The organism is Bosea sp. NBC_00550 (genome assembly GCF_026020075.1).
Lineage (GTDB): Bacteria > Pseudomonadota > Alphaproteobacteria > Rhizobiales > Beijerinckiaceae > Allobosea.
On record NZ_CP102772.1, the window covers coordinates 2,704,631 to 2,760,988 of the forward strand.

Here is a 56,358-nt window from a genome sequence, read left to right on the forward strand (position 1 = left end):
TGTCGTCGTCGCTGGCCATGAGACAGCGGCCAAATATGGCCTCGACAGCCGCATCTTGGACGCAGCCGGCATCTGCGAACTGGTGCCGCAATTCGCCGGCAAATGGCGCAGCGGTCTCTACACCGCCGCCGACGCCCATGGCGAACCCGCCCTTTCGACGCGGACCATTGCGGCGGCGGCGAAGGCGGCCGGCGCCACCATCCACGAGAACACGCCGGTGCTCGCAGTCGAGACGAGTGCAGGCTCGGTCAGCGGCCTCGTGACGAAGGCCGGCATCTGGAACGCGCCGATCGTGCTGCTCGCCAACGGCGTTGGCGCGCCGGCGCTGGCGTCGCAGCTCAAGCTCGAGCTGCCGATCCAGATCGTCAAATCCTCTGTCGGCCAGACGCTGCCAGCAGTCCCCTTCACGCAGGTCGCGATGTGGACGCCGCGGGTCGCCTTCCGTCCGCGCGGCGACGGCAGCTTCGTCATCGGCAACGGCTATCGCGGCGTCGGCGTCGACTATGAGCTGACCATCGATTCGCTGCGCAGCGCCCGCCATTTCCTGCCGGCCTACCGCCTCAACTGGCGGCTGATGCGGCTGACCATCGGCCCGGATTTCATTCACCAGCTCAGGGCGAAGCTGAGCCGCGAGGCTTCGGTGCAGGCTCTGCCCGAGCCTTCCGCCAACGACCGCAAGGTCGCGCATAACCTCACGCGCCTCAACGAGCTCTTCCCGCATCTGGGCGGCGTCGGGCTTGAACGGAGCTGGGCCGGCCGGCTCGACCTCACGCCCGATGCGATCCCGATCATCGACCGTCCTGCCACTGCGCCGGGCCTGTTCATTGCGGCCGGCTTCAGCGGCCATGGCTTTGCGCTCGGGCCCTCGATCGGCAAGCAGCTGAGCGAATGGATCGCCGATGGCCGCCCTTCGCTCGACCTCTCGCCCTTCCGGCTGTCGCGCTTCGCCGAGGGCATCGTCCACAGCGCCAAGAAGGCCCTCTAGGCCGAGGCGCTCGAAGCCGTCCGTCAACAACACAGGGGAGAACGGAATCATGGAGAAGCTCAACCGGATCGACCGCCGCAGCCTGCTGCTCGCGGCCGGAGCCCTCGCGGCAGCCGGCCCGGCCGGCATGGCGCGGGCGCAGGCCGCCGGCAGCATCAAGGTCGCGACCTGGGGTGGCTCCTGGCGCGATTCGCTAGATAAGCTGGTCGGCGAGAGCGTCCGCAAGGCGGGCGGCACCGTCGACTACGTCGTCGACACCCCGCAAGGAAACCTCGCCAAGCTCGTCGCCGCCCGCGGCGGCAATGCACCATTCGACACGATGGAGAGCGGGCTCGAGCTGGTGCAGCTGATGGCGGCAGACCGTTTCGTCGCCGACCTCAACTACGACAAGCTGCCGAACGCCAAGGCACTGCCGGACTTCGCCAAGGCCAAGAACTACGTGATGACCCTCGGCAGCATGGACGGCATCATCTACAATCACGAGAAGTTCAAGGAGCTCGGGCTCGAGCCGCCGAAGACCTATAGCGACCTCGGCAATCCGAAGCTCGCCGGCAAGGTCGCATTCCCCGACATCACCCATACCCAGCACTGGAATGCCGTGGCCGGCCTCGCCTATGAGGCTGGGGCAACCGAGGCCGACCTCCTCAAGGCGATCCCGCTCGTCAACAAGATCAAGCCGGCCTATTTCTATTCGGCTTCGACCGAACTCTCGACCAAGATGGCGGCTGGCGAGGTCTGGGCGGCGCCGTGGCATGCCGGCTTCGTGGTGCGTCTGCGCCGTAACAACGTGCCGCTTTCGATTAGCTACCCGAGCTTCGGCACCAAGAAGGGCTCGCTCTGGCCGGTGCTGCACCACATCGTGCGCGGCACCAAGAACGAGGCGCTGGCTGAGACCTTCGTCAACGCCTATCTCGACCCGGCGACCCAGCTCGCCCACGCCAAGGCGACCGGCGTTCTCCCGATCAACCGGGCCGCGATCAAGGGCATGGCGGATGATCCGGAGAACAAGGGCGTGCTGATGCTCGGCGACGCGGAGCTCGACAATCTCTTCGTCGTCGACTTCGCCAAGGTGAAGCTCGCGGAATGGCGTAACGCCTGGGCGCGGGACATCCTGCGCGGCTGATCGACAAGATGACCAACGTCACGCTCGACAAGGTGGTGAAGCGCTACGGCCAAATCGATGTCGTGCGCGGCGTTGACCTCACGATCGAGGAGGGTGAGCTCGTCGTCCTCCTCGGTCCCTCCGGCTGCGGCAAGACGACGACCCTCCGGATGATCGCCGGCTTCATCGAGCCGAGTACTGGCGAGATTCGTATGGGCGTGGAGGTGGTGAACCGCAAGCCGCCACGCCTGCGCAATCTCGGCATGGTCTTCCAGGACTATGCGCTGTTCCCGAACATGACGGTCGCCGGCAACATCGCCTTCGGCTTGGAGGAAAGGCGCGCGCCGGCAGCGCAGCGCGCCGCACGGGTCGAGGCCATGCTGGCGATGATCCGCATGGAGCATCTGGCCGGGCGTTATCCCTCCGAACTCTCGGGCGGCCAGCAGCAGCGCGTCGCGCTCGCCCGCGCGCTGGCCTACGAGCCGGCTGTGCTGCTGATGGACGAGCCGCTCGGTGCTCTCGACCAGAAGTTGCGCGAGGAGATGCAGCGCGAATTCGCCCGCATCCAGCGCAGCGTCGGCATCACCACCATCTTCGTCACCCATGACCAGCAAGAAGCGATGATGCTGGCCGACCGGATCGTGGTGATGAATGGCGGCGTCATCGAGCAGGCGGGCACGGCCGAGGCCCTCTACCATCGCCCGGCCAGCCTCTTCATCGCCGACTTCATCGGCCGCTCTAATAAGTTCCAGGGCGTGGTCGAGCGGCTGGAAGGTGGCGAGGCCCAGATCAGGCTCGGCGGTGGCTGCCTGATCCGTACCGCAGCTCCCGCGGGAGTTGCCGCCAAGGCCAAGGTGACCTGCGTCGTGCGGCCCGAGAACCTGCACGCCGGCCGGGCCGATCTCGACAACGCAGTCGAGGCCCGCGTCCTGCGCCGCAGCTTCCTCGGCGACAGCGTCGACATCATGCTGGAACTCGACGGTCAGGAGGAAATCATCCTCAAGGCCGGCCGGGCCGATCTCGCCAACCTGCCCGAGAACGGCAGGCTGATGCTCGGCTTCGCGCGGCGTGACGTCGCCTGCTTCCCTGCCAGCGAACGCACCAGCTGAGATGGGCAACCATCGCTCCTACGATCTGGCGCTGCTCGCGGCCTTGCTGGTCTCGCTCGTCCTGTTCGTGCTGCCGCTGTTCTTCTTCCTGCGGCAGAGCTTCTACGAGAATCTCGGCATGGGTCTCGTCGGCGACAGGCCGTCGCTCCGCAACTACACCGACATCCTGACCGACCCGTTCTATCTCGGCGTCTTCTGGCGCACGACGCGGCTCTCGGCCGCCGCTGCACTGATCGGCCTCTGCATCGCCTATCCTACCGCCTATGTGCTGGCCCGCAGCCGCTCGGGCTTCGTCCGTGCGCTGATCGTCCTGCTCCTGATCACTGCCTTCGTCAGCATCATCGTCAAGGTGCTGGGACTCACGGTGCTGATGGGCTCGCAGGGGCCGATAGCAGCGTTGCTCCGCGCGCTCACGGGCTCGGCGGCCTCGATGCTGCACAACGAGTTCGCAGTCGCCGTCGGCCTCGTCCAGTACAGCCTGCCGCTGCTCGTGATGCTGCTCTTCGGTGTGATCCAGACCATCCCGCGCGCGCTGGAGGAGGCGGCGGCCGTCGGCGGCGCGAGCGACTGGCGGCTGATCCGCCGCGTCCTGCTCCCGCTCTCGCTCAACGGCGTCATCACGGCCGGGCTGATCGCCTTCAACATGAATATGGGCGCTTTCACCTCGGCGGTTCTGCTCGGCGGCGGCAATGTGCTGACTGTTCCGGTGCTGATCCAGCGCAAGATCGTGCTGGACGTCGACTATCCGGTCGCGGCTGCGCTCGCCGTGCTGCTCTCCCTTGGTGTCTTCGCCATCAACGTCGCGGTGGCGACGCTGCGGCGCTCGCCCACCGGCGCCTCGCGCCTGCGAAGGGCCGCGGCATGAGCGGACGGGCCAGCCGCCTCCTCTTCGGCCTTATCGCCTGCGCGACCTATCTGTTCATGGTAGCGCCGCTCCTCGTCATCGCGGCCGCTTCGCTCGACGGCAGCGCCTCGGCCTATATCCGCTTCCCGCCCGAGAGCCTGTCGCTGCGCTGGTATCTGGCGATCCCACAGAAATATTGGCTCTCGCTGGCGCTGAGCTTCGCGATGGCGCTCTCGGCGGCTGCGCTCTCGACCCTGCTCGGCACACTGGCGGCGCTCGGCATCGCCCGCGGCTCGGCCCGCGGCAATGCCTGGCTGACGACCTATTTCAACCTGCCGCTGCAGATCCCCTTCGTTGTCACGGGCGTGGTCTTCCTGCAGTTCTACAATATCTTGGCGGAGGCGATGGGATTAGATCTCGTCGGCCGCTTCTGGGGCCTCGTGATCGCCCATCTCTTCTTCTGCGTCCCCTACGCGGTCGGCGCGATCGGCTCCGTCATCACGGCCGATCTCGACCGTAACGAGAATGCTGCGCGCATCGCGGGCGCCACCGAGTGGCGGGTGCTCCGGCGCATCACCGTCCCGGCACTGAAGCCCGGATTGTTCTCCGGCTTCTTCTTCGCCTTCATCGTCTCCTTCGGCGACGTGCCGGTCAGTGTATTCCTGGTCAGCGGCGGCACGGCGCCCCTGCCGGTCGAGATCTTCCAGACCCTGCAGTTCGACTACGATCCGACGGTGCTGGCGATCTCCACGATCGTGCTTCTGCTGTCGGCCGGCTTTGTCGTCGCGATGCGCAAACTGACTGGGCTCGACATCGTCATGCCCGGCTCAAGCTCGCGGCGTTAGCCGAATAGCGCTGACTAGCGCTCTGGCTAGCAGTCTGTCGGGGAGTCCAGTTCCGGAACCCAATTGATGCCAACCATCATTTCGGACGGGCAATTGGCGCCCCAACCGGACATTAGCTCCCGGCCCAAAAGCGGACGTCGGCGCAAAGATCAAGTTTGGGATGAAGCGCTCGATCATTGTGCCGTCACCAGCTACGCTTCGGCTGCAAAAGCATAGATCAGATCGACATCGCCCTCGACCACCAAGAACTCATCGCTGGTCGCCAAGCGCGCGCCATGGCCCGGAGAGCCGCCCTGCAGTGAGGGGATGCCGAGGACCTTGGCGAAATGCGCCCAAGGGCCGCCGAAACCCTGCACCGGATCGTGCGGGGGCAGTCATAGGCATCGAGCGTCGCCAGCGTGGCGCGGATCAGGCTGGATTCGACAGAGGTCTCATACCAGTCATAGGCCGCCATCACCCTGATCGCAATGTCCAGGACACCGGCCAAATCGAGATGGCGGCGGATGATCGCGATGATGTCCTGCGCGCCAACCTCGCTGATCACGCGCAGATCGCAAGTCGCGGTCGCCGTGTCGGGCAGCAGGAAGGACTTGGTGCCAGGCCCGGTATAGCCGCTGCGCAATCCGCTGATGTTGAAGGAGGCGCCATACATGTAGCGTTGCAGCAGATCGGCTGGCGCCATCTCCTCTTTGAAAGCCTCGAACGGGAATTGCGGCGCCAGCCCGGGGATGAAGCCGTTGGGATCCTTGCCGGCAACGCCCGAGCGCATCGCGTCGAACAGCGGGCGTTCCCAGTCGGCGATCGGCTTCTCCTGCGCCATCAGGGCGGCGAGTTCGGGGATGGCTAATCCGGCCGCTGTCGTCGGTCACGTCTTCGGCGGTGAAGTCGGAGCCGTCATGGAACTTGACGCCCTTGCGCAGCTTGAACTCCCAGGTCGTGGCATCGATGGCCTTCCACGACTCGGCCAGATTGGGCTCGACCTGCAGTTTCTCGTTCGAGCGCACCAGCGTGTCGAAGATGTGCTTGAGCGCCTCGACATGGACGCCCAGCGCGCTCCCAACCGTGCAAGACCGATCGCACCAAGCAAGCGGCCGTTCCCCACGATCATCCCCGGATTGCTGGCAAAGGGCGGAAAGCCGGTCAGGGCGGTGGGCGTCATGGGTGGCCAATACCAGGCGACCGGACATTTGCAGATTCTGACCGGGCTGCTCGATCGCGGCCTCGATAACCAGCAGGCGTCGGACGCGCCGCGCTGCTTCGTCTTCGATGGCAATCTGTCGCTGGAGCCGACGATTTCAGCTACCGTCGCCGATGATCTGGCGGCACGCGGTCATCGTACCGTCTGGGCAGACGAGCCGCTCGGCGGTTGCCAGATCGTTTATGTCGACCACGACCGGGGCGTCATGTACGGCGCCTCCGATCATCGCAAGGACGGAATTGCGCTCGCCGCCTGAGACCGCACGCTGCCGGAGCTGGATCCCATGCTGGAGATCAATATTCCCGAGGTCGTCGCGGAGGTTCGCGCCGTGTTCGATCGCTATGAGCGCGCCCTGAAGGAAAATGACATCCCCGTGATGGAGGAACTGTTCTGGAACAGCGCCCTGACCACGCGCTACGGCGTCGGCGAGAACCTGCGCGGCTGGCGGGCGATCTCGCATTTCCGTCGTAGCGGCAAGCTCGGACGGTTCCGGCGCGTGCTGGTCGACACCATCATCACGACCTATGGCCGCGATGTCGCGACCGCCAACACCGAATACCAACGCGAGGGCGAGGCGCTTCCGGGGCGCGAGACCAAGACACTGATCCGCACTCCTGATGGCTGGCGCATCGCCTCGGCACATGCCAGCCTTCTTGGCCTCACCGTCTAAGCGGGCTCAGCCGCTGCGAGCGACCCAGCCAAGTAGGTTCAGCCACATCGTCCGGAACATCGGTGCCTGCAGGAAGTCGTTCGGCAGCCAATGCGGTCCGATATCCGTCGTCCAAGCCGCGCTGCGCCCCTTGCCGGCCGTGCCGCAGACGAGCAGCGGATGGCCGCCCTCCTCCTCCGGCATGCTCAGCAAGACGTCGGCCCCCGGCCTGGCCATGACCTCGTTGATGCCGAGGATGTAGGGGAGCGATCCGCCAAGGCCAGCCATGACTGGGTGACTCTGCGCCGACGCTGTCGCGACGGGTTCGATGCCCTCGGGCATCTCGATGCGGTCGTCATAGGGGTGCATCGTCACGGGCAGCACCGCCTCCACCGGCGTCTTGCAGTAGCGCGCCGCGCCGTTGATGCCCTGGAAGCTGTAGTAGCCGCCGACCATGATAAGGCCGCCCCCGCCGAGCACATAGTCGCGGATCGCCTTCAGCCGGTTGGGGAAGCGCTTCGACTGGATCCAGACTGCAGGCGGCAGCAACAGTGTGTTGGCGCCGATGTCGCTGAGGATTATCGCGTCGTATTGCGCCAGTTCCTCGGCGCTTGTTGGGAAGCTCTCGGCCGCCTCATGGCAGAGCATATAGGTGAAATCGAAGTTCGGGCCGGCCAGCACCTTCAGGAAATCGTCGGCGCCGCGATGATGCGTCACCGAGGGGAACTGGTCCCAGCCCTTGATATGGGTCGCGGTCGAGGTCCAGCTCTCGCCGGCCAGCAGGATTTTCTTGGTCATGTCACTCATGCCTCGTCGTGCCGGATAAGCCGCCGGCACAGGGCCGGCAGCGACCAAGCCGGTGCCGCGCTCAGGAAAGCTTGGCGAACTGGAGCTGGAAATTGCCGTCCGGGTACTGCACCCAGTCGAGCGCCTTGACGGAGGCCTGCAGCGTCGCCGGGAACGCGAGGAACAGCATCGGCGCATCCTGCGCGATGAGGTTCTGCGCCTCGCGGTAGATCTTGGCGCGCTCCGCTTCGACCGTCAGTGCGCGGGCCTGTTCGAGAAGCTGCGTAACCTTGTCGCTGTGGTAGCCCGCGAAATTGTTCGGGCCGGTCTTTGTGAAGTAGTTAAACATGTTGCCGTCCGGATCGGTCCGGCCCGACCATGGCGACATGCACAGGTCGAAATCCTTCTGCCTGAGCACCGTGATGAGGCTGGTGGAATCGATCTGCTTGATCTCAACCTTGAAGCCGGCCTGATTGGCCTGCGCCTGCAGGATCTCCGCGGTGCGGACCTGCGCCGGGGAGTTCGTCACGGTGATCGAGACCGGCACGGGTCCGCTGATGTTAGCCTCGGCCAGCAGCTTCTTCGCCGCATCGCTGCCGGGCTTATAGGGTGCGAAGGCAGGATCATAGGCCCAGCCGATCGAGGGAGGGATCGCGCCATAAGCGACGTTGCCGGTGCCGAAATAGACCGCGCGCAGTACAGTCTGCGGATCGATCGCGGTCACGAAGGCGCGCCGCACGGCCGGATTGTCGAAGGGTGCGCGCGTGCAGTTGAGCGAGAACGCGTTGAAGCCCAGGCCCGGCGACTGTTTCAGCGTGACACTGGCCTCGCGCGACAATTGAGCAACCGCCTGCGCCGGCACGCCATCGACGAGCTGGATCGTGCCCGAGCGCAAATTGGCAAGCCGCACCGTCTCGTCGGGGATCGGGCGGAAAACCAGCCGCTCGATCGAGGCCGGGCCGCGCCAGTAGCCGGCGAAGCGCTCCAGCACCAGCTCGGAATTCTTAGTCCAGGACACGAATTTGTAGGGGCCGGCACCGACCGCCTTTGCGGAGAAATCAGCGCCGAGCGCCTTCACCGCCGTCGGCGAGACCATCATGCCCGCGCGGACCGCGACAACCTGCAGGAACGGCGCATAGGGCACCTTGAGCTTGATCGTGAAGCTCTGCGGCCCGGCTATTTCGATCGTGTCGATCGGCCCGAGTTCGGTCCGGCGCGGCGAGGCGGTCGCCGGGTCGAGCATGCGCTCGAAATTCGCCTTCACCGCCGCGGCGTCGAGCGCCGTGCCGTCATGGAAGGTCAAGCCCGGCTTCAGAGTGAAGCGGTAGGCCACGGGGTCGACCTGCTCGGCGCTGGCGAGGCCGGGCTCGATCTTCATGTCCGGCGTCATGTGCAGCAGCGGCTCGTGCAGGTTGAACGCCACGGCTAGTTCGAAGAACGAGGCCATCAGCGCCGGGTCGAGCGTCACCGGGTCGGAGACCACGCCGATCGTCAGCGTGCGCGGGCTCTGGGCAAAACCAAGCCCCGACGAGAGCGCGGCGGGCGTGGCCGCAAGCGAAGCGATCAGGGCGCGGCGGGAAAGTGTGGTCGTCATGATGGTGGTCCTCTGGTTAGTGCCCTGTTGGCAAGTTCTACGGCCGGCTTTTTTGGCTAGGTCGGCCCTGCGTCGCGCGGGTCGAGTTTGTCCCTCAGCCCGTCGCCCAGCAGGTTGAAGCCGAGCACGATCAGGAAGATCGCCAGACCCGGGAAACAGGCCAGCCACGGCGCCAGATCGAGGAAGCCGATGGCATTGCGTAACATGTTTCCCCAGGTCGGCGTCGGCGGCTGAACGCCGAGCCCCAGGAACGAGAGATAGGCTTCGGTGATGATCGCTGAGGCGAAGAGCAGCGAGCCCTGCACGATGACCGGCGTCATGATGTTGGGCAGGATGGTGCGGAACAGAATTCGCGCCGTGCCCGCGCCGAGCGCCCGGCTGGCCTCGACGAAATCGAGCCGGGCGACGATCAGCGTCTGCGCCCGCGCGATCCGGGCGAAGACGGGCAGATTGACCACCGCGATCGCAAGCACGGCATTGGTCAGGCTCGGGCCGAGCACGGCGGTGATGGCCAGGGCGAGCAGAATGCTCGGAAACGCGAAGATCACGTCCATCACGCGCATCATCAGCGCATCGATCCATCCGCCGAAGAAGCCGGCGACGAGCCCTGTTGCCGTCCCCAGGATGAACGCCGCGGCGACGCTGAGCACGCCGACGAGGATCGACGCGCGCGCGCCATAGATGACGCGCGAGAAGGTATCGCGTCCGAGATCGTCGGTGCCGAAGAGATGCTCGGCCGAGGGCGGCGAGAGCGTCGCGATGAAGTCGGGAATGTTGGGGTCATGCGTCGCGATCAGCGGCGCAGCGAGCGCCATCACCAAGGCGAGCCCGACGAGCACGACCCCCGTGGCAGAACGCGGATCGGCGACAAGCTTTCTCGCCAGCCCGCGCGGCGTGGACGTAAGCACCAGGGTGGGCGCCTGGCTCAACTGACCCTCACGCGCGGATCGACCAGCGTGTAGATCAGGTCGGTGATGAAGTTGATCAGCACGAACAGCACGGCGGTCAGCAGCACGGCGCCCTGCACCACGGGATAGTCGCGGGCGAAGATAGCATCGACGGTCAGCTTGCCGATGCCGGGCCAGGAGAAAACCGTCTCGGTGATCACGACGCCGCCGAGCAGTTGGCCGATCTGGATGCCGATCAGAGTGATGATCGGGATCTGCGCGTTCGGCAGGGCATGGCCCAGCACAACGGCGGATTCGGCCAGTCCCTTGGCCTTTGCGGTGCGGACATAGTCGCTGCGCAGCACCTCGAGCATCGTCGCCCGCGTCATGCGCATCGTGGCGGCGGCGAGCGCCGCACCCAGCGTCAGCGCCGGCAGCACAAGATGTCGCAGGAAGTCGCCTGGCGCTGCCAGCGGCGAGGCGTAGCCCGATGACGGCAGGATCGGCAGCCAGATCGACAGGCAAAGGATCAGCAGGATACCCAGCCAAAAACTCGGCATCGAGAGCCCGCAAAGCGCCAATAGGGAGGCCAGATAATCGCTGGCGCTGTTGCGCCTCGTGGCGGCAATGATGCCTGCCGGCAGCGCGATCGCCAGCGAGATCAGCACCGCGGCAAAGGCAAGAAGCGCGGTCGGGCCAAGCGCTCCGATCATCAGGGGGAACACCTCGCGCCCGCCCTGGATCGAGCGCCCGAAATCGCCGGTGACGACGTTGCCGAGCCAAGAGAGGTACTGAACCACGAGCGGCTGGTCGAGCGCGAGCTTCTGCCTGAGCGCGGCGATAGCCGCCGCGTCCGCCTCGAGTCCGAGCAGCGCCAGCGCCGGGTCGCCGGGCACGAGCCTGATTAGGAAAAACGACACCAGCGACGTCCCGAACAGGACTGGCAACAGGCTGAGCAGACGCGTCAGGACAACGAACATGGCTTCTCAGTGTTGGTATTGAACCGGTTCAATCGGCGTGATACTTCCCGCCGACCATGCATCTGTCAATGATTGCGTCCATGCAGGTTTCGCGCCGCCCCATGCATCGGGGCGGGTTGCCCATGGCTGACGGTGGCTGGGCCACATGAGCAACGAGAGCGCTTCGGGACGCCAGCGCAATGCCACGATCGACCACGTCGCGCAGAGTGCCGGTGTGTCGAAGGGAACGGTCTCGAACGTGATCAACGGTCGGGTCCCGGTTGCTCCGGAGACGCGGCGCAAGGTCGAGCGTGCGATCGCCGATCTCGGCTTCCATCCGGCGGAATCGGCGCGCGCCCTGACCTCTCGCAAACGCATGACCGATCCCGATGCCAGGCTCGATGCCGGCGTTCCGCGCCTGACCACGGTCGGCTATGTCAGCGTCGATTATTTCGCCTGCCTCGACCGGCTGCCGCAGCGGGAGGAACGGCGCCTGTCGCGTGCGATCATTAAGTCGATCGGCGGACCGGCGGCCAATGTCGCCGCCATCGCCGCTAATCTCGCCGCGCCCTTCCCCATAGCGGCCTCGCTGATCACCGCGATCGGCGTCGACCAGGAGAGCGACTGGGCGGCGGCCGAGCTGGCCGACCGCCGCGTCGATTTGATCGTCCCGCCCGATCGCCGGGCCGGCCGTCTGGTCCGCGCCATCGTGATGGTCGAGGCCGACGGCAGACGCACCATCATCAACGAGCCGTCGCGCCTGGCCGAGGTCGATGTCCAGCGCTTCATCGAGGCGACCGACCCCGCCGGCATGCGCTGGTGCCTGCATCTCGAAGGCTATCAGGTGCCGCGCCAGATCGGCATGATGGCCGCTGCCCGCGCGCGCGGCTTCCGAACCAGCATGCAGGCGACGGGGCTTGCCACGGATTGGCTTGCGCAACATGCCGTGACGATCTTCGCAGCCTTCGACGTCGTCGTCCTGCATCGCGAATCCCTCGCATTCATTCCCGGCTGCCCGATAGAGCCGGAGGCGGGGCTAAGCCATCTCGCCGACCGCGCGACAAAAGCCGATCTCTGGCCGGAGATCGTCGTCATCACGCTCGGTTCCGACGGTGCGGCGATCCTGACGCGCGACGGGCGGATCGATCGCGTGACGGCCATCACCGTTCCCGTCGTCGATACGACCGGCGCCGGCGACGCCTTCGTCGGCGTATTCCTGGCCGCCTGGCTGAATGGCGTTTCGCCACGCGAGGCCGGCAGCCTCGCCTGCGTCGCCGGCAGTCTCGCCGTGACGCGCTTCGGCGCCCAGGAGATACGACCCACGGCCGGCGATCTGATCAGCCGCGCCGGCGATCCCGCCCTTTTGCCATTACATCTGCAAGAAATCGGAGCATAGGCTGTGTCGCGGTCGATCTATCGTGAGAAGCAGAACGCGATCCAGCGCCTGTTCGGGCGGCGAAAAGCTGTCATCGGCGTGATTCATTCGCTTCCACTTCCGGGCTCGCCGCATTACGACGGCGATCCGATCGAGCGCATCTACGCCCACGCGGAGGCCGAGGCGCTGCGTTATCGCGATGGCGGCGTCGATGGGCTGATCGTCGAGAACCATGGCGACATCCCCTTCGCCAAGCCCGACGAACTCGGCCCCGAAACGGCTGCGACCATGGCTGTGATGAGCCATCGCGTCGTGCAAGTGAGCCGATTGCCGATCGGCATCAACGTGTTGGCCAATGGCGCCATCCAGGCGTTGGCCGTGGCCAAGGCGTCGGGCGCTGCCTTCGTCCGCGTCAACCAATGGGCCAACGCCTATGTGGCCAATGAGGGCTTCATGGAGGGCAAGGCCGGGGAGGCGAGCCGCTACCGCGCCTGGCTGCGGGCAAGGGATGTCGCGATCTTCAGCGACGTACAGGTCAAGCACGGCGCCCACGCCATCACGGCCGACAGGACGCTCGAAGAGCTGACCCGCGACAGCGAGTTCTTCGACGCCGACGCCGTCATCGTCACCGGCCAGCGCACCGGCGACAGCGCGAAACTCGATCAACTCGAGACCGTCCGCAACGCTACGAAGCTGCCGGTCCTGGTCGGCAGCGGCGTGACGACCGAGAATGTCGAGGCGATCTTCGGTTTCGCCGACGCGGTCATCGTCGCCAGCTCGCTGAAGCATGAAGGCGGGTGGTGGAACGAGGTCGATCCCGAGCGCGTCACTCATTTCATGGCGGTGGTCGGTAAGATTCGCGCGAAAGGTGGCGCGTGAACCGCGTCCTCGTCATCGGCAACGCGACCGTCGATCTGATCCTGTCGGTCGCAGAGCTACCAGCGCCGGGCGAGACGGTGCTTGCCGATCAAGCCTTTCGCTGCCCGGGCGGCAAGGGCTTGAACCAAGCTCTTGCGGCGAGCCGCCTGGGCGTCTCGACAACGCTCGTCGCCTCCATCGGAGACGACCAGGACGGGCGGTTCCTCGATGCCGCATTGGCCGGCGAGTTGCTCGCGGTCGAGTGGGTGGCGTCTACGCACCCGACGGACCTGTCAATCGTCTCGATTGCGGCGAGCGGCGAGAACGCCATCGTCAGCACGGCCGCGAGTGCGCGATCCTTGGCGCCGGAATCGGCCGAAGCCGCGGCCTCTACCCTGGGCCCCGGCGATGTGCTTCTCCTGCAAGGCAATCTCGGGGAGGCCACGACCCATGCCGCGCATCGGGCTGCACGGGCGGCAGGTGCGCGAACCATCTTCAACACCGCGCCGATCGCCTGGGATCAGCGGGAACTCGCGAGCCAGGTCGACATCGTCGTGGCCAATGCCGGCGAAGTGGAACGACTGACATCCCTGAGAAACGAGGCGGCGGCACTGCGGCTTATCGAGGCAGGCGCGGGAACCGTTATCGTGACGCGAGGAGCCTATCACGCCATTCTTGCCGATCGATCGGGCGTAAGACTGTTTCCGATCGGACCAGTCGGGGTGGTCGATACCTCAGGTGCCGGCGACGTCACGGTCGGAATCCTGGCTGCAGGACTGGTCTGCGGCCTGGCGATCGACAAGGCTTTAGATGTCGCCCTCACCGCTGCCTCGCTCTCGGTAACGCGGCACGGAACCAGCGCATCTTTCCCGACAGCAGCGGAGCTCTCGCAGCTTCTCCTCGGCACAGGCTGACCGGTTCGCCCTTCCGAACGATCTTCCTTCCGCCAGCCGGTGCGACTGGCCAAGCCGCTCCGGCACCAACAGCTTATGAGGGATCGATGGACGACTACATGTAGCCCTCGATTTGCATTTCGTGCATGGCCTAATGTTTTCCACGGGGTCGCGGTGAGATCCACAGGGATTTGTGGCTGAACGCAAGGCGATTGGCGGGAAATTCGGAAGGTGTCGCGACGCTTGAACGACAGGCGGGAAACCTCGATCCTGTGGTCAGAGAGCGAATAAGCCGGTTCATCGAGCGCGGCCCCATGGGCGACAAGGTTAAGGTAGCGCGCGGGCATCGGTGTCAAATCTGTGAGGCGACCGGGCTCCACCCTCATACTTTCGCAAAGCGGGATGGCTCGCGTTACGCCGAGGCTCATCATGTCCAACCGGTGTCAAAGCTAATTGCAGGTTCACTAGGAGAGCAAAACATTATGGTGCTCTGCCCAAATCATCACCGTCAGGCGCACTACGGCGATTTCGAAGTCGTTGAGGAAAATGCGGGGGACTGGAACGTGTCCATCGACGGCGTGAGGCTTTCCATTGATCGCACGGTCTTGTAACCCCTGCTTGATAGATCCGACCGGCATCCCGCTCCTGTGAACCGCAATATATTGTGGTCCGCCCGGAGCTCACTTTACTCAAACGTTGTAGAAAATAGTGGCAGAGAAGGCGAACCACCACTTCATCCCGCAGTTCTATCTCAGAAACTTCAGTCCCCCCGGTGATCGACGGCAGGCAAAGGTCTTCTGCTTCGACCAATCTACGAGAAAAACCTTTGAGACTTTGGTCCGGAACGTCGGCAGCCGGCGCCACTTCTTCCGAATCGATGTCGAGGGCTATGACCCGAACCATATCGAGGACGGGATGGCCAAAATAGAGGGTGAAATTTCTCCTCATCTCGCCGAGGCAATCGAGACGAAGAGCTTCCCATCGGACGCGCATTTTTTCGGTCATGCTTCTGATGGGGAACATTGCCGTGCGTAATCCACGCTTCAGGTTAATCAACGAGGACTTTCACCTGAAAGTCGCCGACCGTATTATGAGGATGACGCTGCAAGATCAGCATCGCTTCGACGATTCGATGAAGCAAGCGCGAGCGGACGGCGTCCCAATTCGCGATGATATCAAATACGATGCCATGAAGGACTTCATCGCTCGAGGTGAATACAAGGTCGCGATTGATCAGACTTACCTAATTGGATTGGAGCTCGGAGCGGTCCGGACGGTTGTTGATCAACTGGCTAGCAGGAGCTGGTCATTCGTCTCGGCCGCACCGGGAACCACCTACGCAACCTGCGACGATCCGGTCGTATTGGCGTGGGCTGACGGAGATGACCGGCGTCCATATTCGCCCGGATTCGGCCTGGCGGGCACGATCGTCATGTTTCCGATCTCGCCGGAGCTCGCGCTGATCGGCTTGCTCAACAGTCAGCCTGCGACGAGGGGGCATCTACGCGATAAGGTCGCTGCGATGAATACGAGCATTGCGAAAAATGCCACCAAGCAACTCTATGCCCGCGATGGGTCGTTCGAACTCCACACCAGGACCGAACCATACGTCAAAGGAAAGGATCTGGGTGCTTTATTGGAACGGCAGGAGAGACGCCGCTAGCTTGGCTCGAAACCGCTCCTTGGCGCTCCATTTGTTTTCCAGTGCCGGAATATGCAGAAGGGTTATCTGCTCGGCGCCGCTGCCGGAGACTGAAGCCAGCGCTGGGCCGGATCATCCTATCCTGGCGATTCCGCGGAACCTTCCTGCGTCAGACGGTGTTCCGGCGTAAGCTAGCGACGTTCCGTTGCCCACAAATGTGATCGCTCCCGCGCTACAAGGAATTTGACGCTCGGAAACGGCCGAGAGCCCGGCGGGACTAAAAGACGCGGACATTGCAAGAGTCTGGAATGGCTCCACCTCCAGACGGGGTAGCGGGACAAGTTCAATGTCCGGGGTGGGTCGAATGTTTCCCGTTGGCCGCTGTCCAGGGAGCGGACATTCGGCGCGAACCAAGCGGGACTCATTTGCCAATCAATCCACTAGCAGGCTGTTGAAAGAGCGGCTCGCGGATCCGGCCTTGACGTGATTCACTCCTCTGCGCTGGGGAGGGGCGGGATGCGCGGGACGGACGAGAGGACAGGGGCGCTTTTCAGCTACGTGGACCTGGAGGCCCGGGTGCCGGCGGGTCATCCGCTTCGGGCGATCCGGTCGCTGGTGAACGAGGCTCTTTCGGCGATGGGGAGCGACCTCTCGGCGCTCTATTCGGGCCTCGGCCGACCGTCGATCGCGCCGGAGAAGCTGCTGCGTGCGATGCTGCTGCAGGCCTTCTACTCGATCCGCTCTGAGCGCCAGCTGATGGAGCGGCTGGAGTTCGATCTCCTGTTTCGCTGGTTCGTCGGGCTCGGCATCGACGACGCGGTCTGGGATCACTCGACGTTCTCGAAGAACCGCGACCGGCTGCTTGCCGGCGACGTCGCCGCGCAGTTCCTGTCGGCCTTGCTGGCGGGGCGCCGTGTGAAACGGCTCCTGTCGAGCGAGCACTTCAGCGTCGACGGCACGCTGATCCAGGCGTGGGCGTCGATGAAGAGCTTCAGACCGGTCGAAGAGCCTGGAAGAGGCTCCGGCCCGAACGAGCCGCCGCCGGCGTCGGGCGGGCGCAACGCCGAGGCCGGCTTCCGGGGCGAGAAGCGTTCGAACGCGACCCACGCCTCGACCACCGACCCGGACGCAAAGCTCTATCGCAAGGGGCCCGGCATGGCGGCGCGGCTCGCCTTCCTCGGCCATGCCCTGATGGAGAACCGCTCCGGCCTCATCGTCGATGCCTGCTTGACGAAGGTGTCGGGCCATGCCGAGCGGGTCGCGGCTCTGGCGATGATCGAACCGTATGCCGACCGGCCGCGGCCCATCACGCTCGGGGCCGACCGCGGCTATGACGCGGCCGACTTCGTGAACGAGCTGCGTTCGATGAACGTGCGCCCGCAGCCGGCGCAGGTTGCGGGCATAGCTGCAGCCAAATTTGAGGACCCATCGCCGGATCGTCTCGTACGAAATGTCGAGGCCGCGCTCCGCCAGCAACTCCTCGACATCGCGATAGCTCAAGGTGAACCGCAGATAGAGCCACACGGCGTGCCGGATGATCTCGGGAGGGAATTGCTGACGGGCGCAGGAAATCGGCTGCATGCCCCCCACCCTAACCGGCGAGGCTCAATTCGCCCATTCCCCTGACAATGTCTTGGCGCCGCTTCTGTCGCCCTATCCGTTCACCTCGAGCGGCCGGCAACCTCGCTCCCCCCTTGGAGAGCGCTACGGATCGGCACGCGTACCAATCGGCGACGGCGCATTTCTCCAAGCCAACTTCTTTAACGGCATTCGCCAGTCGGCCATGCGCATCGCTGAAATCGTGCAGCCGGAAGGCGGACCTTCCTAGCGTCGGGAAAGGGCAGCTCCGGCCGCCAGGTACCACACACCCAGCCGGCGCCCGGAACAGACGTTCCAGAAGTCGGCTGGGGGCCAAAAACGCCGGATCTGTCAGGCACGAAGTGTCAGGGGCAAAAGCTGCCGATCCTGAACAGGTCGCCAGGGTTCTTGCTGCTCATCGCGCGCAACTCCGGTTCGCTAAAACCTTCCGATTCCAGCAGCAGCAGAAACTCGCGGAAGGCCTCCACCGGCGGGGGCAGCAGATAGATGCCGGCATCGCCCGAGACGATCGCCATCTCGCCGGCCGCACGGATCTTCGGCGTCAGGTCCTGGACAGTCTTGGACGGCGCGCGGTGCTTCTCCTGGTCAACATGTGTCAGCCCAACCTGGGTCGCATGCGTGAGGACGAAGAACGAGAACTCGCAATAGGCGCCCAGCCCCACCAGCCTCTCGATGGTCGGCGTGTCGTAGCCGCCGGCATGGGTGCGCACGCGGGCGGCGCCGCGCTTCTTGGCCTCTTCCGCCAGTGCAACAGCCTCCCAGCCATCGACATGACCGCAATCGAAGACGATGTCGCGCTCGGCGCAGAGGTCGATGATCGCGGGCACCGGGTCGGGCACCTTGCCGCTCTCGTGCACGCCGAAGGCGGCTTCGAGATAGAGCCCCGTGCGCCCCTCGCGCCGCGCCACTGCCTTGGTGTGATGCGTCGGCAGCGAGAGGAAGCGCGCGCCGGTGCCAGGCCCGTAGCCGTAATCGACGGCATTGCGCGCCGCCTCATAGGTCACGCCGCCGGCGGTGGGCTGCATGATCAACCCGCCAAAAATCTCGATGCCGAGATGGCCGAGCTCGGCGGCGGCGAGTGCGGCATAGCCCGACGAGTTCATGAAATTGTCCATCAGCCCGATGGCGCGCATGCCGGCTGCTGCCGCCTGGCGCACCGATTCGAAGATGTTGGCGCTGCGCCCGTTGAGATGCGGGCAGGTGTGGACATGGCAGTCCACCGCGCCCTTCAGGTAGTGCATGCCGTAGCTCATCGGGGCTCTTCCTTCAGTGCCGCAGGATGCGGCGGACGAAATCGGCGCACCGCTCGGTCTGCGGTGCGTCGAAGATCTGCTGGGGCGGGCCGACCTCGACGACCTTGCCGTCGGCCATGAACACGACCTTGCTGGAGATCTCGCGGACGAAGCCCATCTCGTGGCTGACGATCAGCATCGTCATGCCCTCGGCGGCGAGCACGCGGATGGTGTCGAGCACCTCGGCGACGAGTTCGGGGTCGAGCGCCGAGGTCACCTCGTCGAGCAGCAGGATCTCCGGCCTCAGCGCCAGCGCTCGCGCGATCGCGACGCGCTGCTGCTGGCCACCGGAGAGCTCGTCCGGATAGGCCTCGATCCGGTGCGACAGCCCCACCTTTTCCAGCAGCGCGCGAGCTTCGCGCTCGACCTCGGCCGCGTCACGCTTCTTCACGATCGTCGGCGCGATGGTGACATTGCGCAGCGCCGTCATGTTCTGGAACAGGTTGTATTGCTGGAACACGACGGCGAAGCGGTCGCGCACCTGCCGCAGCGCGGCTGCGCTGCCATAGTCGACCTGCGTGCCGGCGACATGCACCACGCCGGCATGCGGCTTCAGCAGCCCGGTCAGCACGCGCAGCAGCGTGCTCTTGCCCGAGCCGGAGGGGCCGATAATCGAGACGATCTCGCCGCGCTCAACTGACAGCGAGACATCCTGCAGGACCGGCACCGTGCCGTAATTGGCGCTGAGCTTATCGATGACGAGATTGGGCAAGCCGGCGCTCCAGATGCGATGCGAACAGGTTCATGGGGTAGCAGAGAAGAAAATAGAGAATCAGGATCGTGCCGAAGCAGATCGCCGCCGAGAAACCCTTCTGATTCAAAATCTTGGCGGCGTAGGTCAGCTCGACCACACCGATCTGCGAGGCGATCGAGGTGCTCTTCACCAGCCCGACCGAATAGGTCATCGAAGGCGGGATGATGATTGCCCAGGCCTGGGGCAGGATCACCCGGCGCAGCGCCGTCAGCCCGCCCATATTCATGGTCTCGGCGGCGTCCCACTGGTTCTTGTGCACGGCTTCCAGCCCGGCGCGGATGTTCTCGGCCGAGAAGGCCGAGGCCGAGAACGCGACCGTAGTGGCGGCGACCGCGAACATGCTGGCGTCGAAGCCGGCGAGCTGGAAGGCGAAGAACACCACCATCAGCTTCACCAGAAAAGGGATGCGCCGGAAGATCTCGACATAAACCGTCGCGAACCAGCGCAGCGGCGCGAAGCCGACGATCCGCTCGTTGCGCAGCACCGCCAGCACGAAGCCGACGAGGAAGCCCAGGCCGCAGCCGACCAGTGACAACATCGCCGTGAAGGCGAAGGCCTGTCCCAGGAAGATCAGGTTGTAGTACATGAAGAAGCGCGGGGCCTCCTCGAGGAGCGAAGCCATCAGAAGACCCTACCCATCAAAAAACTCGCCCCTTGATGCGGAAGAAGTAGCGGCCGACGGCATAGAGCGCCACGCTCGCGACCAGGGTGAGCGCGATGTAGTAGAGCGCGGCGATCGAGAAGATCTCGAAGGAGCGGAAGGTCTGGGCGTTGATGTTGTACGTCCGCCCGGTCAGCTCCTCAACGCCGAAGATCGCGGCGATCGAGGTCGTCATCGTCAGGATGATGTACTGGTTCGACAGGGGCGGGAACAGAACCTTGCCGATATGCGGCAGCACCACGTAGCAGATGATCTGGACGCGCGAGAAGCCCAGCGTCTCGGCCGCCTCGACCTCGGCCTTGCGGATCGACCGGAACCCGGCCCGCTGGATTTCCGTCAGATAGGCGCCGGCGTTGATCGCCATGCCCAGCAGCACGGCCTGATAGGAGCCGAGGACGATGCCCCAGTCCGGCAGGGCGAAATACAGAAAGAAGATCTGAACCAGCAGCGGCGTGTTCAGGAAGAACACGACATAGGCCTTCACCGACCAGCGCAGTGGCCGCGGTCCGTATTCCAGCACCGACGCGCAGACGAGGCCAATCGCCCAGCCGATCACGAAGGCGATCGCCGCCAGTTGCAGCGCGAGCCACGCACCGCCGGCGAGATAGCCGAGATAGGGCGTCACCTGCCCGTATTGGAGGGTGTAGGCCATCAGCAGGCGCCGTCATTGCGAGGAGGCGAAGCCGACGAAGCAACCCAGGGGGATTGCGCGAGCCCGCTGGATTGCTTCGCTGCGCTCGCAATGACGAAAGCGATGAACCGCGACATGACGATCAGAAGTACGGCGTGACGGGCACTTTCGTGTCCATCGGCTTGAGGAACCACTTCTCCCAGATCGCCTCGACCGTGCCGGCCGTGTGCAACTCGTAGAGCGCGATGTTGAGCCAGTCGCGCAGGGAATAATTGCCCTTGGCGACGCCGAAGCTCGAATAGCTAACGCCGTATTCCGGCGTCGCGACGACCTTCCACTTGATCGCCGGGAAGATCTTCAGCCGGTAGGCGACCGCGTCGATGCCGTCGAAGGAGGCATCGCCGCGTCCTTGGGCCAGCGCCCGGTCGCGGTCGTTGTAATTGTCGAGCAGGACGAGCTTGGCTTTGGGCAGGTTCTTCTGGATGAAGGGGATGGCGGTCGTGCCGCGGACCTGGATCAGCGTCACGCTCTCGCTGTTGAGATCGGCGAGCTTGGCGAAGGGCTTCGCGTCCGTGGTGACGATGCCGTAATTCTCCGAATGGATCGGCGCGGTGAAGTCGATCACCTTGGCGCGCTCGGAGGTGCGGCTCATCGCGCCCATCACGACGTCGACCTTGTCGGCCACGACGAAGGGAATGCGGTCGGGCGAGCCGACCTGCACGAGCGTGAGCTTGACGCCGAGCTTGTCGGCCACCGCCTTGGCGAGTTCCGGCTCGAAGCCGTCGATCTCGTTTTTCTCGTTGAACAGCGCGCGCGGCGGCAGCGTCGGATTGACGCCGACGCGCAGTTCCCCGGCCTTCAGGATGTCATCGAGCGAACGCGCCGAGGCTGGCGCGGTCGCGCCCAGTCCGAGGCAGGCGGCGAGCAGGCAGGCGAAGCGCGACATCGTCATTCAAACCTCCTCAGACAAGCGTTACAGCGCGACCATTGTATACGTTCGGCATGCAATCAGGCCACCGGCCGTCTCGCTTGTCAACGCCCGGCGCCTGCTTTCTCGACATGGGCCAGCGCCTTTTCGAGCCGGCGGTACTCCTCCGGCGGCAGCGGCGCGAAGGGCGGGCGCACGGCATCGCAGGCGAGCCGCCCGAGGATCTTGAGGCAGGCCTTGAGACGGGTCGTGGCGCGCCCACCCGGCGCCTCGCGATAGACCGCGCAGGCGACCGGATAGATAGCGTCATGACAGTGCCGGGCTGCGTCCCAGTCGCCAGCCTGCGCCGCGCGCCAGAGCGCGACCAGCCGCGCTGGCGTCACCGCCGCGAGGCTGACCTGGCTGCCCTCGGAGCCGATCAGATAGCTCGTCAGCAGATGCTCGTCGCCGGACCCCAGCACCGCGAGATCGGGCCGCAGAGCCTTTGCGAGCCGCCGGTTGGCATCATAGGTCGCCACCTCCCAGCTGCCCTCCTTGATGCCGCAGACCCGCGGCAGCGCCACCAGGCCCGCCAGCGTCGCCGGGTCATAGGGCATGGCCCCTGCCCCCACCGGCGCCTGGTAGAGCAGGAAGGGCAGGCCACAGCCCGCCATCGCATGCCGATGGTGTAGCAGCGCCGAGTCACGGTCGCGAAACAGCCCCCAGGCATTGGGCGGGAACAGCAGGATGGCGTCGGCACCGGCTTCCTCCGCATCGCGTGCATGCAGCGCAGCCTCCAGGCTCGATTCTGCGTTGACGCCACTAGTCAGGAAGACACCCGGCCCCAGCACCTCCCGGCAGATCGCGACGACGCGCCGCTTCTCCTCGCGCGTCAGCAGGAAGTTCTCGCCGGCATGGCCGTTGATCAGCAGGCCCTCGATGCCGTCATGTCCCGCGACCGCCGCGACATGGTCGGCCAGGGCCTGCTCGTCCATCCGGAACTCCGGCGTCATCGGGCAGATGGTCGCCGCGTGGATGCCGGTCAGGCGCGCTATGGCGGCGGCGACACGGGCGTCGGATGCGGTACTGGCGTCAGACATGCTGTGGCTGTTCATCGGTGGCTCGGCCTGCGGCGGCAGATGGGGTGGGCGAGGCGGCCGGCGACGCCAGCAGCCGGTCGATTGGGAAGAGAGGATCGGCGGGCTCCTGCCCGAGGATCCGCTGGGCGAGCAGCCGGGCGATGTAGGGCCCGCTGGTGTAGCCGGAGTGAACGCTGCCACAGATATAGGCGTCGGGGATGCCCGGGATCGGCCCGGCCGCGGGCAGCGCGTCGGCCGTCTCCGCTTCCAGCCCCGCCCAGGCGCGCGCCAGCCTCGCATGGCGCAGCGCCGGTATCGCATGGCAGGCGAGGCGCATATTGCCGATCAGGCTCTCGGGCACGAGCTCGACCCCGCCGCGCTGCCGGTCGCCACGGCCTTGCCAGCCGCCGCCGATCACCACCGTGCCGTGCGGGTACTGCTTGAGCGACAAAAGCCCGCTGGCGATGCCGACCACCGTGCGCATGACGGGCGCCACGCGCTCGGTCACCGCGAGCTGGTTCACCAGCACCTTGATGGGCAAGGTGATGCCGAGCCAAGCCATCATCTCCTCGAGCCAGACGCCCCCCGCCAGCACGAGCCGCTTTGCCCGGACCGGGCCTGCGGCGGTCTGGACGGCAAAGCCGCCCTCTTCGCGTTCGACGCCCGACACGGGCGTCTCCTCGCGCAGATCGACACCGGCCTCGATCAGGGCGGCGTGATAGGCCTGGCCCGTCAGATAGGCATTGGCGTAGCCGTCGACCTTACAATGCGCGGCGAGCAGGACGCCCTCGCCGAGTCCCGGTTCGACCGCGCGCGCTGCTGTTGCCGTGACCAAGTCGATTGGTGCGCCCGCCTCACGACGCTTGCCCGCGCGGAAGCTGAGCAGTTCGACCTCGCGCTGCGTGAAGGCGAGCGAGAGCCCATCGCAGACGACGACGCCGGCATCGTGCCCCAGCCACTCGCGCGCCGAGGCCCACATCGCATGGGCCTGCAGCGCGTAGGGGATCAGCGCCACCCGCGTCATCTGCATGGTCAGCGTGCCCGCGTTCACGCCCGAGGCCTCGCGGCAGAGGCTGCCGCGCTCGAACAGCACGGTCCTCATGCCGGCGCGGGCGCAAAACAGCGCCACCGTCGCGCCATGAATTCCGCCGCCGACGATGGCGAGATCGAAAGGTGTGCTCATAGCGGGGCCGGATTCGGCACGGGGATGTCGCCATAGTCGAACTCGCCGAGCAGATCTGCCAGCGGAACAGGCCGCAGCGGCGGCCGCCCGGTCCAGTAGCCCGCCGCCTCGCGCGAACCGACATGGCGGGCGAGCAGCGTCGCCGCCGTCTCGCCGCACATTCGCCCCTGGCAGGGGCCCATGCCGCAGCGGGTGAAATGCTTGAGCTGGTTGATCTCGCGCGCGCCCGCCGAGATAGCGGCCTCGATCTCGCCACGGCGAACATCTTCGCAGCGACAGATCACCGTGTCCTTGGCAATCTCCTCGACCATCGCCGGCCGTGCGCGCATTAGCCGGTTGATCGCGCCGGCGAAGACCAGCGCCTTGTCGAGCGCAGCACGCGCCTCCCCCGCCTCGCGGGCGGAGACATGAGCCGGCAGCCGCCCCGCATCCTGCGCCGCCGCCAGCCCGGCGAGCCGACCCGAGAGCCGCGCCGGCTCGGCACCCGCCACCGCCGCCCCGTCCCCAACCGTATAGAGACCCGCGACCGAACAGCGCCCGAAAGCATCGCGCACCGGCGCCCAGCCGCCCGCCTCCGGCTCGAAGCGATGCTCCGCCCGCAGCAGCTTCGGAATCTCGCTGCCCGGCACCAGTCCATGGCCGATGGCAAGCGCATCCGCCGCAAAGACGCGCGAGCGGCCGCCCGTCGGCCGTCCCTCCGCATCAACAGGCGCGACCGTCACCGCCTCGCAGGCCTCACCGCCGGAGACGGCCGTGACCGTATGGCGAAACAGCACCGGCACGCATGCCGCGCCCAGCTTCAGTGCCCAGCCGAGGCCCTGCCGCAGCAGATCCGGCCGGCTCGCCATCGCCGGCAGCGCCTTCAGCCAGTCGCCCGGCCCCGACAGATCGATGATCGCCGCGACCGCCCCGCCCCCCGCGACGATCTTGGCCGCGACCGCAGCGAGCAGCGGCCCGCAGCCGGCCACCACCGTGCGGCGGCCCGGCACCATCCCCTGCGATTTCAAGAGGATCGTCGCGGCCGCGAGCCCGATTACGCCGGGCGTCGTCCAGCCCGGAAAGGGCACCAGCCGCTCATGCGCACCGGTGGCGGCGACCAGCCGCGGCGCGGTGAAGCTCTCGCTGCCGGCCGCCGTCACCGCATCGACTCGAAACGCACCCGAGATCGACCAGACGCGCGCCCCGCCCTTCCAGACCACGGCCGAGGCAGCAACCGCCTCGCGCAGCGCATCCCCAGCCCGCTCGTCGGCGCCCCGCGTGTCCGGCGCGACCGAGAGGCCCGCCGGCGGCGCACGGTAGACCTGCCCGCCGGGAGAGGCGTCCTCGTCCAGCAGCACAACCAACAGCCCGGCCTCGCTCGCGGCCAGCGCGGCGGCCGCGCCGGCCGGGCCTGCTCCGATGACGATGAGATCGGCCTGCATCATCTCAGAGCGAGCCCTTGAGTCCAACGACCAGCCCATCCTCGACCGGCACCTGGCAGGACTGGCGCAGCACGCCGCCGACCTGCACCACGCATTCCTGGCAGGCGCCCATGAAGCAGTAGGCGCCGCGCGGCGAAAAATCGCGGGGGCTATGTCGCAGCCGGGCGAATCCGGCCGCCAGCAGCGCCGCCGCCAGTGTCTCGCCGCGATGGCCGACGACGGCCACGCCGTCGACGTCAAAGGTGACGGCGGCACCCCGCCGGAACCCGTCCGCAATCCGCAGAGCCGTCATCCGTTCGTCCGATTCCCCGCCCGCCGCCGCTTTACAAGGGCGACGCAGTGTATACAGTCCGTAGACAATCGGTGCAACATGAGCGGCCGTCAAGAGCGGGCCATGACCGCAGCCGAGGCGTTTCAACCTGCATGTCCGAGGGGACCCATGCTCAATAAATTAGCGCTCGGCCTTGCCGCGCTGCTCGGCCTCGCCACCGCCGCCCTGCCGATGACGGCCGGCGCGCGCACGCTCGACGAAATCCTGAAATCCGGCACGCTGAAAGTCGGCGTCAATCCGACGCTGCCGCCGCTGGCCAAGTTCGACGAGAAGAACGAGGTCGTCGGCTTCGACGTCGATTTCGCCACCGAGATCGCCAAGATGCTGGGCGTGAAGCTCGAGGTCGTGCAGACCGGCTCGCCCGACCGCATTCCCTTCGTCGCCTCGGGCAAGATCGATCTCGTCATGGGCGCGATGACGCGCAATCCCGAGCGCGCCAAGGTCATCGACTTCACCGTGCCTGTTCATACCGAGGTCTTCGGCGTGCTGACGACCGAAGCCAAGTCCTACAAGGACTGGAAGGAGCTCGACAGCCCAAGCGTTACCCTGATCCAGGTGCGCGGCACCACGCCGGTCAAGTTCATCGAGGACAATCTCAAGCAGGCCCAGGTCACGCTGCTCGACAATTATCCCGACGCGGTGCGGGCGTTAGCGCAGGGCCGCGGCGATGCGATGATCGACGTGATCGACTTCGTCGGGGAGCAAATGAACCGCTTCAAGGACGTGAAGTGGAAGGTGGTCGAGACGCCGGTCGACGTCTACTATTGCAGCTTCGGCCTCGCCAAGAACGCGACCGGCCTGAAGGACTGGCTCAACGTCGCGATCTTCGAGATGCACCGCCGCGGCAAGACCGACGCGCTCTGGGTCAAGTGGTTCGGCATCAAGATGCTCAACCCGACCGGCTTCACGCCCTACTTCTGATCGCTCCGCCGTCATTGCGAGCGCAGCGAAGCAATCCAGAGGCCTCAACGTTCCCCTGGATTGCTTCGTCCTCGCAATGACGGCGTGCCTGCCCTCCGACCCGACTGACAGCGCCCGTGACCGCGCCGAACCGACCCGCCGCCCCAGGCGAGATCCAGACCGTCTGCGGCCCGATCGCGCCGGCCGATCTCGGCCCGACCCTGATGCACGAGCATCTGCTCTGTGACGTCACGCCACCCGAACTCGCCGCGCAGGGCCTTCCGGAAGTCGAGATCACGCCCTGGAACGCGGCCGAAATCCGCTATCACTGGTGCCGGCATTACGGGAACCACATCCTCTCGGACGTGGCTGAGATGACGGAAGAGGTGCGGCTCTTCCGCGAGAGCGGCGGCCGCGCCATCGTCGAGCTGACGATCGAGGGCATCCGGCCCGATCCGCTCGGGCTGCGCGCAATTTCGCAGGCGACCGGCGTCGCGATCGTCGCGGGATGCGGGGTCTATATCGAGAGCTTCGCCGGTGAGGCGGTCACCGCGCGCTCGACTGACGACCTCGCCGCCCTGATGATCGCCAGCGTCCGCGACGGCCTCCACAGCACCGATATCCGCGCCGGCATCATCGGCGAGATCGGCATCAGCGATCCGCCGACGGAGGGCGAGTTGCGTGCCCTCACGGCCGCAGCCATCGCCCAGCGCGAGACCGGCGCCAGCATCAACGTCCATCCCGGTCGCGACCCCGCCTCGCCGCTGCAGGTGATCGAGCACGTCCGTGCGGCAGGGGGCGACGTCACGCGCCTGATCATCAGCCATCTCGACCGGACCTTCGCGACGCTCGACCAGGCGCTGGCGCTGGTCGCGACGGGGGCCGTCGCGGAGTGGGATTTCTTCGGTATCGAATCCTCGCACTACCCCTTCGCGCCGATCGACCTGCCCAATGACGGCATGCGGCTGAACTGGATCGCCGGGCTCGTCGCGCGCGGCCATGGCGCGCAGGTGACGATCTCGCAGGACATCTGCACGAAGACGCGGCTCAAGCGTCATGGCGGCCATGGCTATGGTCATCTGATCGAGAATTTGGTGCCGATGATGCGCCGCAAGGGATTCGACGAGGCCATGATCGACCAGTTGGTGATCGGAACGCCGCGCCGGCTGCTCACCCTTGTCTGAGGCCGGCGCGGAGGCCCTGCGGCGCGGCCGGCGCGATATCGTCATCGGCGCGCTGCTGATGGTGGTGGCAACCTTTTGTTTCGTCAGCCTCGATTCGATCCTGAAGGCGCTGGCCGCGCGCCATGACGTGCTGTTCCTGGCCTGGGGCCGCAACCTGTTCCAGGTAGTCTACCTCATCGCCGCGATGCCGTTTCTCGGCGCGCGGCGCATGCTTGTGACGCGACACCCCTTCATTCAGCTCTGTCGCGGCGCGGCGCTGGTGGGCACCACCGTTTTCATCGTGCTGGCGCTGAAGACGATGCCGCTGGCGCAGACCTATGCGATCACCTTCTCGGCCCCGCTGATCGCCACCGTCCTGGCGATGATCTTCCTGAAGGAGCAGCCTTCGCTGCGGCGCTGGGCCTGCATTCTCGCCGGTTTCGCTGGCGTCATGGTCGCCTTGCAGCCGCAGGCGCCGGGTGCCGGCGGCTTTCTCGTCTTTCCCCTCGCCATGGCGCTGGCCAATGCCGGCTATCATGTGCTGACCCGCGCGATCGCCAGCGATGAAGACCCGCTGGCGATGCTGTTCCATGTCGGCTTCTTCGCGCTTTTGATCACCTCGCTCGCTCTGCCCTGGTCCTGGTCTTGGATGGCACAGTGGGAATGGGGCCTGCTGGCGCTCGGCGGCGCCTTCGGCACGCTGGCCCATCTGCTGCTGATCGAGGCCTTCCGGCGCGCGCCGACCGCCGTGATCTCGCCGATGATCTATTCGCAAATCATCGCCGCCTGCCTGATCGGCTATCTCGTCTTCGGGGAGGTGCCGACGCTGGCGACGCTGTTGGGCGCGGCCATCGTCATCGCCAGCGGCGTGGCACTGATCCGTTCTCGGGGCTGAGCGGGGCGTAGCCCGCCTGCCTCTTCAGGAGATATTGTCGAGCGAGAAGCGCGACAGGCTCTTGATATGCGCCTGGGCGGCCTTGCGGGCGCGCTTGGCATCCTCGGCCTCGAGCGCCACCACAATTTCGAGATGCTCGACCGCGTCCTGCCCGACCCGGTCGGCGAGGCGGGCGATCTCGAACAGTCGCGTGGTGACGCGCAGCGAGCGGATCATCTGGCCCATCACCGCATTGCCGCAGCCGTCGATATAGAGGCCGTGGACATTGTCGTCCGAGCGCCAATGCGCGTCGGTGTGATAGGTCGTCGCCGCCATCAGCTCGTCGATCTCGCGATGGACCATGCCGAGCTTGGCCTGCGAGAGCCGCCCGGCCGCCAGGAACGCCGCCTCGCCTTCCAGCAGCTCGCGCACCTTCAGGCTCTGCAGATACTCGCCGAGATCGACATTGCGGACCATGAAGGAGCGGTTGGCGGCCTTGACCACCAGCCCTTCGCCTTCGAGCCGCTGCAGCGCCTCGCGCAGCGGCGTGCGCGAGATGCCGAGGATTTCGGCAAGCTTCGCCTCGACGATGACCTCGCCTCCCTTGAGGCGGCGGCCGCGCACCATGTCCGACACCGCCTTGTAGGCGAGGTTGGAGAGGTTGTAACCGTGAGCGTCGCTCGGCTCGGTCAGGGTCATACTGTCGTCTTCGTGTTCAGGTTGCAGGACCGCTTTTGGACGAGGCGGCGCCGGCCATCAAGACCGGACGCCGCGATCGTCCTCATCCGTATCGCCCCGCCGGCTCGACCCCTGTCGGCAACTGGCCTGCCGGCGCCGCCAGCACCGACCGTTCGCGCGCGACATGGCCGCCCTGGCCGGGCTTGCCGACGAGGTTGCCGTCGCGGATTACGACTTGCCCGCGCAGGATGGTGGTCACCGGCCAGCCCGTCACCGTGATGCCCTCATAGGGGGTGTAGTCGCTGCCGTGATGCAGCAGGGACTGGCTGATCGTGACCTCGCGCTTGGGGTCCCAGATCGCGATGTCGGCATCCATGCCGAGCGCAATCGAGCCCTTTTTAGTCAGCCCATAGGTCTTGGCGTGATTGGTCGCGGAAAGGGCGACGAACTGGTTCAGCGTGATTCGGCCCTTGCCGACGCCCTCCGAGAACAGGATCGGTAGCCTTGTCTCGACGCCGGGAATGCCGTTGGGCACCCAGCGGAACGAGGTGCGCCCCTTCGGCGTCAGCTTGCCGGCGGGGTCATCGTAGCGGAACGGGCAGTGGTCGGAGGAGAAGACGTTGAAGGTGCCATTGGCGAGCCCCTCCCAGCAGGCCTGCTGGCTGGCGGTATCGCGCGGCGGCGGCGAACAGACATATTTCGCGCCCTCCATGTTGAGGCCGTCCATGTCGGCCTCGGTCAGCACGAGATATTGCGGGCAGGTCTCGCCATAGACCTTCAGGCCGCGCGAACGAGCGCGGGCGATCTCCTCCATCGCCTCGCGGTTGGAGACGTGGACGATCATCACGGGCACATCAACGAGTTCGGCGAGCGAGATCGCGCGATGCGTCGCCTCGCGCTCGACGGGGATCGGCCGCGAGGTGCCGTGGAATTTCGGCGCGACATGGCCGCCGCGTTCGAGCCGGTCGGTCAGGAAGCGGATCGCGTCGTCATTCTCGGCATGGACCATGACGAGCGCGCCGGTCTCGCGCGCCACCGACATCACTTCGAGCATCTGCCGGTCGTTCAAAGCGAGCCCGTCATAGGTCATGAAGACCTTGAAGGAGGTGTAGCCGTCCTCGATCAGCGCCGGCAGGTCCTGCCCCAGCACCTGCTCGGTCGGCTCGGAGATGACGAGATGGAAGGAGACGTCGGTGTAGCAGCGGCCCTCCGCCAGTCTGTGATAATCCTTCACCGTCTCGCGCAGGCTCGTGCCTTTCTCCTGCATGCAGAACGGCATCACGGTGGTGTTGCCGCCGAAGGCCGCCGAGAGCGTGCCCGAGGCGAAATCATCCGCCATAACGATGCCCTCACCGCTCGGCTGGGCGATGTGGACATGGCTGTCGATGCCGCCGGGCAGGACGAGGTGGCCGGAGGCGTCGATCGTCTCGCTTGCTTCGCCGAGATCATGGCCGAGCGCGACGATGACGCCGTCGCGGATGCCGACATCGCAGGAAAACACGTCCGATGCGGTGGCGATCGTGCCATTAGCGATGATTAGGTCGTAAGCCATGCCCGGTCTCCAGAGTGATTGTCCGGCCGCTTGGACGGCCCTTGCCTGCGATGCCGTCAGGCCAGCCCGCGCACCCGCGCTGCAACCTCCAGGCCGCGGTCGATCAGGAGGTTGATGTCGTTGGTGGCGACGATCAGCTTTGCGCCGAGATCATAGGCATGGCTGCGCAAAAGCGCCTCCCCGACTCCGATGACGCCGAAGGCCTTGCCATGCGCCGCAGCCGCGCCCGCGATGCGCGCAAAGGCTGCCTGAATGGCCGGATGCTCGACGGCGCCGACATGGCCCATATCCGCGGCGAGGTCGTTGGCCCCGATCATCAGCATGTCGACGCCATCAACCGAGGCAATCGCCTCGGCATTGGCGACACCGAGCGCGCTCTCGATCATCAGGACGACGAAGGTGTCCTTCTCGATCTCGGCCATCATCTGCGCGGCGGGCGGCACGCGAAAGCCCAGCCGCGCCAGCGGACTCGGCAAGGAGCGCTTGCCGACGGGCAGGTAGCGGCATTTCTCAACGACGAGGCGGGCTTCATCGGCGGTTTCGACATGGGGCACGACCACCCCCTCGGCGCCGCAGTCGAGAACGCGGGCGAGGTCGGGCGCATATGGCGCGCCGACCCGCACCAGACAGGGCAGCCCAGCCTCGCAGGCGGTGACGCTGATCGAGGCGGCGTCACCGATCGCGATCGGGCCATGCTCCATGTCGACGAGCAGAAGATCGAAGCCGCAGCTGCGCGCGATGGTGACGATCTCGACCGTGCGGACCACGCAGGCGGCGAGCCCGATCGGCGTGCGGCCGTCGTCAATCTGCCGGCGCAAGGTGTTTCGCATGGCACGTTGTCTCCCGTCGCGGCCTGCGACCGACTACCACATGCATAGTGCGTGCACAATGTGCACAAGATGCGAACAATCACGCTCGTCTTCTGCATGCATTTGAGGCGCTATCGCCCGGGAACGGCGGCTTTCGGCTGGCATGTCGCTTGCTGTGAAAATCGCCGGACGCGAGCGGCCGGATCGGGCGCCGATGCAGCGCCGCAGCAAGGCGAGAGACGGGAATGACAGTGACGATCAAGGCCTCGATGCCCCGCAGCCTGCTGGCGGCTCTCGCCGCAGCGGCCCTGTCGCTGGTCGCCCTTCCCGCACAGGCCCAGACCACTGTGAAATGGGCCTATGTCTACGAACCCGCCGAGCCGCACCACAAGGGCGCGGTCAAGGCCGCCGAACTGATCGAGCAGCGTACCGGCGGGCGCTACAAGATCCAGCTCTACCCCTCGGCGACGCTGGGCAAGGAATCGGACCTCAACCAGGGCCTCTCGCTTGGCACGGTCGACATCATCATCAGCGCGGCGAGCTTCCAGGCGCAGGTCTCCAAGCCGCTCGGCGTGACCTATTTCCCCTTCGCCTTCCGCGATTTCGACCATGTCCAGGCCTATGCCAAGAGCGACCTCTACAAGCGCCTTGGCGACGGCTACGAGAAGGCCACCGGTAACCGCATCGTCGCGCTGACCTATGCGGCCGAGCGGCACGTCACCTCCAGCCGGCCGATCCTGACGCCCGCCGACATGAAGGGCCTGAAGATCCGCGTGCCCGACGCCGCCGCCTACATGGCCTTTCCGAAGGCGCTCTCGGCCAACCCGACGCCGATCTCGCTGGCCGAGGTCTACACCGCCCTGCAGAGCGGCGTCGTCGATGCGCAGGAGAACGCCTTCAACACGATCTGGTCGAAGAAATTCCATGAGGTGCAGAAGCACATCATGCTCACGGGCCATGTCATCGATGTGCTCAACACCGTGATCGGCGGCGGCACCTGGAAGAAACTCTCCGACGCAGACAAGGCGATTTTCGTGGCCGCAATGCTGGAGGGCAGCCTCCTCGCCTCGACACTGATCCGCGATGAGGACGACAAGCTGCGCCAGGAAATCGTCAAGGCGGGCACCAGCACGATCCACACGGTCGACAAGGCTGCGTTCCAGAAGGCCGTGCTGGCGAGCTCCAAGCCGGCGGATTTCGGCTTCGTCCAGGCCGATTTCGACGAGTTGGTGGCGCTGAAGTAAGCGCCCGCCACGGGCCTCATCCGGCGCGGCCGCGACCGGCCGCGCCGCGTGCTTTGCTCCGGGCTGCCAGCGACGCACAACATCGACCCGAAGCCACGGCCCAGCCCACGGATTTCCCATGACCAAGCCTGACAGCCTCGACGCCATGCCCGCCGCCCTCAACGCCAAGGGTGAGTTCGAGGTGCAGGACGAGGCCATCGACCTCTCGGTCTACGCGATCGAGGAGTGGGTCGGCTTCGGGGTGTTCTGCGTGCTGGGCGCAACCGTCTTCCACCAGTTCTTCACGCGCTACGCGCTGAACGATTCCGCCGCCTGGACGGAGGAGATCGCGCGTTATCTGCTGGTCTGCACGGTGTTCATCGGCATCGTCGGCTCGGTGCGCAAGAACAGCCATATCCATGTCGATTTCTTCTATCACTGGCTGCCGCGCTGGATCACGCGGCCGCTCTCGACGATGGTCGATCTCGGGCGCATCGCCTTTTTCGGCTATTGCATTTGGCTGACCTGGCAGCTGATCTCCCGCATCGGCGGCCAACCCATGTCGGTGGCACCGATCGCGATCGGCTGGGTCTACGGCGTGGTCATGCTGAGCTTCGCGGCGATGACGCTGCGAGCGGTCCAGGTCGCGATCCGCAACTGGACGAACGGCTACAGCGTGCTCGAACGGCCCGGCACGACGGGAGCCAGCTCGTGAGCGCGCTGTCCTTCAAGCTGCTGTTTCTCGCCCTGATGGGCTCAGGGATCCCGGTCGCTATCGCGATGGCGGGCTCGTCGCTGATCTACATCCTGGCGACCGGCATCGCGCCGGATTTCGTCGTCATCCACCGGATGTTCGCCGGGCTCGACTCCTTCCCGCTGCTGGCGGTGCCGTTCTTCATCCTGGCCGGCAACCTGATGAACTCGGCCGGCATCACCAACCGGATCTACAATTTCGCGCTCGCTCGTCGGCTGGATGCGCGGCGGGCTCGGACACGTCAACATCGTCGGCTCGGTGATCTTCTCGGGCATGTCGGGCACGGCGGTCGCGGATGCGGCGGGGCTCGGCACCATCGAGATCAAGGCGATGCGCGAGCATGGCTACGATGTCGAATTCGCCGTCGGCATCACGGCCGCCTCGGCGACGCTGGGGCCGATCATCCCGCCATCCCTGCCCTTCGTCGTCTACGGCATGATGGCCAATGTCTCGATCGGCAAGCTGTTCCTAGCCGGCATCGTGCCCGGCATGGTCATGGCGCTGCTGATGATGGCGACGGTGAGCTTCTACGCGCACAGGAACAAATGGGGCGGCGACGTGCCCTTCGAATGGCCGCGTATTCTCGGCGTGTCGGGCGAACTGGCTGTCGTCGCCGGCTTTCCCCTGGCGATCTGGCTTGCGGTCGAAGCCGGCGTCTCACTGCGCATCGCCGTCATCGCCGGTTTCGTCCTGCTACTGGCCGCCGACCTCGTGTTCCGCTTCGCCGCCGTGCTGCCGCTGATGACCCCGGTGCTGCTGATCGGTGGCATGACGTCGGGCCTGTTCACCGCAACGGAAGGGGCGATCGCAGCTTGCGTCTGGGCGATCTTCCTCGGCATCGTCTGGTACCGCACACTGGACTGGAAAATGCTGATCCGCGCCTCGATGGAAACCGTCGAACTGACGGCGACGGTGCTGTTCATCGTCTCGGCGGCCTCGGTCTTCGGCTGGGTGCTCGCGGTCTCGCGGACGACGGAGATGATCGCCGGCTGGGTCTTGGCCTTCACCGCGGACCCGGCGATGTTCCTGTTGCTGGCGAACGCCCTGATGCTGTTCGTCGGCTGCTTCCTGGAGCCCACCGCCGCGATCACCATCCTGACGCCGATCCTGCTCCCGATCGTCCTCAAGCTCGGCATCGACCCGGTGCATTTCGGTCTGGTGATGGTGCTGAACCTGATGATCGGTCTGCTGCATCCACCGATGGGGCTCGTGCTGTTCGTGCTCGCCCGCGTCGCCAATCTCAGCTTCCAGCGCACGACCATGGCAATCCTGCCTTGGCTCATTCCGCTGCTGCTCAGCCTGGCGCTGATTACCTACGTGCCGGCCATCAGCCTCTGGTTGCCTAAGGCGCTGCAATGACGCGGCCTTAAGCAGGCCTATTGGCAAAACGCCCGCCCGTGGGGCAAGGCTTTCTGGTGGCGCGGTCACGTTTTGAAGCGCGCTGTAGATTTCGGTGCATCGACGACACGACGAGGGCGGCGAGTATACCTATGCCGCCGATGCATCGCGCTGCGAAGATGAGAGCCGACATAACCAGAGACCAAGATAAGGCATCTCCCGTGGTGCAGGAGCCAACAACCGACGAGTGACCCCTTTCGCGGGACCGCATTTACGAATTAGCTCCAGCGCACCACCCGGAACCAGACGCTGCCAGAGCCGGGAATGGGCCAACTCCGGAAGCGATTGCGCCTGTTTTTTCAGCAAGTCGGGCAATCCCGCACCGCGCGCCGATTGCGCCCACATTCGACTGGACTTCGTTCGCACGGCACGCATTGGTGTCGAAGGCGCGGAGATACGCGTCGATCTTCTAAGCTAACCCTGCCGGCGTCGCGCCGAGGCGGGGTCGCGGTGGTGCGGGGATGGCCCCGCTGCAACCGCGAGGAGATCGCCATGACACGCCGAAGCCGCAAGGCCGACACCACTCCTGCGATCGACACATCGTCCGCTTCTGAGAGCGAAGCCATCTCAGCGGTGGTCTACGGATCGCCTTTGCCGCCCCGTCCCGGCAGTAAGCTCGGCATTGTCTTGGGCCTGCTGCAGGCCGCCGAGGGGGTGAGTCTCGCCAAGCTCGCAGCCGTGACGGACTGGCAGCCACACACGACGCGCGCCGCCCTGACCGGCCTGCGAAAGCGCGGCTACGTCATCTCGCATGAGAATGTCGGCGCTGCCGATGGAGCGAAGTGCTCGGTCTACCGCATCACCGCGGGCCAGGCACAATGAGCAGGGCCTCACGCGATAACATGGCCCAGCCCTCAGCGTCGGGCCTGGCCGACGAGGTGGCCACCTTGGCGAGCCTCGGCTTCGATGAGCTGCGGGCCCGCTTTCGCCGGCTGTATCGCACGGCCGCTCCGGCCGGCCTGTCGCGCGATCTGATCGCGCGGCTGGTCGCCCATCGGCTGCAGGAGCAGCAGCTCGGCAAGCTTGATGATGAACTGGCGCGACACCTGGCGAAGCTGGCGCGGGGCCAGGAAACCCGACGACGCATCAAGACCGGCTCAGTCCTGGTCCGCGAGCACGACGGCGTCAACCATGAGGTCGTGATCGTGCCCGGCGGCTTCCTCTGGAATGGCGAGACACATCGCAGTCTCTCGACACTGGCCAAGCGGATTACAGGGACCACCTGGAACGGACCACGCTTCTTCGGATTGCGGCAGCGGCAGGCCGCGAGGGCCACCCCATGATCCGCGAGCCGGCAACAAGGCCGCAGCGCTGCGCGATCTACACGCGCAAGTCGACCGAGCATAATCTCGATCTCGCCTTTAACTCGCTCGATGCCCAAAGAGAGGCCTGCGAGGCCTATATCAAGAGCCAGGCCCATGAAGGCTGGAGCCTCATCGGTGATCGCTATGACGATGGCGGCTTGTCTGGCGCATCCTTGCAGCGCCCTGCCCTGCAGCAGCTGCTCGATGCGGTCCGCGCAAGGCGCATCGACATCATCGTCGTCTACAAGGTCGATCGCCTGACGCGCTCGCTCGCTGACTTCGCCAAGCTGGTCGAGCTCTTCGATGAGCACGGCGTCTCCTTCGTCTCGGTCACCCAGTCCTTCAACACGACAACGAGCATGGGCAGGCTGACGCTCAACGTCCTGCTCTCCTTCGCCCAGTTCGAACGCGAGGTCATCGGCGAGCGCGTTCGCGACAAGATCGCGGCGTCCAAGACCAAAGGGCTTTGGGTCGGCGGACCGGTCCCGCTGGGCTATCGCAGCGAGAAGAAGCAACTCGTCATCGTCGAGCAGGAGGCTGCGCTGGTGCGTCGCATCTTCCAGCTTTATCTCGATCTCGGCTCGGTCGGAGCGGTGGCCGAGACCCTGGGTCGTGAGGGCATCGTCACCAGACTGGGTCATCGCTTCCGTGTCGGCATGCTCGCCCATCTGCTCAAGAACCGCTTCTATCTCGGCGAGATCGTCTGGCACGGCGTCTCACATCGTGGTGCCCATGTACCGATTGTCACGGTCGAGATCTTCGACGCCGTTCAACGGCACCTCGCTGCGGCCGCCATCGAGCGCAAGGGACGATCGGCGAACTCAGCCTTTACGCTTGCGGGTCTGCTGCATGACGATGCGGGCAACCGGATGAGCCCGAGCCATGCCCGCAAGAACGGGGCGCGGTATCGCTACTATGTCTCGCAGGCGCTGATCCAGCATCGCAAGGCTCAAGCCGGATCCATTGCCCGGATCTCGGCTCCCGAGATCGAAGCCGCTGTGTTGGCCGCAACTCCCAATCCTGCTCAGATCGCGCGCGTCACCCTGCACCGAGATTGTCTGATCATCGCGCTCCAGTCTCCCGATGATGCTGGCGAGCCCAGCACGACAAAGATTCCCTTCGCCTGGCAGCCTCAGGGTCGGCGCAAGGGCGTCGCGCATGAGCCCACGCAGAAGCCCCGGCTCGATCATGATTCCGCGGAGGCGATCCTGACCATGATTGCTCAGGCGAGACGCTGGATGGCGCAGCTGATCGATGGCTCGATGGCCTCGACCGATGAGATCGCGATCCGCGAAGGTGTGGGCGAACGCAATATCCGCAAGCTGCTGCCGCTGGCCTGCCTCTCGCCAAACATCATCCGCGCCATCGCCGATGGCACTGCGCCCGCCAATCTGACGATCAGTCGGCTCTCCGCAGCCCTGCCTCACGACTGGGCGAGCCAGGAGCACCGCATCCTCGTTCACTGAGCACCGCGATCAGCTATCGATTTGAGCCCGCCTCCAAGGCGGGTTTTTTCTCGTCCAGCGAATCTGTCGAACCAGTCTCGCCAAAAGCTGCCGCGAACCGGTCTCAGCCAAAATCCCGCGGAACACAAAAACCGGCCTGCCCAGACCGAGCCTCAGAAACCGGCCCGATAGCATGGGTTCTGGAGCTTGGATGGCGCGGCGAGACCGCCTCCGCCTGCTAACCCCCCACACCGTCGCAGTAACTGCTCACCCGTCCAAATCTGGCGGTTGGACAATATGCGTGGCTGGGGCGGGAGGATTCGAACCTCCGAATGGCGGTACCAAAAACCGCTGCCTTACCACTTGGCGACGCCCCAATGTGTCGCGCGTTCTAGAACGCGTCGTCGTCATGTGCAACCGTCTCGCGGTGGCTCCCTGGAACCTCGGAAGAAATCATCCCCAGGCTGCAAACGAGCTGTTGCGCCGGGGCCGCGTGCTGGCTATAAGCCGGCCACCAGTTGATCGGAGTGTGGCTCAGCCTGGTAGAGCACCTCGTTCGGGACGAGGGGGTCGCAGGTTCAAATCCTGCCACTCCGACCAAAAATTTCCCGCGATAAATCAAGACGTCAAAAGATAACCCTTCGGGGTTTTTCTTTTTTGCGATCGAAATACCTGACAGTTTTGTCATCTCCACTCGTCTTCTGCGCTCGGCCGACGCGCACGTGGTTGGAGGTATCTGCAGCCTGCCGCGTCCAACCGATGCAGGCGGCTTGCCTTGATCGCCGATCGCGGTCGCATCGACGCAGCCACTTTCCTGCTGTTTACGTCGCCCCCTCGAGGGCAGACATGAGATCCCAGATTCGCCGGTTGAGCGCGTGAAGCTCGCGGATGGTGCGGGAGATTTCCTCGAGCCTCGCATCGTCGACGGCTCGGCGGACACCGAAGCGCAGGTTCCCCCGGCTTTCCTCCACCTTCATGTGCTGCGTATGGGTGATCTCGCCCTCCGCATCGATGACGAAGGTGGCGTGGCTGAGGTCGTTGCGCAGCCGCGTCGCCGCCGAGAAGCGCTCTACGATCTCGTTGAGCTCGCCGCGGACGACCTTGTCTGCCACGCCGATCTTGGCCAGCCGCTGCACCAGATCGAGACGCGCGCGTGTCGTATTCAGCGTGGCGAAGACGATCGCCGCCGACTTGTCATCCGTGCCGAGCAAAACCATCAGCACATAGATGAACAGGCTCTCGTTGTTGGACCAGGCGAGATTCAGATCGCCTACGAGGTTCATGAAGGCTACTCTGCGGCTGGAGGATCGGCGCGCGGCGACAACCTCCAGGACATCGAAATCCGGCCTGGGCGGCAAGGCCGTTCGTCCTCGGGAGGGCTTGGGCATCGGCGCTTCCTCGGAGGCTAGGCTTCGCTCAGCGCGGGGGCGCCATGTTCGAATGGCTCAAGATTCGCAAGGCGCGCCGCATGGCCCATGCCGCGATCGACCCCTTCCTGCATCGCGATCCCAGCGGGACCGCGACATGCCAGGCCGGTGACTGGCTTCATCCCCAGATCATCGGCTTCCTCGCAACGCTTGTCACGCTGATTGCCCAGCGTCATTGCGGCCCGATGCGCACGCATGCCCTCGCAGCGGTTCAATCCGATGTCCTGAACGCCGTCACGGGAATTGGCCCAGAGCTCATCGGCGAGGAAATCTGCCTGCTCAGCAGCCGCGAGGATCCGGCCTTTGCAGCCGGCGCCCGCGGTGCCGTCGCCTTCCTCGAAGCGCTGCGCCCAGCCAGCCAGCTTGACGAGATCGACGAGCCCGTACTGCAGGCCGATCCCTCGCTTCAGCGGCTTTGGGAAGAACATGTCGATCAATGCCTCCGCCGCAGTCCCCGGCCCCTATAGGCAACGGCGCCGAAGTATGGCGCGCCGTCCCTCTGCCAGTGGAGGCCACCCTCTTCCCATCAGCCGTCAGCGCAATCCATCGTCGTCAGCAGTCCTTTTTCGCTCCGCAGGCTGATCGAACAGGCCCAACTCGAGCTGTTGCTCGAACCTGCCCTCCTCCGGCTCGGTGTCCACGCCGGAACTCCGCAGCAACCGGTTCAAAGCCTGGAGGAAGACAGTGTCATCGAGACGGTGCGTCGCGCTCGCGGTAACCGCAAGGAAACGCTCGTAGCGCGCCTTGCAGACGGCCTGCCCCGGCCGGGGCGGCGCGGAGCTACTCGGAAAGGGCTCTCGCACGACGCGGTCGACAACGCTTTCGCCAGGCCATGAATTCGGCAGATCCTTCGCGGTTTCCAGGCCGGCCGCGATCTTCGTCTTGAGATGCCAGGCGGTCCGGACGGACACGCCGAGTATCTGGCCCAGCCTCTGCGAACCGATACGCTCGCCGGTCGCGGTCAGCAGATAGAGCGCCTGCAGCCAGACATGCATCGGCACATGGCTGTTCTGAAAGATCGTGCCATGCCTCACGGTGAAGGGCTTGCGACAGGCATAGCACTTCCACATTCCGACGGGTGTGCTCAGCCCGCTCAGGCGGCCAAGCCGACAGCTTTCGCTGGCGGGCTCAACTGATCGCCGCAACACACTCGGCGAACCTCTCGGCTGGGGTTTGATAGAGCAAGGTCTTTCTGGGCCGTTCGTTGAGCTGACGGGCGATGGCGCTGAGCTGGGCCTGGCTTTGCAGGGACAGGTCGGTTCCGTGGGGAAGATACTGGCGCAGGAGCCGGTTGGTGTTCTCGTTCGAGCCACGTTGCCAGGGTGACCTGGGATCGCAGAAGTAGACCTCGACGTTCGAAGCGAGGGCCAGCCGCTTGTGGTCGGCCAACTCCTTGCCTCGGTCCCAGGTCAGGGACTGATAGAGTTCGCCGGGCAGTTTCTTCGACTGTTTGATCAGGGCGGTGATGACGCTCCCGGTGTCTTTGTTGGCGACCTTGACCAGCATCACGTAGCGCGAATGCCGCTCGACCAGCGTGGCGACGTAGCTGTTCCGGGAGCCGCCGATCAGGTCGCCTTCCCAGTGACCAGGGACCGCACGATCCTCGACGGAGGCCGGCCTTTCGCTGATGGAGACGGCGTCCCTGATCTGGCCCAGGCCGTTCCGCTTCAGGCTGGCGTGCCGGGAGCGGCGGATCGTTCGCCGGGCCCTCAGGTGGTCCAGCAGTTCCTTCTTCAGCACCCCACGGGTCTGGATGAACAGGCTGCGGTAGATCGTCTCGTGCGACACTTGATTGTGTGGCTCCCGGGGGCAGGTGCGCTTGAGCCAGCCGGCGATCTGCTCGGGCGACCAGTTCCGCTGCAGCTTGCCGGATACTGTCCGGGCCAGACCGGGTCGGCAAGCCAGCTTGCACGGCTTGGGACGCAAGGCCCGGTCCCAGGCCGCCTGATCGGAGCGCGCCGCGCGGTAGCGATCCGGCCCGCCGTTGCGCTGAACCTCGCGACTGACCGTGGACGGTGATCGGCCCAATTGCCGAGCGATCACGCGCAGCGACCGGCGGGTGCTGAGCCCTCGGGAGATTTCCTCCCGCTCGCTGAGAGTGAGCGCCCGCGGCGCCCGCCGCCGGTCTGGAGGCCGAATGCCGCCCGTCGGCGAAAGCACCGAGAACACCGAAGAGGACTCCCGATCGAACCGCCGCCCAATCGAACTCATCGACTCGCCGGCCTTCCAGCGATCCCAGATCTCAGCCCGCTGGGCCGCCGAATAGTAGATCCGCCGCCGCTGCATCATCACCCACGCTCCATCTCCAAAGGAAAAGTAGCGTGTTGCGATTACCGATTGAGACCACCCTGCAATGCGGACAGACAGGTCCGTCGCGCCAGACCAACGTCTCGAGCGAGAGGAAGGCGGCCTGTTCGTCGTGCATGCGGACGGCGTTGGGCATAGCCAATCTCCGGCGCACAGGGCACCAGCCTTTACCAAGCCACCTCCTGGGTCATGAAAAATCAATGAACCGGTTAACGCAGGGTAACGATTCAGCACATTGACCCAACAGCCCCTTCGTGGCTGTTTATAGACACCAAGCAGCATTCAGGAAAGAAAAAATACTGAACTCGAATTTGCCTGCTTAGATTCATAGAGCGATCGAATTCAGCAATCCGATGGAATCGGATTTCCATAATATCGGATAATTATAGAATTAATCCTTCAACGCGACATTTCTCGCGAACGATAACTATTGAATTCAACAAACTTTAATCGTCAAAATACATAAAATACTTCTTAAAATCCAAACTTATTACCGAAATAACAACTACATAGGAGGCATAAATGGATTAAATCAGATCGGATAACATCGAAAATTGGATGTATATCGTTACGCTAGACGGTATCCATCCTTGTAAACCGCATAAAACCAATCGACATCGCTGAAACCGGACCGCGCACCGCAGAAGAGAGGCGCACCGGACCGCATCGATGTCTCCTGAACGCACAGGAGCGTGTCATGGGTAGCCACAACAATCCGCAGCCTTCGCACCACGACGACGACAACGACCCGACACAGGGCCAGTTGCAGGGCCAGGCCGAGTTGCAGGGTCAGCTCCAGGGTCAGGCCGAGCTTCAGGGCCAGGGACAGGGTCAAGGCCAGGGACAGGGCCAAGGTCAAGGCCAGGGTCAGTCCCAGGGTCAGTCGCAGTATGCCGGCCAGGTCGCCGCGCAGGCCGTCGACACCGACGTCTGGAATTCCGCCAGCAACGCCAATGAAAACGGCAACCTGAACGGCAACGGAAATCTCAACGCCAACGGCAACCTGAACGGCAACGTCAACTATAACGAGCTGGACAATCAGGTTACCAACCAGGTCGACAACTGCGTGAATGTCTCCGTCAACGTCGACCTCAGCCTCGAAGGTGCAATCACCGGGCCGCAGGACAACGAAGCGATCGACATCGACTCGATCTACGGCATCACCGATTCCATCGTGATGCCCGACGTGGTCACTCAGAACGTCTATGAGGGCAACAACTTCAATATCGATCAGATCAACAACCTGACCGATAACGACACCCTCAGCGGCGCCTCGGTGAGCTACAGCTCCGGCGGTGTCTCCGATGCGTGCTGCTGGGATCCGTGCGGCTCCGACGCGAACTCGGTCGGCGACTTCACCATGACCGCGACCGCCACCGGCGGCAGCGCGAGCTCCAGCCTCGGCGCGCTTACCAGCGACGATGGCGACTTCGGCGGCGCCGGCGCGGCTTCGGCTGCAGCCTCGCTCACGCAGGAAGCCTTCACCCAGTCGATCGTTCAGGGTGCGAACATCCAGTTCAACTCGATCGAGATGACTGTGGGCAGCGGGGACGCTCTCGACTCCCTGTAAGCACTGTCCGAAGCGAAGCGACCGCGCGGGGCCCTCCCCGCGCGGTTTCCGCTCCCGCCTTCCCCTTTCTGCGCGCCATGCGTTTGAAGTGTTCCCGTCCGGTGCGAGCTGGACGCGGCGGAGGATCGTGCCATGCAGCCCGGCGGCTTCACCGAAACGATCTGGCAATTCATCGGCTATCTGGATCTGTCCGACTCCGTCGCCCGGACGCCGGTGTTCTATGACGGTGAGGCGCCACCGCCGTTTATACCCGAGGACCTCGATCCGTTCCGGGAGCCGCTCCGCGGGCTTGCCTTCGACGAACTCGTTTCGGTTCCAACGACGGTTCGCGAAATGCCGGCACCGGACCCGCACAGCAGTTTTACACCTTTATCGATGCCGGCCAGATTCGGCGTGCCCAGCAAGATTCTGCCCGTCGTTCCACAGCCCCTGAAGCCGATCCCGCATAATGCCGAGGACATCGGATCTTCGGTGGGCTTCCGCTCCGCTCAGCGCGAAATCACCGTCGAGTATCGCGACGCCGACGGCGAGGGTCTGTATCAGATCAAGCAGATCAACGTCGCGAGCGACCAGGATCTCATAACATCCGATGCGATCACCTATGCCGACGGCAGCGTCGTGATCCCGGCTGAACTGCATCTGGAGGGCGAATTCGCTTCGCTCATCGATCGGGCCGACGATATCGCCCCCGCCGGCATCCCCGACATGACCGCGGCGCTCCAGATCGGAACCGACGACGTCATCGCCATGGTGTCGGCTCGCGACGCGCTCTGGGCCGAGACGGGCAACCCGAATCCGGACGGCAGCCCCGCTGAGACCGCCCCGCAAGGCCGCATTATCGATGGCGTTGCCGGCGCGCCCGAACCTTACGCGCCGACCTTGCTGGACAGCGCACCCTGGCGCCCGGACGAGCCGCCGGCCCAGACCAGCACAACGGCGACGCTCGATGCCGCGGGGCCCACCGGCGGCGTGGCGACGCTCGCCGAGACCGGTCTCAACAAACAGATCAATGCCGCGGAGATCGTCGACCTCAACGAGGGGGTCGGCTCCATGATGGTCGGCGGGGACTACTTCTACAGCCGCGGCATCGTGCAGGCGAACATCCTGGTCGACAATGACCATGTCGACATCGCCGTCTCCGGCACTCTCGACCCCGTCGTGAAGACGCAGGGCAACGAGGTTCACAACATCGCGGAGTTCATCACGCATCAATCGACGATCGACGTGCGCGGTGCGGCCGGGACGTCTCACTGGGTCGTCGATGTCCTGTCGGGCGATTTCTACGACGTGAAAGCGATCGTCCAGTTCAACGGTCTCGACGACAACGATCGGACGGTTCAAAGCGAGTCCGGCGTCTATTACAATCTCGGGACCGGCGGAAACGAGCAGATCAATCTGACGAAGATTTACGGCATAGCCGATTACGACATCATCATCATCGGCGGAAACTACCATCGCGCCGACTGGATCTACCAGTACAACATCATGCTGGATCCCGATTCAGCCAAGCTCTACAGCACCGGCGGCGAAGAAGACGGCACGACCGTCACGACCGGTTTCAACAGCCTGACCAACAAGGCCACGATCGCGAGCTACGACGCGCCGGCCTTCAAGCCGATGCTCGACGCCCATCACGAACTGATCGATCAGCTTGCCGGCGGCGCAACCATCCTCGCCCCGGACGCCGACTGGCACTTCTACGGTGGTGCCTCGGGCACGCTGAAGATTCTCTACGTCGCGGGCGATTACTACGACGCCAACGTCATCACGCAGGTCAACTTCCTCATCGACGGCGATCAGAGCATTCAGGCCAGCGCGCATGCGGACACCGAACAAGGTGTGGCCGCAGGCGGCAACAGCGCGCTCAACGAAGCCTACATCGTCGACCCCGGGCTGCTGTCGACCTCCAATTATCTCGGCGGCGAGGCCTATGAAGAATCCGTGCTGATCCAGGTCAACATCGTCACCGACAGCGACACGGTGAAGATTCATGACACCAGCACGCTCGTCCCCGAGCTCGTCGCCTTCGCTGAACAGGCCACCAATGAGCCTGAGCCCGAATGCCGGCACGTCAATGTGCCGGACCCGGCACAGCACGACCATCTGACGTCGAACATCATGGTTTGAAGCAAGAAGAACGAGACGGGGTAAGGGGCATGAGCGAGAAGAACGAAGCATCGCCATCCGCGGCGCCCCTGGCCGGCCCTGCCTCGGTGCGGATGGTCGGCTTGCCGCAGGCTGTCGGGCTGGCCGCCGTCAAGGTCGAGGGCACCGCCAATGCCAACAGCCGGATTTCTCTGGTCCCGGCCGGCGCGCCCGCATCGCTGCCGCAGCCGGCCGCTCCCCACGACCCGACTCTCCCCCAGGAAACCGCGCCCCAAAGCCGCGCAGAACACAGCGAAGCCCGCATCGACGGACAGCCGGCATCCGATGTCGTCACGCTGCGTCCGAAAGTGGATTCACAGCCTCCGAAAACGGCCCTCGAGGGCGGCCGCGGCAGCAAGGGGCCAGGCGGCGGAGGAGGCGGTGGCGGATCGGGAGGTGGAACGCCTATCGAGCAACGGCTCGGTGATCGCGACTTCAAGCAGGTTCTCGGCGCGGGCCTCGGCGGCACACGGCACAACCTGACGGTCGTCGCGCTGTTCTCGATCGTGGTGAACACGCTCGTCCTCGCCGTGCCGATCTATCTCTTCCAGATGTCGGACCGCGTGCTGACGAGCCGCAGCGTCGATACGCTGGTGATGCTCTCGGTCATCGTCATGGTGGCGATCGGAGCCCATGTGCTGCTCGACATGGTGCGCCGCTTCATGCTGATGCGCGTCGCGGTCGATGTCGAAACCCGGCTTGGCGGGCCGGTGCTCGCGGCCGCCGCCAAGGCCGCCCAGACGGGCTCCAGCCGCGAATTCCAGACGCTCGCCGATCTGCAGCAGATCCGCAGCTTCCTGACCGGTCCGGTCATCCTCACCATGCTCGATGCACCGACCGCGCCGATCTATCTGCTGGCGGTCTACCTGATCCATCCGCATCTCGGCTACATCGTGACCGTCGCGTCGGTCGTGCTGTTCCTGGTCGCCTATCTCAACCAGCAGATCACGGCCGCGCCCTTCGCACGAGCCAGTGCGTTTTCGACCCGCGCGAATCTGCAATCGGAAGCGATGTCCCGCAACGCGCAGGTCATCAACGCCATGGGCATGATCCCGGAGGGCGTCGTGATGTGGGGGCGCGAGACGGCGGAATCCCTCAAGGCGCAGGTCAGCGCGCAGGATCGCAACATCCTGATGACCGGTACCTCCAAGTTCTTCCGCCTGGGAACGCAGGTGGCGATGCTGGGCTGGGGCGCGATGCTCTCGCTCGAAGGCCAGTTGACGGGCGGCATGGTGGTCGCGTCCTCCGTCGTCGCCGGCCGCGCCCTTGCCCCGCTGGAAGGCACCATCGAAGGCTGGCGCAGCTTCATCCATGCGCGCGCCGCCTATCAGCGCGTCAAGGCGCTGCTCCAGGCCTCGCCGCTCAACCTCGACCGGCTGAAGCTGCCGAACCCCAAGGGCCGGCTCGATGTCGAGCGCGTTCTCTACGTTCCGCCGCCGAACAAGAAGGTCATCCTCAACGGCATCAGCTTCAGCCTGGAGCCGGGGGATTCCCTCGCCATCGTCGGCGCTTCCGGCTGCGGCAAGTCGACCCTGGCGCGCATGCTGGTCGGCTCGATCAACCCGACCGCCGGCACCGTCCGGCTAGACCGGATGGAGCAGCGCAACTGGGATCCGCGCCAGTTCGGCGAAAGCGTCGGCTACCTGCCGCAGGACGTTCAGCTCTTTCCGGCCTCGATCAAGGCCAACATCGCCCGCATGCGCGACGATGTCGCCGACGCGGATGTCTTCGAAGCCGCAGAGATCGCCGACATCCACGAGATGATCGCCCAGTTCGCCCATGGCTACGAGACACAGATCGGCATCGACGGCGCTCCCCTCTCGGGCGGGCAGAAGCAGAGGCTGGGCCTGGCGCGGGCCTTCTTCGGCAATCCGCGGCTCGTGGTGCTCGACGAGCCCAACTCCAATCTCGACGCACTGGGCGAGGCCGCCCTCGCTCGCGCTTTCGAGCGGGCCAAGTCTCGCGGCATGACGGTGGTCGCCGTGACGCAGCGCCCTGCCCTGCTCCGCAGCGTGGACAAGATCATGATGATCAAGGACGGCGCGGTTCAGGCCATCGGGGCACGCGACGAAATCCTGCCGATGATCGTTGGACAGCGCAGCATCGATGGCGGCGCGCCCAAGCCACACTGACAAAACCGGCATTCGAAGCCGGGGGCGACGAGGGAACGGAGTGGGGAAATGGCAGGGCAGCTGATATCGCAAACCTGGTATGCCGACGTGCCGCGCAGTACCCGCACGGCGACGCTGAGCGGCGTCGTCATCGTCGTCGCGACGGTCATGGGCTTCGGCGTCTGGGGCAACACGGCCCCGATCGCCGGCGCGGTCATCGCGACGGGCGTGTTCGTCACCACCGGCCAGAACAAGACGATCCAGCATCTGGAAGGCGGGGTGATCCGCGAGATCCTCGTCCATGAGGGCGACGTGGTCCATGTCGGCCAACCCCTGGTCAAGCTCGAAGACACCTCCTCCCGCGCCGAATTGCGCCGCCACGAGCTCAAGCTCTTCCGTCTGGAGGCGATCGAGGCGCGGCTCCGGGCGGAGGTCGTCGGCCGAACCGACTTCTCCTTCCCCCAGCATCTGGTCGACAGAGCCAACGACCCCGACATCGCCGTGCTTATCGCGGCGCAGCGGATCGCCTTCCGGGCGCGGCAGAACAATATCGCGAGCGAAATCGCCGCCCATCAGAAGAGCATCGACGCGCTTGAGGAGAAAGTCACCGGCAGCAAGGTGCAGCTCGCGGGAGTCCATCAGCAATCGCTGCTGCTGAAGGAGGAACTCGAAGGCAAGCAGGCGCTGCTTCAGCGCGGCTACATCCGCAAGCCCGACGTGCTCTCGCTCCAGCGTCTTGCCGCGAACCTCACCGGCGAGGCCGGGCGCATCACCGGCGATATCGGCGATTCCCGCGAGCGGATCGCCCGCTCGCTGGAGCAGATCGACGGCGTCCGCAAGAACGCCCAGAAGATCGCCTCCGACCAGTTGCAGGAGATCAGCGCCGAACTCAACGACGTGCGCGAGCGCATCCACACCGTGAAAGGTATCCTGGACCGCTCGAACATCGTCGCTCCGGTCAAGGGAACGGTCGTCAAGCTGCGCTATCACACGGCCGGCGGCGTCATCGAAGCCGGCAAGAACATCATGGAGATCGTTTCGCTGCAGGATGAGCTCATCATCGAGGCGCGCGTGCGTCCGCAGGACATCGACAAGATCAAGCACAGCCAGCTCGCCACGGTTCGGCTCACCGCCCTCAATCAGCGCACCACCCCGATGGTCAGCGGCCGCGTCATCTACATCTCCGCCGACGCGCTGCCGGACGAGAAGCAGCGCGCCTATCCCGGCGTACCGGATCTCTATGTCGTGCGCGCCCGCCTCGACCCGAAGAGCTTGGCCGGCGTCCACGACTTCCAGCCGACCGCGGGCATGCCTGCCGACGTCTACATCCAGACGACCGAGAGGACCTTCTTCGAGTATCTTCTGCAGCCGCTCAAGGACAGCATGGCGCGCGCCTTCCGCGAAACCTGATCTCGCAACATCGACCTGCGGCATCGCCTCTGCTGGTCGCGACGGCGGTTTCTCCGAGCTTCCCAGGCCTCGGGGAAACCGTCACCCACCTGTCAAATGGCACGACTATTGCGACGGCTCCCGCAACGGAGACGAAGCATGCTGCGCCATTGGCCGAACGACGCGAAAGCCACGATCGCCCTGATCGCCGTCTCGGCGATCTGCATACTGGGCTGGCTCGCGGATATCGGTCTCTGAGCGCCTGCCTTCGCTTCTCGACACCCCTGTCGCGCGCCGCCGGCACGTTCTAGATTACGGCCCGCATCGAATCGAACGGTTGGGCCATGAAGCGCATCATTCTCCTCGCCGGCCTTTTGGGGCTGGCTCTCTCGCTTTCGGGCTGCGACAAATGCGGGAATTTCGGCCCACTCTTCGGCCCCTATGACGGCAAAAGCTGCGGTGGCGGCCAGTCGACCAGCTAACGGGATTGCGCAAGCGCATACGGGAATCAAAAAAGGCCGGGGGCGACCCCGGCCTTTGTGCTTGAAGGCGCTGTTTAAGCGAAGGCTCAGCCGCGCCGGCCGATCAGCGACCAGCCCGCCCCGGCGATGCAAGCCGTGAGCGCGATCTTCAGCGCCTCGCCGAGAAGGAAGGGCTGCACGCCATAGGCGAAGGCCTTTGCTAGACCGACCCCGGTCGCGCCGCCCGTCATCTGGGCGCCGAAGGCGAGCCACAGGCAGCCGATGGCCAGGAGCGCGAGATCGGCGAGGACCAGCCCGCCGACCAGCCGCAGCAGCGACGCACCGCGCTGGGCCGCCCAGCCGGCGATCGCCGCCGCGACGATGAAGCCGACCAGGAAGCCGCCGGTCGGACCGACGAGATAGAGCGGGCCGGCAACGACCGGCGGCGTGTTGGTGAAGACCGGCAGCCCCACAAGTCCGTAGACGATGTAGAGCGCCATGGTCGCAGCACCGAGGCGGGCGCCATAGGCGGCCCCGAGGCCCAGCACCGCCAGCGTCTGCAGCGTCATCGGCACGGGCCAGAACGGAACCTTGATCTTGGCCGCCGCGATCAGGAGCAGGCTGCCGGCGAAGGCCAGCGCGACGTTGCGCAGCATGGCCGAGCGCGTGTCCGCTGCGGGAAGGAGCGTACCGGCGAGCGTCGGCGCTTGCATGGGGATGGTATCGGCCATGGGCTTGTCGTCCTTTCCCGAAAAGGCCGCGCGACGCGGCCGCTTTTGCGTCTATAGGAAATGCGGCAGGGCCTCACAAGCGGACAGGCTTTGCGCGGATAGGCAGCCGGTTTGACGGAATCGGCACAGGCTCGGACGAGGCGTGCAGAGATGGCGGACGAGATCGAATTCGACAGGAGCGCGACCACGCCGCCCGGCGAGGTCGCGACGCTTTCGCCGCTCGTGCGCCGGGTCATCGCCGGCAATAGCGGGCCGATGACCTTCACCGGCACCTGCACCTATATCGTCGGCCACGGCACTGTGGCGGTCATCGATCCCGGTCCCGATGATCCCTCCCATGTCGAACACCTGCTGGCCGCTCTCCGCGGCGAGACGGTCAGTCATATCGTCGTGACGCACACGCACCGCGACCACTCCCCGGCCGTTCCGGCGCTCAAGGCAGCCACCGGCGCGCGCGTGGTCGGCTGCGGGCCGCATCGCCTCTCCCGCGAGCTCGGCCCGGGCGAGGAGCGTGTCCTCGATGCCGCCGCCGACACCGCCTACGTGCCGGAATGGCTGATGCGGGACGGCGACGCCGTTTCCGGTCCCGGCTGGAGCCTCGCCGCGGTCGAGACGCCCGGTCACACCGCCAATCACCTGGCCTTCACCCTCGCCGAAGAGGAAACGCTGTTCTCGGGCGACCATGTCATGGCCTGGTCGACCTCGGTCGTCGCACCGCCCGACGGTTCGATGGCCGCCTATATGGCCTCGATCGAGAAACTGCGCGGTCTCGAGCATGCCCGCTATTGGCCGGGCCATGGCGGCACTGTCACCGAACCGCAGCGTTTCCTGCGTGGCCTCGTCCAGCATCGCCGCCAGCGCGAGGCCGCGATTCTCAGCCGCCTGGGGCAAGGCGACGAGACGATCGCGGCCATGGTGACCGCGATCTATCAGGGCTTGGCGCCGGCGCTGCACGGAGCGGCGGCGCTCTCGGTACTGGCGCAGCTCGAGGATCTGGTGCTACGAGGCGCCGTCCAGGCCAGCGATGCCGTGCCTGCCCTGACGAGCCGCTACCGTCTCACCTGAACCGCCTGTTCAGCGATTCTCCATCAGCAGCTCGATCTCGTCGGAGAATGCGGCGATGCGCGTCGCGTTGACTCCGAGATCGTGGCTGCCCAGCCGTGAAGCCGAGCGAATGTCGATCCGGCTGCCGTCGACGCGCGGCCTGACCCGGATCGTGATGTCCTCCGAGAAATGCAGCATGCGGCCGCGCGCGACCGCCTCGATCCGCCCGGCCCCGCTGCGCCCGCCCGGCCGGGTCGTTTCCAGCACCTGCCAGCCGAGCCCGGTCGCGGCGCGGCGCGCGACGTCGAAGGCGATCTCGGCCGGAACCTCCAGGAGAATGGGCACCGCCTTGGGATAGGCTTGGCGCTGCAGGCGCCTGCGCTCGGCCGGCACATCCGGTGGCACGCGCCCGGCCCTTGCCGTCTGCGCTATCTGCGACCGACTGAAGGCAGGCGGGTCGTCGATATCGGTCGAGATATCAGCCAGGGCGGGCCTGGTCACGAGCTTCACCGCGACATAGCCCAACGGCACCAGCAGGACCAGCGACAGCAGCATCGCCCAGGCCGCCTTGCCGACGCCGCGATGGCCGGACTGCCAGATGCGGATGAAGGCGAGGATCGCCAGCCCGAGCGCCGCAAAGACGAAGACATAGGCACCGGCGACCGGCGCGAGCCCTTCGATGCTCGGCTCCCGCAGCCGGACGAGCAGCAGCGACAGCAGCAGCACCGCGAGCGAGAACCAGGCCAGCCGCCGGCTCCAGATGGCCGCGCGTGAAACCGGTTCCTCGAAGACGAGACGGCGATGCATCGTTCTTAGGTGACGCCGCTACGAGCGGAAGGCAAGCGGCAGAGGCAGCTAAGCGCAATCTTAATCAAATCGGCCGTAACTGGGCGGGAAAGAGGCATCGGCCGCGCCGGGTCGCCTCTTCCGCCTGCGCCACCGCCTTCCAGCCGCACGCCTCTTCGAGCCTCGCCGTGAAATTCTTCCCCTCTTCGATCCAGAACTACCTCGTGGCCACCATGGCCTGTCTTTGCGTGCCCGGCATCGGTGCGCTGGCCTACATGGCGGAGCAGTCCATCATGGAGGTGAGGACCAACATGCGGCTGGCCGAGCTGGTCGAGGCCGACAAGGCGCTGCTTCTCACCGGCAACATGATCCGCACCGCGCGCGGCCAGGCTCAGACCAGCATCCAGGTCGCGGATGATCCGGCCCCGATGCTGAAGCAGATCGAGCAGGCCAATCGCGCCCAGATCGCCGAAGCGGTCGCTCAGCTCCAGGAAACCGATCTGCCGAACCGCAAGGAGCTGATCGCCGGCATCCAGCAGGAGCAGAAGCTCACCGACGCCAGGATGGCTGACCTCTATGCCGAGGCCGGCAAGCCGAAGGCGCAGCGCAGCCTGGCCGCGACCATGCCCTGGTACAACGGTATCGGCGCGATCGAGGGTGCGATCGTCAAGGCTTCCGACGAGACCTCCACTGCGGCCCGGCTGGCCGACCCCGTGCTCGCCGACCTGCAGGGCTTCAAGTCCGCCGGCTGGGACGTGCGCTCGAACTACGGAACGCAATGCTCGGTGCTGCGCCCGGCCTTCAGCTCGAACAAGGCGATGGATGCGGCACAGCTACGTCGCATAGGCGAGTTGCGCGGTGTTTCCAACGCTTCCAGGGACACCCTCAAGCAGCTGGCGTCCCGCCCCGGCGTCGGCAGCGAACTCGTCCGGAAGATCGGTGTCATGTCGGCCGAGGTCGATGCCTCGAATCGCAAGATGGACGAGTTGATCGGCAAGCTCGGTCAGGGCTCTGGCCCGGTCATCGCGGCCGAGGAATGGACAAAGCAGTGCAACGCCCCCTTTGAGGCGATCATATCGGCCGTGACCCAGTCGCTCGACGACATGATCACGCGCACGAACCAGAAGCTCAATCAGGCCTGGGTCAAGTTTGGCATCGTCGGCTCCCTGCTTGCCGCTTTGCTTGTGATTTGCGTCCTGAGCTGGCGCGGCGTGCAGCGTCGCGTAGCCCGGCCGCTGATCTCGCTGAAGTCGGCGCTCGACGGCATGCAGCAGGGCGATTTCGCGCAGGCCATTCCGCCGGCCCCCTCGCCCGACGAGATCGGAGCGCTGAGCCGCGCGCTCGAAACCTATCGCGAGAACGCATTGGCGCTCGAGCAGAACCGGCGCGATCGCGATCTCGCCATGCTGGCCGACGCCGAACAGGCTGCCCATGTCCAGAAGCTTCTCGGCGAAGTCGCGACCATCGTCGCCGATGCCCGCGACGGCAATTTCTCCGGCCAGGCGCAGGTCGGCGGCATGGAAGGTCCGCTCAAGGAGCTCGTCGAGGGCATCAACGAGATCAACATAGTTGTTGATTCTGCGACGACGGAGTTTGCGCAGGCTTTGTCGGCGATTGCGGGCGGGGATCTGACCAACCGGGTGGAGACCGCCTATCGCGGCCGCTTCGCCGATCTCAAGGGCGCGATCAACGAGACGGTCGACCGGCTCTCGGCCACGGTCGCGACGATCCAGACCACCTCGGCCGATGTCGGGCTCGCGGCGCGCGAGATCAACATGGGCGCCGACGACCTCTCCAAGCGCACTGAGGAGCAGGCGAGCTCGCTCGAGCAGACCGCCGCCACCACCGAGGAGCTCGCAGCCTCGGTCAAGGCCTCGGCCCAGGCCTCGAAGGATGCCGCCCGCATCGCCGACGAGGCCATGCAGGCCGCCCAGTCCGGCGGCGCCATCGCCGGCCAGGCCGTCGATGCCATGGCCCGCATCGAGAGCGCCTCGCAGAAGATCTCCGACATCATCCGGGTGATCGACGACATCGCCTTCCAGACCAACCTGCTGGCGCTGAACGCCGCGGTCGAGGCGGCCCGCGCCGGCGAGGCCGGCAAGGGCTTCGCCGTCGTCGCCTCCGAGGTGCGCACCCTGGCGCAGCGCTCGGGCGAGGCGGCCAAGGACATCTCCGGGCTGATCTCCTCCTCGAACACCGAGGTCGGCGAGGGCGTGAAGCTGGTGCGCCAGGCCGGCGACCAGCTCGCGCGCATCCTCGCCGCCTCGCAGAAGGTGGCGGCCACCATCGCCGACATCTCGGCCGCTTCGGGCGAGCAGGCCAACGGCATCGACGAGATGAGCCAGGCGGTGGCGCATCTCGACGAGATGACCCAGCAGAACGCGGCGCTGGCCGAGGAGAGCGCGGCCTCCGCCAATGCGCTGACCGGCCGGATCGGCCAGCTCAACGAGCTGGTCGCGGCCTTCCGCACCGGCCGCGAGGCGGTCGGCCAGAGCGGCTATCCCCAGCCGGTCATGGCCGCCTCCTCCGCGGCGCGCACCCTGAAAACCGTGGCGCCGGCGCGCGCCCCGGCCCGGCCGGTCGCGGTTGCGGCAGCGTCCGCGGCGGCATCCGCCCGGGCTCCGGCCGGCGCCGAGCCCGAGCGCCTGCGCCAGCTCGCCGAAGCCGCCTTCGCCCAGTCCAAGGCCACCCCCGCCCCGCGCAAGGTCGCCAATGGACGCGCCCAGGATGCCGGATGGGAAGAGTTCTGAGACGGACAGCCTCCGCACTCGCGCTCGACCAAGACACACGAACGGCGCCCCGAAAGGGCGCCGTTTGCGTTTTGGCGCCAGCTGGCAACGTCGAATCCCTTTGCCGTCATCCCGGGCTTGCCCCGGGATCCATCGAGAAGCACCGCGCTCTGCGATGGATCCCGGATCTCCGCTTCGCTGCGTCCGGGATGACGTGGCTCTTCTGGAGACTTTGAGAACGGCCCCTGCCCGGATGTCACCCAAGCCGATAATCCTTGAACATCTCGCGCAGCGCCGTCTTCTGGATCTTGCCGGTCGCCGTGTGCGGGATGGCCTCGACCAGCACGACATCATCAGGCAGCCACCATTTCGCGATCTTGCCGGCCATGAAGGCGAGCATCTCGTCCTTGCCGGGCGTGCGGCCGGGTTTCGGCACGATGACGAGCAATGGCCGCTCGTCCCATTTCGGATGGGCAACGCCGATCACTGCCGCTTCCGCCACGTCGGGATGGCCGACCGCGAGATTTTCCAGATCGATCGAGGAGATCCACTCCCCGCCGGACTTGATCACGTCCTTCGAACGATCGGTGACCTGCATGTAGCCGGCGGGGTCGATGGTGGCGACGTCGCCGGTATCGAAGAAGCCGTGTTCGTCGAGGATGTCCTCGTCCGCGCGCCGGTAATAGGCACCGGCCACCGCCGGCCCGCGCACCTTGAGGCGGCCGAAGGTCCGTCCATCCCAGGGCAGGTCCCGGCCCTCGTCATCCGTGAGCCGGAATTCCACCGTGAAGGGCGGGTGGCCCTGTTTGACCTTGAGGTCGTAGAGCGCCTCGCCTTCGAGGCCACCATAGACCGGCTTCATCGAGCAGAAGGAACCGAGCGGGCTCATCTCGGTCATGCCCCAGGCATGCGCGACGGTGACGCCGTATTTGCGCTCGAAGGCTTCGGTCATCGCGCGCGGGCAGGCCGAGCCGCCGATCACGACGCGTTGCAGCGTCGAGAGCCTGCCGCCGGTCGCCTCCAGTTGCTGCAGCAGGCCGAGCCAGACCGTCGGCACCGCCGCCGTCATGGTGACGCCCTCGCCTTCGAGCAATTCGTGCAGCGACGCGCCATCGAGCTTCGCGCCGGGCATCACCAGCTTGGCGCCCGTCATCGGCGCCGAATAGGCGAGCGACCAGCTATTGGCGTGGAACAGCGGCACGACCGGCATCACCGTGTCGCGCGAGGACAGCCCCATATAGTCCGGCGCAGCGCAGGCCAGCGCATGCAGCACGTTCGAGCGATGCGAGTAGAGCACGCCCTTCGGCCCTCCGGTCGTGCCGGAGGTGTAGCAAAGCCCCGCCGCCGTATTCTCGTCGAGACGGGCCCAGGCGAAATCGTCGTCGGCCTCGGCCAGCCAGTCCTCATAGGCGACGGCACCCTTGAGGCTCGTCTGCGGCATATGCGCGGCATCGGTCAGCACGACATAGCGCTCGATGCTCGGGAGCTTCTCCTGCAGCTGCTCGATCAGCGGCACGAAGGTCAGGTCGAGGAACATCAGCCTGTCCTCGGCATGATCGACGATCCAGGCGATCTGCTCCGGGAACAGCCGCGGATTGACCGTGTGCGTGATCGCGCCGATGCCGCTGATGCCATACCAGAGCTCGAGATGGCGGTCCGTGTTCCAGGCCAGCGTCGCCACCCGGTCGCCGAGCGCGACACCCTCTCGCTTCAGTCGCTTGGCGACCTTGAGCGCCCGGCTCCTGATCTCGGCATAGCTGCGACGGCGCAGGCTGCTATCCTCGACGGCCCGGCTGACGACCTCGCGCGTGCCGTGCTGGATGGCGGCATGATCGATGATCCGATGGAGCAGAAGGGGCCAGTCCTGCATCAGGCCGAGCATGCGCGTTTCTCCCGGAGTCTTGTCTTTCCCGGAGGATAGCGACGAGCTTCCGCGAAAGGAAAGCTGCACCATCGAAGGCTCGCCTGTGCGCG

General features: G+C 65.6%; 54 protein-coding genes, 2 tRNA genes and 1 pseudogene (1 of these 57 running past the window's edge). 31 read left to right on the plus strand and 26 right to left on the minus strand.

Annotated features, from left to right (window positions below):
• The 5 genes in view from NWE53_RS12945 to NWE53_RS12965 are tightly spaced (at most 49 nt apart) and all read left to right on the plus strand, a layout consistent with a single transcriptional unit that may run on beyond the window.
• On the plus strand, window positions 1–985 hold the 3' portion of the coding sequence (locus NWE53_RS12945) for an NAD(P)/FAD-dependent oxidoreductase (protein ID WP_265054664.1). It extends 332 nt beyond the left edge of the window; the window shows 985 of its 1,317 coding nt (coding positions 333–1,317); the start codon falls outside the window, past its left edge; the stop codon is at window positions 983–985.
• 49 nt (window positions 986–1,034) lie between these two features.
• The gene (locus NWE53_RS12950) at window positions 1,035–2,108 is read left to right on the plus strand and encodes an ABC transporter substrate-binding protein (protein ID WP_265054665.1); all 1,074 of its coding nucleotides are present in this window, start codon (window positions 1,035–1,037) and stop codon (window positions 2,106–2,108) included.
• Window positions 2,109–2,116: 8 nt separating this feature from the next.
• Window positions 2,117–3,196, plus strand: coding sequence for an ABC transporter ATP-binding protein (locus NWE53_RS12955; RefSeq protein WP_265054666.1), 1,080 nt, complete (start codon window positions 2,117–2,119; stop codon window positions 3,194–3,196).
• Window position 3,197: 1 nt separating this feature from the next.
• Window positions 3,198–4,061, plus strand: a complete 864-nt coding sequence (locus NWE53_RS12960) for an ABC transporter permease (protein WP_265054667.1) — start codon at window positions 3,198–3,200, stop codon at window positions 4,059–4,061.
• The gene (locus NWE53_RS12965; RefSeq protein ID WP_265054668.1) at window positions 4,058–4,885 is read left to right on the plus strand and encodes an ABC transporter permease; all 828 of its coding nucleotides are present in this window, start codon (window positions 4,058–4,060) and stop codon (window positions 4,883–4,885) included. The genes NWE53_RS12960 and NWE53_RS12965 overlap by 4 nt, the downstream gene beginning before the upstream one ends.
• 440 nt (window positions 4,886–5,325) lie before the next feature.
• Here NWE53_RS12965 and NWE53_RS30025 read toward each other — a convergent pair whose 3' ends face one another.
• Complete coding sequence (locus NWE53_RS30025) at window positions 5,326–5,832, minus strand: ABC transporter substrate-binding protein (protein WP_442865028.1); 507 nt, start codon at window positions 5,830–5,832, stop codon at window positions 5,326–5,328.
• On the opposite strand from NWE53_RS30025, the gene NWE53_RS12980 reads away from it, so the two are divergent.
• Together NWE53_RS12980 and hpxZ are read left to right on the plus strand one after the other, a co-directional pair.
• On the plus strand, window positions 5,725–6,339 hold the full coding sequence (locus tag NWE53_RS12980; RefSeq protein ID WP_442865009.1) for a gamma-glutamyltransferase: 615 nt from the start codon (window positions 5,725–5,727) through the stop codon (window positions 6,337–6,339). The two genes, NWE53_RS30025 and NWE53_RS12980, sit on opposite strands and share 108 nt — an antisense overlap.
• Before the next feature lie 27 nt (window positions 6,340–6,366).
• Window positions 6,367–6,753 carry an oxalurate catabolism protein HpxZ gene (gene hpxZ / locus NWE53_RS12985; RefSeq protein WP_265054670.1) on the plus strand — a complete coding sequence of 129 codons (387 nt, stop codon included), beginning with the start codon at window positions 6,367–6,369 and terminating at the stop codon, window positions 6,751–6,753.
• Window positions 6,754–6,759: 6 nt separating this feature from the next.
• Here the strand turns inward: hpxZ and NWE53_RS12990 are convergent, their stop codons facing one another.
• The 4 genes from NWE53_RS12990 to NWE53_RS13005 all read right to left on the minus strand — a co-directional run bounded on the left by NWE53_RS12990 (window position 6,760) and on the right by NWE53_RS13005 (window position 10,979).
• Window positions 6,760–7,530: a glutamine amidotransferase gene (locus tag NWE53_RS12990; RefSeq protein WP_442865010.1), complete on the minus strand. Its 771-nt coding sequence runs from the start codon at window positions 7,528–7,530 to the stop codon at window positions 6,760–6,762.
• A 70-nt stretch (window positions 7,531–7,600) separates the two neighbouring features.
• Window positions 7,601–9,112 carry an ABC transporter substrate-binding protein gene (locus tag NWE53_RS12995; protein ID WP_265054672.1) on the minus strand — a complete coding sequence of 504 codons (1,512 nt, stop codon included), beginning with the start codon at window positions 9,110–9,112 and terminating at the stop codon, window positions 7,601–7,603.
• Between the two features lie 56 nt (window positions 9,113–9,168).
• A complete protein-coding gene (locus tag NWE53_RS13000; RefSeq protein WP_265054673.1) occupies window positions 9,169–10,041 on the minus strand; it encodes an ABC transporter permease in 873 nt (290 codons plus the stop codon).
• Window positions 10,038–10,979, minus strand: a complete 942-nt coding sequence (locus NWE53_RS13005) for an ABC transporter permease (protein WP_265054674.1) — start codon at window positions 10,977–10,979, stop codon at window positions 10,038–10,040. The genes NWE53_RS13000 and NWE53_RS13005 overlap by 4 nt, the downstream gene beginning before the upstream one ends.
• Before the next feature lie 145 nt (window positions 10,980–11,124).
• On the opposite strand from NWE53_RS13005, the gene NWE53_RS13010 reads away from it, so the two are divergent.
• The 7 genes from NWE53_RS13010 to NWE53_RS13035 all read left to right on the plus strand — a co-directional run bounded on the left by NWE53_RS13010 (window position 11,125) and on the right by NWE53_RS13035 (window position 17,352).
• Window positions 11,125–12,354 carry a carbohydrate kinase family protein gene (locus NWE53_RS13010; RefSeq protein WP_265054675.1) on the plus strand — a complete coding sequence of 410 codons (1,230 nt, stop codon included), beginning with the start codon at window positions 11,125–11,127 and terminating at the stop codon, window positions 12,352–12,354.
• Window positions 12,355–12,357: 3 nt separating this feature from the next.
• Window positions 12,358–13,212 (plus strand): BtpA/SgcQ family protein, encoded by an 855-nt coding sequence (locus NWE53_RS13015; protein ID WP_265054676.1) that lies wholly within the window; start codon window positions 12,358–12,360, stop codon window positions 13,210–13,212.
• A complete protein-coding gene (locus NWE53_RS13020; RefSeq protein WP_265054677.1) occupies window positions 13,209–14,105 on the plus strand; it encodes a PfkB family carbohydrate kinase in 897 nt (298 codons plus the stop codon). The genes NWE53_RS13015 and NWE53_RS13020 overlap by 4 nt, the downstream gene beginning before the upstream one ends.
• Window positions 14,106–14,398: 293 nt before the next feature.
• Window positions 14,399–14,695 (plus strand): HNH endonuclease, encoded by a 297-nt coding sequence (locus NWE53_RS30030; RefSeq protein ID WP_442865011.1) that lies wholly within the window; start codon window positions 14,399–14,401, stop codon window positions 14,693–14,695.
• 97 nt (window positions 14,696–14,792) lie between these two features.
• Window positions 14,793–15,119, plus strand: coding sequence for a DUF4238 domain-containing protein (locus tag NWE53_RS13025; RefSeq protein ID WP_265054678.1), 327 nt, complete (start codon window positions 14,793–14,795; stop codon window positions 15,117–15,119).
• Complete coding sequence (locus tag NWE53_RS13030; protein ID WP_265054679.1) at window positions 15,112–15,747, plus strand: DUF4238 domain-containing protein; 636 nt, start codon at window positions 15,112–15,114, stop codon at window positions 15,745–15,747. The genes NWE53_RS13025 and NWE53_RS13030 overlap by 8 nt, the downstream gene beginning before the upstream one ends.
• A gap of 495 nt (window positions 15,748–16,242) precedes the next feature.
• On the plus strand, window positions 16,243–17,352 hold the full coding sequence (locus tag NWE53_RS13035) for an IS5 family transposase (RefSeq protein ID WP_442865012.1): 1,110 nt from the start codon (window positions 16,243–16,245) through the stop codon (window positions 17,350–17,352).
• 317 nt (window positions 17,353–17,669) lie between these two features.
• On the opposite strand, the gene NWE53_RS13045 is transcribed toward NWE53_RS13035, so the two are convergent.
• The 9 genes from NWE53_RS13045 to NWE53_RS13085 all read right to left on the minus strand — a co-directional run bounded on the left by NWE53_RS13045 (window position 17,670) and on the right by NWE53_RS13085 (window position 25,545).
• Window positions 17,670–18,578, minus strand: a complete 909-nt coding sequence (locus tag NWE53_RS13045) for a DUF6282 family protein (RefSeq protein WP_265054680.1) — start codon at window positions 18,576–18,578, stop codon at window positions 17,670–17,672.
• Between the two features lie 13 nt (window positions 18,579–18,591).
• Window positions 18,592–19,329 carry an amino acid ABC transporter ATP-binding protein gene (locus NWE53_RS13050; RefSeq protein ID WP_265054681.1) on the minus strand — a complete coding sequence of 246 codons (738 nt, stop codon included), beginning with the start codon at window positions 19,327–19,329 and terminating at the stop codon, window positions 18,592–18,594.
• Entirely contained in the window at window positions 19,307–19,993 is a 687-nt protein-coding gene (locus NWE53_RS13055; RefSeq protein WP_265054682.1) for an amino acid ABC transporter permease, read from the minus strand. Before NWE53_RS13055 ends, NWE53_RS13050 begins: the two co-directional genes overlap by 23 nt.
• Before the next feature lie 16 nt (window positions 19,994–20,009).
• On the minus strand, window positions 20,010–20,684 hold the full coding sequence (locus NWE53_RS13060) for an amino acid ABC transporter permease (RefSeq protein WP_265054683.1): 675 nt from the start codon (window positions 20,682–20,684) through the stop codon (window positions 20,010–20,012).
• A 121-nt stretch (window positions 20,685–20,805) separates the two neighbouring features.
• Window positions 20,806–21,615 carry a transporter substrate-binding domain-containing protein gene (locus NWE53_RS13065; RefSeq protein WP_265054684.1) on the minus strand — a complete coding sequence of 270 codons (810 nt, stop codon included), beginning with the start codon at window positions 21,613–21,615 and terminating at the stop codon, window positions 20,806–20,808.
• Between the two features lie 80 nt (window positions 21,616–21,695).
• Window positions 21,696–22,670, minus strand: coding sequence for a dihydrodipicolinate synthase family protein (locus tag NWE53_RS13070; protein ID WP_265054685.1), 975 nt, complete (start codon window positions 22,668–22,670; stop codon window positions 21,696–21,698).
• The gene (locus tag NWE53_RS13075; RefSeq protein WP_265054686.1) at window positions 22,663–23,832 is read right to left on the minus strand and encodes an NAD(P)/FAD-dependent oxidoreductase; all 1,170 of its coding nucleotides are present in this window, start codon (window positions 23,830–23,832) and stop codon (window positions 22,663–22,665) included. Before NWE53_RS13075 ends, NWE53_RS13070 begins: the two co-directional genes overlap by 8 nt.
• Window positions 23,829–25,256 carry an FAD/NAD(P)-dependent oxidoreductase gene (locus tag NWE53_RS13080; RefSeq protein WP_265054687.1) on the minus strand — a complete coding sequence of 476 codons (1,428 nt, stop codon included), beginning with the start codon at window positions 25,254–25,256 and terminating at the stop codon, window positions 23,829–23,831. The genes NWE53_RS13075 and NWE53_RS13080 overlap by 4 nt, the downstream gene beginning before the upstream one ends.
• A 1-nt stretch (window position 25,257) precedes the next feature.
• Window positions 25,258–25,545: a (2Fe-2S)-binding protein gene (locus NWE53_RS13085; RefSeq protein WP_265054688.1), complete on the minus strand. Its 288-nt coding sequence runs from the start codon at window positions 25,543–25,545 to the stop codon at window positions 25,258–25,260.
• A 147-nt stretch (window positions 25,546–25,692) separates the two neighbouring features.
• Between NWE53_RS13085 and NWE53_RS13090 the strand changes: the two genes are divergently transcribed.
• The 3 genes from NWE53_RS13090 (at window position 25,693) to NWE53_RS13100 (ending at window position 28,542) form a co-directional block, all read left to right on the plus strand.
• Entirely contained in the window at window positions 25,693–26,505 is an 813-nt protein-coding gene (locus NWE53_RS13090; protein WP_265054689.1) for a transporter substrate-binding domain-containing protein, read from the plus strand.
• A 116-nt stretch (window positions 26,506–26,621) separates the two neighbouring features.
• Window positions 26,622–27,668, plus strand: a complete 1,047-nt coding sequence (locus tag NWE53_RS13095) for a phosphotriesterase family protein (protein ID WP_265054690.1) — start codon at window positions 26,622–26,624, stop codon at window positions 27,666–27,668.
• A complete protein-coding gene (locus NWE53_RS13100; RefSeq protein WP_265054691.1) occupies window positions 27,661–28,542 on the plus strand; it encodes a DMT family transporter in 882 nt (293 codons plus the stop codon). The genes NWE53_RS13095 and NWE53_RS13100 overlap by 8 nt, the downstream gene beginning before the upstream one ends.
• A gap of 24 nt (window positions 28,543–28,566) precedes the next feature.
• On the opposite strand, the gene NWE53_RS13105 is transcribed toward NWE53_RS13100, so the two are convergent.
• From NWE53_RS13105 to NWE53_RS13115, 3 genes are all read right to left on the minus strand, one after another.
• Complete coding sequence (locus NWE53_RS13105) at window positions 28,567–29,220, minus strand: GntR family transcriptional regulator (RefSeq protein ID WP_265054692.1); 654 nt, start codon at window positions 29,218–29,220, stop codon at window positions 28,567–28,569.
• An 82-nt stretch (window positions 29,221–29,302) separates the two neighbouring features.
• Window positions 29,303–30,751 carry a dihydropyrimidinase gene (gene hydA / locus NWE53_RS13110; RefSeq protein WP_265054693.1) on the minus strand — a complete coding sequence of 483 codons (1,449 nt, stop codon included), beginning with the start codon at window positions 30,749–30,751 and terminating at the stop codon, window positions 29,303–29,305.
• A 56-nt stretch (window positions 30,752–30,807) separates the two neighbouring features.
• Window positions 30,808–31,581 carry an HpcH/HpaI aldolase family protein gene (locus NWE53_RS13115; RefSeq protein WP_265054694.1) on the minus strand — a complete coding sequence of 258 codons (774 nt, stop codon included), beginning with the start codon at window positions 31,579–31,581 and terminating at the stop codon, window positions 30,808–30,810.
• Window positions 31,582–31,829: 248 nt separating this feature from the next.
• Between NWE53_RS13115 and NWE53_RS13120 the strand changes: the two genes are divergently transcribed.
• The 6 genes and pseudogenes from NWE53_RS13120 to NWE53_RS13145 all read left to right on the plus strand — a co-directional run bounded on the left by NWE53_RS13120 (window position 31,830) and on the right by NWE53_RS13145 (window position 37,705).
• A complete protein-coding gene (locus tag NWE53_RS13120; RefSeq protein ID WP_265054904.1) occupies window positions 31,830–32,804 on the plus strand; it encodes a sialic acid TRAP transporter substrate-binding protein SiaP in 975 nt (324 codons plus the stop codon).
• Window positions 32,805–32,922: 118 nt separating this feature from the next.
• A complete protein-coding gene (locus tag NWE53_RS13125; RefSeq protein ID WP_265054695.1) occupies window positions 32,923–33,498 on the plus strand; it encodes a TRAP transporter small permease in 576 nt (191 codons plus the stop codon).
• Between the two features lie 35 nt (window positions 33,499–33,533).
• Window positions 33,534–34,896, plus strand: a pseudogene (locus tag NWE53_RS13130) (TRAP transporter large permease).
• Window positions 34,897–35,427: 531 nt separating this feature from the next.
• Window positions 35,428–35,757: a DUF3489 domain-containing protein gene (locus NWE53_RS13135; protein ID WP_265054607.1), complete on the plus strand. Its 330-nt coding sequence runs from the start codon at window positions 35,428–35,430 to the stop codon at window positions 35,755–35,757.
• Between the two features lie 56 nt (window positions 35,758–35,813).
• Window positions 35,814–36,218, plus strand: a complete 405-nt coding sequence (locus tag NWE53_RS13140; protein WP_442865029.1) for a DUF2924 domain-containing protein — start codon at window positions 35,814–35,816, stop codon at window positions 36,216–36,218.
• Complete coding sequence (locus NWE53_RS13145; protein ID WP_265054697.1) at window positions 36,215–37,705, plus strand: recombinase family protein; 1,491 nt, start codon at window positions 36,215–36,217, stop codon at window positions 37,703–37,705. Before NWE53_RS13140 ends, NWE53_RS13145 begins: the two co-directional genes overlap by 4 nt.
• A 281-nt stretch (window positions 37,706–37,986) precedes the next feature.
• On the opposite strand, the gene NWE53_RS13150 is transcribed toward NWE53_RS13145, so the two are convergent.
• Window positions 37,987–38,061 (minus strand) — tRNA-Gln (locus NWE53_RS13150).
• 146 nt (window positions 38,062–38,207) lie between these two features.
• On the opposite strand from NWE53_RS13150, the gene NWE53_RS13155 reads away from it, so the two are divergent.
• A tRNA-Pro gene (locus NWE53_RS13155) sits at window positions 38,208–38,284 on the plus strand.
• A gap of 221 nt (window positions 38,285–38,505) precedes the next feature.
• On the opposite strand, the gene NWE53_RS13160 is transcribed toward NWE53_RS13155, so the two are convergent.
• The 5 genes from NWE53_RS13160 to NWE53_RS30035 all read right to left on the minus strand — a co-directional run bounded on the left by NWE53_RS13160 (window position 38,506) and on the right by NWE53_RS30035 (window position 41,554).
• Entirely contained in the window at window positions 38,506–38,967 is a 462-nt protein-coding gene (locus NWE53_RS13160; RefSeq protein ID WP_265054698.1) for a hypothetical protein, read from the minus strand.
• A gap of 122 nt (window positions 38,968–39,089) precedes the next feature.
• A complete protein-coding gene (locus tag NWE53_RS13165; RefSeq protein WP_265054699.1) occupies window positions 39,090–39,548 on the minus strand; it encodes a hypothetical protein in 459 nt (152 codons plus the stop codon).
• Between the two features lie 96 nt (window positions 39,549–39,644).
• On the minus strand, window positions 39,645–40,112 hold the full coding sequence (locus NWE53_RS13170) for a hypothetical protein (protein ID WP_265054700.1): 468 nt from the start codon (window positions 40,110–40,112) through the stop codon (window positions 39,645–39,647).
• A gap of 127 nt (window positions 40,113–40,239) precedes the next feature.
• The gene (locus tag NWE53_RS13175) at window positions 40,240–41,400 is read right to left on the minus strand and encodes an IS30 family transposase (RefSeq protein ID WP_265053267.1); all 1,161 of its coding nucleotides are present in this window, start codon (window positions 41,398–41,400) and stop codon (window positions 40,240–40,242) included.
• Entirely contained in the window at window positions 41,354–41,554 is a 201-nt protein-coding gene (locus tag NWE53_RS30035; RefSeq protein ID WP_442865013.1) for a transposase, read from the minus strand. The genes NWE53_RS13175 and NWE53_RS30035 overlap by 47 nt, the downstream gene beginning before the upstream one ends.
• 561 nt (window positions 41,555–42,115) lie before the next feature.
• On the opposite strand from NWE53_RS30035, the gene NWE53_RS13180 reads away from it, so the two are divergent.
• The 5 genes from NWE53_RS13180 to NWE53_RS13200 all read left to right on the plus strand — a co-directional run bounded on the left by NWE53_RS13180 (window position 42,116) and on the right by NWE53_RS13200 (window position 49,115).
• Window positions 42,116–42,988 carry a hypothetical protein gene (locus NWE53_RS13180; protein WP_265054701.1) on the plus strand — a complete coding sequence of 291 codons (873 nt, stop codon included), beginning with the start codon at window positions 42,116–42,118 and terminating at the stop codon, window positions 42,986–42,988.
• Between the two features lie 132 nt (window positions 42,989–43,120).
• Window positions 43,121–45,115, plus strand: a complete 1,995-nt coding sequence (locus NWE53_RS13185; RefSeq protein WP_265054702.1) for a hypothetical protein — start codon at window positions 43,121–43,123, stop codon at window positions 45,113–45,115.
• Between the two features lie 29 nt (window positions 45,116–45,144).
• A complete protein-coding gene (locus NWE53_RS13190; RefSeq protein WP_265054703.1) occupies window positions 45,145–47,265 on the plus strand; it encodes a type I secretion system permease/ATPase in 2,121 nt (706 codons plus the stop codon).
• Between the two features lie 48 nt (window positions 47,266–47,313).
• Window positions 47,314–48,654, plus strand: coding sequence for an HlyD family type I secretion periplasmic adaptor subunit (locus NWE53_RS13195; RefSeq protein ID WP_265054704.1), 1,341 nt, complete (start codon window positions 47,314–47,316; stop codon window positions 48,652–48,654).
• 323 nt (window positions 48,655–48,977) lie between these two features.
• Window positions 48,978–49,115, plus strand: a complete 138-nt coding sequence (locus NWE53_RS13200) for a hypothetical protein (RefSeq protein WP_187640068.1) — start codon at window positions 48,978–48,980, stop codon at window positions 49,113–49,115.
• 86 nt (window positions 49,116–49,201) lie between these two features.
• Here NWE53_RS13200 and NWE53_RS13205 read toward each other — a convergent pair whose 3' ends face one another.
• Window positions 49,202–49,825 (minus strand): biotin transporter BioY, encoded by a 624-nt coding sequence (locus NWE53_RS13205; RefSeq protein WP_265054705.1) that lies wholly within the window; start codon window positions 49,823–49,825, stop codon window positions 49,202–49,204.
• A 150-nt stretch (window positions 49,826–49,975) separates the two neighbouring features.
• On the opposite strand from NWE53_RS13205, the gene NWE53_RS13210 reads away from it, so the two are divergent.
• The gene (locus NWE53_RS13210) at window positions 49,976–50,890 is read left to right on the plus strand and encodes an MBL fold metallo-hydrolase (RefSeq protein ID WP_265054706.1); all 915 of its coding nucleotides are present in this window, start codon (window positions 49,976–49,978) and stop codon (window positions 50,888–50,890) included.
• 9 nt (window positions 50,891–50,899) lie between these two features.
• Here NWE53_RS13210 and NWE53_RS13215 read toward each other — a convergent pair whose 3' ends face one another.
• Entirely contained in the window at window positions 50,900–51,676 is a 777-nt protein-coding gene (locus tag NWE53_RS13215; protein ID WP_265054707.1) for a DUF1499 domain-containing protein, read from the minus strand.
• Window positions 51,677–51,843: 167 nt separating this feature from the next.
• On the opposite strand from NWE53_RS13215, the gene NWE53_RS13220 reads away from it, so the two are divergent.
• Window positions 51,844–54,405: a methyl-accepting chemotaxis protein gene (locus NWE53_RS13220; protein ID WP_265054708.1), complete on the plus strand. Its 2,562-nt coding sequence runs from the start codon at window positions 51,844–51,846 to the stop codon at window positions 54,403–54,405.
• 235 nt (window positions 54,406–54,640) lie between these two features.
• Here NWE53_RS13220 and NWE53_RS13225 read toward each other — a convergent pair whose 3' ends face one another.
• Entirely contained in the window at window positions 54,641–56,266 is a 1,626-nt protein-coding gene (locus NWE53_RS13225; RefSeq protein ID WP_265054709.1) for a long-chain-fatty-acid--CoA ligase, read from the minus strand.
• Window positions 56,267–56,358 lie beyond the last annotated feature (92 nt).

Bases quoted from the DNA above. Each gene is read 5' to 3' on its own strand.
- NWE53_RS13085 (WP_265054688.1), bottom strand. From the start codon at position 25,545: ATGACGGCTCTGCGGATTGCGGACGGGTTCCGGCGGGGTGCCGCCGTC.
- NWE53_RS13080 (WP_265054687.1), bottom strand. From the start codon at position 25,256: ATGATGCAGGCCGATCTCATCGTCATCGGAGCAGGCCCGGCCGGCGCG.
- NWE53_RS12950 (WP_265054665.1), top strand. From the start codon at position 1,035: ATGGAGAAGCTCAACCGGATCGACCGCCGCAGCCTGCTGCTCGCGGCC.
- NWE53_RS12990 (WP_442865010.1), bottom strand. From the start codon at position 7,530: ATGACCAAGAAAATCCTGCTGGCCGGCGAGAGCTGGACCTCGACCGCG.
- NWE53_RS13075 (WP_265054686.1), bottom strand. From the start codon at position 23,832: ATGAGCACACCTTTCGATCTCGCCATCGTCGGCGGCGGAATTCATGGC.
- NWE53_RS13185 (WP_265054702.1), top strand. From the start codon at position 43,121: ATGCAGCCCGGCGGCTTCACCGAAACGATCTGGCAATTCATCGGCTAT.
- NWE53_RS13190 (WP_265054703.1), top strand. From the start codon at position 45,145: ATGAGCGAGAAGAACGAAGCATCGCCATCCGCGGCGCCCCTGGCCGGC.
- NWE53_RS13010 (WP_265054675.1), top strand. From the start codon at position 11,125: ATGAGCAACGAGAGCGCTTCGGGACGCCAGCGCAATGCCACGATCGAC.
- NWE53_RS13135 (WP_265054607.1), top strand. From the start codon at position 35,428: ATGACACGCCGAAGCCGCAAGGCCGACACCACTCCTGCGATCGACACA.
- NWE53_RS13180 (WP_265054701.1), top strand. From the start codon at position 42,116: ATGGGTAGCCACAACAATCCGCAGCCTTCGCACCACGACGACGACAAC.
- NWE53_RS13205 (WP_265054705.1), bottom strand. From the start codon at position 49,825: ATGGCCGATACCATCCCCATGCAAGCGCCGACGCTCGCCGGTACGCTC.
- NWE53_RS13215 (WP_265054707.1), bottom strand. From the start codon at position 51,676: ATGCATCGCCGTCTCGTCTTCGAGGAACCGGTTTCACGCGCGGCCATC.
- NWE53_RS13065 (WP_265054684.1), bottom strand. From the start codon at position 21,615: ATGACGATGTCGCGCTTCGCCTGCCTGCTCGCCGCCTGCCTCGGACTG.
- NWE53_RS13125 (WP_265054695.1), top strand. From the start codon at position 32,923: ATGACCAAGCCTGACAGCCTCGACGCCATGCCCGCCGCCCTCAACGCC.
- NWE53_RS12965 (WP_265054668.1), top strand. From the start codon at position 4,058: ATGAGCGGACGGGCCAGCCGCCTCCTCTTCGGCCTTATCGCCTGCGCG.
- NWE53_RS13035 (WP_442865012.1), top strand. From the start codon at position 16,243: ATGCGCGGGACGGACGAGAGGACAGGGGCGCTTTTCAGCTACGTGGAC.
- NWE53_RS12960 (WP_265054667.1), top strand. From the start codon at position 3,198: ATGGGCAACCATCGCTCCTACGATCTGGCGCTGCTCGCGGCCTTGCTG.
- NWE53_RS13055 (WP_265054682.1), bottom strand. From the start codon at position 19,993: ATGGCTTCGCTCCTCGAGGAGGCCCCGCGCTTCTTCATGTACTACAAC.
- NWE53_RS13225 (WP_265054709.1), bottom strand. From the start codon at position 56,266: ATGCTCGGCCTGATGCAGGACTGGCCCCTTCTGCTCCATCGGATCATC.
- NWE53_RS30030 (WP_442865011.1), top strand. From the start codon at position 14,399: ATGGGCGACAAGGTTAAGGTAGCGCGCGGGCATCGGTGTCAAATCTGT.
- NWE53_RS13005 (WP_265054674.1), bottom strand. From the start codon at position 10,979: ATGTTCGTTGTCCTGACGCGTCTGCTCAGCCTGTTGCCAGTCCTGTTC.
- hydA (WP_265054693.1), bottom strand. From the start codon at position 30,751: ATGGCTTACGACCTAATCATCGCTAATGGCACGATCGCCACCGCATCG.
- NWE53_RS13045 (WP_265054680.1), bottom strand. From the start codon at position 18,578: ATGAGCTACGGCATGCACTACCTGAAGGGCGCGGTGGACTGCCATGTC.
- NWE53_RS13090 (WP_265054689.1), top strand. From the start codon at position 25,693: ATGCTCAATAAATTAGCGCTCGGCCTTGCCGCGCTGCTCGGCCTCGCC.
- NWE53_RS13070 (WP_265054685.1), bottom strand. From the start codon at position 22,670: ATGTCTGACGCCAGTACCGCATCCGACGCCCGTGTCGCCGCCGCCATA.
- NWE53_RS13210 (WP_265054706.1), top strand. From the start codon at position 49,976: ATGGCGGACGAGATCGAATTCGACAGGAGCGCGACCACGCCGCCCGGC.
- NWE53_RS13200 (WP_187640068.1), top strand. From the start codon at position 48,978: ATGAAGCGCATCATTCTCCTCGCCGGCCTTTTGGGGCTGGCTCTCTCG.
- NWE53_RS12980 (WP_442865009.1), top strand. From the start codon at position 5,725: ATGGCTAATCCGGCCGCTGTCGTCGGTCACGTCTTCGGCGGTGAAGTC.
- NWE53_RS12955 (WP_265054666.1), top strand. From the start codon at position 2,117: ATGACCAACGTCACGCTCGACAAGGTGGTGAAGCGCTACGGCCAAATC.
- NWE53_RS13195 (WP_265054704.1), top strand. From the start codon at position 47,314: ATGGCAGGGCAGCTGATATCGCAAACCTGGTATGCCGACGTGCCGCGC.
- NWE53_RS13145 (WP_265054697.1), top strand. From the start codon at position 36,215: ATGATCCGCGAGCCGGCAACAAGGCCGCAGCGCTGCGCGATCTACACG.
- NWE53_RS13060 (WP_265054683.1), bottom strand. From the start codon at position 20,684: ATGGCCTACACCCTCCAATACGGGCAGGTGACGCCCTATCTCGGCTAT.
- NWE53_RS13160 (WP_265054698.1), bottom strand. From the start codon at position 38,967: ATGAACCTCGTAGGCGATCTGAATCTCGCCTGGTCCAACAACGAGAGC.
- hpxZ (WP_265054670.1), top strand. From the start codon at position 6,367: ATGCTGGAGATCAATATTCCCGAGGTCGTCGCGGAGGTTCGCGCCGTG.
- NWE53_RS12995 (WP_265054672.1), bottom strand. From the start codon at position 9,112: ATGACGACCACACTTTCCCGCCGCGCCCTGATCGCTTCGCTTGCGGCC.
- NWE53_RS13120 (WP_265054904.1), top strand. From the start codon at position 31,830: ATGCCCCGCAGCCTGCTGGCGGCTCTCGCCGCAGCGGCCCTGTCGCTG.
- NWE53_RS30035 (WP_442865013.1), bottom strand. From the start codon at position 41,554: ATGCCCAACGCCGTCCGCATGCACGACGAACAGGCCGCCTTCCTCTCG.
- NWE53_RS13105 (WP_265054692.1), bottom strand. From the start codon at position 29,220: ATGACCCTGACCGAGCCGAGCGACGCTCACGGTTACAACCTCTCCAAC.
- NWE53_RS13115 (WP_265054694.1), bottom strand. From the start codon at position 31,581: ATGCGAAACACCTTGCGCCGGCAGATTGACGACGGCCGCACGCCGATC.
- NWE53_RS13175 (WP_265053267.1), bottom strand. From the start codon at position 41,400: ATGATGCAGCGGCGGCGGATCTACTATTCGGCGGCCCAGCGGGCTGAG.